Source organism: Sphaerotilus montanus, assembly GCF_013410775.1.
Lineage (GTDB): Bacteria > Pseudomonadota > Gammaproteobacteria > Burkholderiales > Burkholderiaceae_C > Sphaerotilus > Sphaerotilus montanus.
The window spans coordinates 3,264,999-3,320,930 of record NZ_JACCFH010000001.1 but is presented as its reverse complement, the minus strand read 5'-3'; the positions used below and the strand labels follow the sequence as shown (position 1 = coordinate 3,320,930).

The following is a 55,932-nucleotide window of genomic DNA, read 5'->3' as shown; positions in this document are numbered from 1 at the left end:
TCGCCAGCCCGGGCCAATGCCGAGTGGGCCGGGGCCAGCAGGATCAGGTCCCGGTCCAAGGCCCGCACCGCCCGCGCCACGGTTTCCGCCAGCGCCGCATCCGCGCAAGCCATGTTGCTCAGCGCGCCATGGGGCTTCACGTGCGTCACCCGGCCCCCTTCCGCCGCCGCCACGCCCTGCAACGCGCCGATCTGGTAGACCAGCCCTGCCTCCAGTTCCGGCGGCGACAGGTCCATGCGGCGCCGGCCAAAGCCCTGCAGATCGGGAAACGACGGGTGCGCGCCGAGGCTGACCCCGCGCGCCAGCGCCGCACGCACGGTCTGGCGCATCACCAGCGGGTCACCGGCATGGAAGCCACAGGCGATGTTCGCGCTGGCCACCACGTCGAGCATGGCCGGGTCGTCGCCCATCGACCAGGCGCCGAAGCTTTCGCCGAGATCGGCGTTGAGGTTGATCTTGTCCAGGGGGTGCACAGCGCTCTCCAGCGTCCAGCGGGTTCAGGATCAGGGTTCGGCACGCAGCATGCCGCTGACCAGGTTGTCATGGTAAAGAGCGCCCTCGTCCAGCCAGCCTGCCGGTCGATGCGGCACGAGCGACGCCACCCAGGCCTGCCAGTCGGCCTGGGTGGCCCGCAGCGCCTGGCGCGCGGTCGGCGCGTCCACGGCCTCGAAGCGCAGCGTGCGGCCGGCCGGCATCAGCGCCAGCCGTGGCAGGTCCGCCCGGATGACCGTGGCGATCTTCGGATAGCCGCCCACCGTCTGGCCATCGGCCAGCAGCACGACCGGCAGGCCGTTCGCCGGCACCTGGACCGCACCGGGCACCACGGCGTCCGAGACGATGTCGGCCGCCGCCGCGTGGGCATGCGCCAGCGGCGGGCCGGCCAGCCGCATCCCCATGCGGTCCTGCTCGGCGGTGACCTGCCAGTCGGTGTCGAGCAGCCGGGCGCGGGCCGGTGCCGTGAAGTGGTCGTCCTGCGGCCCCCAGAGGACGCGGATCGGCCCGGTGGGCAGGGCCAGAGGCGCCGGCGCCCGGTGCTCCCCCGTGCCGACATCCCCGCGCCGGAGACAGGACAGACGGTCGCCCGGCGCCAGCATGCGGCCGTCCAGTCCGCCGAAGCGCGTGCGGACATGGGTGGACCGGCTGCCCAGCACCGGCGGTACCTGCACGCCACCGCCCAGCGCCAGACAGGCCCAGCCCTCGGCTGCGGCACCAAGGTGCAGGCGATCGCCCTCGGCCAGCGTCGCGCTGCACCAGGCGCCCAGCGACCGGACCGGCCCGCCCCCCCGCGACACCTCGACCCGCACCGCGCCGGCGACCGCCATCCGGACCGGCCCGCGGACGACCAGCAGCACCAGCCCCGGTCCGCGCCACTCCAGACCCGCGGCGTCCACCGGATTGCCGACCAGCGCGTTGGCCGCGTCGGCCCAGGGCGGCACCAGCCAGCCAGCCTGCGCAACGCCCTCGTGGCGGTGTCCGAAGCGCCCGGGGTCCTGCACCGTGCAACCCGGTCCGCCGGACACGATCTCGATCAGACCACCGGACACGGCACCCCCTCGGCAGGCACGAGAAACGCCTCGCGCGAGCCGGAGCCCCGCGCCCAGTCCGCCGCCAGCCGGTCGTGCGTGGCGCGGTCGACCGCCTGCCAGTGCACCTCGTCGCCCGCGGCCAGCCAGGCCGGCTCGTCCGCCCGCTGCAGGTCGAAGAGCGGCAGCGGCGTGCGCCCGAGCAACCGCCAGCCGCCCGGGCTCTCCCAGGGATACACACAGCACATCGCCCCGGCCACCGCCAGCGACCGCGCGGGCACCGCCTTGCGTGGCGTCGCCAGCCGAGGCAGGGCCAGCGCGGGAGGCAGGCCGGTCATGTAGGGAAATCCGGGCATGAACCCGATCATGCCGACCCGGAACGGTGTACTGGTGAGCCGTTGCACGACCGCCGCCTCCGCCAGCCCGCAGGCGGCGGACAGCGCAGCCAGGTCCGGCGCATATTCGGCGGCGAAGCACACCGGCAGCCTCCAGCGGCGCCCCGCGTGCACGGACGACCCGCCTGCAGCGCTCAGGTCCAGCAGCCGACGACCCAGCGCATCCGCATCGGTGTGCAACGGATCGAACAGCACGGTGAGCGAGCGGAACGTGGGCACCACGTCGCGCACGCTGGCCAGCACGGGCTCCACGTCCCGCCGCGCGCGCACCCGCTCGGCCAGCGCCAGCACACGCGCATGCAGCACCGGATCGATCCCGGCACCGAACTCCACCGTCCAGGCCGCATCGCCCTGGGGCAACAGGCTCGCCTGCGGGCGATGGTTCTCCTGGCCAGTGTTCATAGCGTCGCCTCCATGCGCGATTTTCCATACGCACCCCTGGCGGGCACGTCAGGCGCCACATTCCTGTGACATTTACTCCACGAACATGTAAGCACATCGAACGGCACACCCTGTCTCATGCCATTGCTTGATTTCATATTTATTAAATATATCAAACAGAGCAAGGAACACTCGCCTGAAAGTAAATATATGCTCCTCGCCGATTTAATGCGGTATTTGAAAATATCATGCGCAAATAGCACTTCTGCATTCTTCATTTGTCAAAATCTATCTTCTTCGTTCATTTTTTTTACAAAATGAACAGCAGACACCCTTACCAGAGAAAAGATCTTCAATACACCATACTTTCGAAGGGGATCAGCCATACCCCAAGAACCAGACCTGCAATCAGCGTCGAACGGCCATAGAATCATTTTTACCCGCTGCGACAGCGGGGGAATTCCAAATAAATTGAAGGAGTGGATCATGGCCATTCAACGCAGCGCGCGGCACCTGCCCGCACAGTTCATCCGCACCGCGGTCGCCATTGGTGCAGTCTTCCTGGCCTGTCAGGCCCAGGCGGTCGCACCGCGTCACATGGCACCAGCGGTTCCGCAGCAACCGCTGTTCGACAACGGCGGTCAAAAGCACAACGACAACAAGGGCCCGGCCAAGCACGACCAGCACGCGCAGAACGGGCACGGCGGTCATGGTGACTGGCATGGCGACGGGCGCGGTCCGCGCGGTCGTCCGCCTGTCGTGCGCCCGCCCATCCACCCGCATCCGCCGCGTCCGGTCATCGTGGTGCCTCCGTGCAAGCGCGGCGGCCCGGGCATCACGCCCTGCTGATTCGCAAGGTCGAGGCGCCTTCCGGCGTCTCACCATTAAAAAAGCCCGCCGGGGCATCCCGGCGGGCTTTTTGCATTGCAGCGGGTCAGAACCCTCAGGCGGTCACGCCCTTGGCCACGTCCGCGTACTCTTCGATCTGGTCGAAGTTCAGGTACGTGTAGATCTTGCTGCTGTCCTTGTTGATCACACCCATGTCGGCGGCGTATTCGGCCACCGTCGGGATGCGGCCCAGCTTGGATGCGATCGCTGCCAGTTCGGCCGAGGCCAGGTACACGAAGGTGTTCTTGCCCAGGCGGTTCGGGAAGTTGCGGGTCGAGGTCGAGACCACGGTCGCACCTTCACGCACCTGTGCCTGGTTGCCCATGCACAGCGAGCAGCCCGGCATTTCGGTGCGGGCACCGGCCGCGCCGAACACGCCGTAGTGGCCTTCCTTGGTCAGCTCGCTGGCGTCCATCTTGGTCGGCGGCGCAATCCACAGCTTGACCGGGATGTCGCGCTTGCCTTCGAGCAGCTTGGAGGCCGCACGGAAGTGACCGATGTTGGTCATGCAGGAGCCGATGAACACTTCGTCGATCTTGGCACCAGCGACTTCGCTCAGCAGCTTGGCATCGTCCGGATCGTTCGGGCAGCACAGCACCGGCTCGGTCAGCTCGTTCAGGTCGATCTCGATCACGGCCGCGTATTCGGCGTCCTTGTCGGCTTCGAGCAGGTTCGGGTTGGCGAGCCAGGCTTCGACCTTCTCGATGCGGCGCTGCAGGGTGCGGGCGTCGGCGTAACCGTCGGCGATCATGTTCTTCATCAGCACGATGTTGCTGGTGAGGTATTCCTTGACCGGCGCGGGGTTCAGCTTGACCGTGCAGCCAGCGGCCGAGCGCTCGGCCGAAGCATCGCTCAGCTCGAACGCTTGCTCGACCTTCAGATCAGGCAGACCTTCGATTTCCAGGATGCGGCCCGAGAACACGTTGATCTTGCCGGCCTTGGCAACCGTCAGCAGACCAGCCTTGATGGCGTACAGCGGGATCGCATGGACGAGGTCGCGCAGGGTGATGCCGGGCTGCATCTGGCCCTTGAAGCGCACCAGCACCGATTCCGGCATGTCCAGCGGCATCACGCCGGTGGCGGCACCGAAGGCGACCAGACCGGAGCCGGCCGGGAAGGAGATGCCGATCGGGAACCGGGTGTGCGAGTCGCCACCGGTGCCGACGGTGTCGGGCAGCAGCAGGCGGTTCAGCCACGAGTGGATCACGCCGTCGCCCGGACGCAGGGCCACGCCGCCACGGCTGGAGATGAACTTGGGCAGTTCGCGGTGGGTCTTGACATCGACCGGCTTCGGATAGGCAGCGGTGTGGCAGAACGACTGCATCACCAGATCGGCCGAGAAGCCCAGGCAAGCCAGGTCCTTCAGCTCGTCGCGGGTCATCGGGCCGGTGGTGTCCTGCGAACCCACGGTGGTCATCTTCGGCTCGCAGTAGGTGCCGGGACGCACGCCCTGGCCTTCCGGCAGACCGACGGCACGGCCGACCATCTTCTGCGCCAGCGTGAAGCCGGCGTTGGTGGCGGTCGGGACCGACGGCAGGCGGAACAGCGTGGACGCGGGCAGGCCCAGGAACTCGCGGGCCTTGGCGGTCAGCGAGCGGCCGATGATCAGGTTGATGCGGCCACCGGCGCGCACTTCGTCGAACAGCACGTCGCTCTTGAGCTTGAACTCGACGACGGTCTCGCCGTTGCGCACGATCTTGCCGTCATACGGACGCACATCGACCACGTCGCCCATTTCGAGCTTGGTGACATCGACTTCGATCGGCAGCGAGCCGGAGTCTTCCTGCGTGTTGAAGAAGATCGGGGCGATCTTGCCGCCCAGCGTGACGCCACCGAAGCGCTTGTTCGGCACGAACGGGATGTCCTGGCCAGTGGCCCAGATCACCGAGTTGGTGGCCGACTTGCGGCTCGAACCCGTGCCGACCACGTCGCCGACGTAGGCCACGAGGTTGCCCTTCTTCTTCAGGTCCTCGATGAACTGCATCGGGCCGCGCTTGCCATCTTCCTCGGGCTTGAACGCCGCGCCTTCGCGGGTGTTCTTCAGCATGGCGAGGTAGTGCAGCGGGATGTCCGGGCGGCTCCACGCATCCGGGGCCGGGGACAGGTCGTCGGTGTTGGTCTCGCCGGGCACCTTGAACACGGTCACGGTGATCGACTGCGGCACTTCCGGACGGGTCGTGAACCACTCGGCCTCGGCCCACGACTGCATGACTTCCTGCGCCTTGGCGTTGCCGGCCTTGGCTTTCTCGGCGACGTCGTTGAAGAAGTCGAACATCAGCAGGGTCTTCTTCAGACCTTCGGCTGCGACAGCCGCGACATCGGCGTCGGCATCCAGCAGCTCGATCAGCGGGTGCACGTTGTAGCCGCCCACCATGGTGCCGAGCAGTTCGGTGGCCTTGGCCTTGGAGATCAGGCCGACGGCGATGTCACCATGGGCCACTGCTGCCAGGAACGAGGCCTTGACCTTGGCCGCATCGTCCACGCCCGGGGGCACACGGTGCGTCAGCAGGTCCAGCAGGAACGCGTCCTCGCCTGCGGGCGGGTTCTTGATCAGCTCGATCAGGTCGGCGACCTGCTTGGCGTCCAGCGGCAGCGGCGGGATGCCGAGGGCGGCGCGTTCGGCGGCGTGTTCACGATAGGCTTGCAGCATGAGGGGCTCCGTGCGGGTAACTGGGCTTGAGGGCCTGGGGGTAGTCCAGTATTTTATGTCTTATATAAGACTTGCCAAGGGAAAGTACGCACTGGCCGTGGTGATCTCGCCATGCTGGCACCTCGCGGCCACCGTGCGCCTGTCCCGCATCAGGGCTGCGTCAGATCTGTTGTGTCGGATGGATGCACTCGTCGACCATGCGCTGTCCGATCTTGGCATTCATCAGCATCGACTTGTTGGCAATCTGCAGCCAGACGACACCGGCCTTCTTGTCCTCCAGGCGCACGGCGCCGGTCGTGGTCGGCTCCGGTGCGAGCAAGTACTTCTTGCCCTTGAAGTTGATGCGGAAGTAGCCCGCCTTTTCAGGCGCGCTCTCGACATTGACGGTCTGCTTGAACTCGCACTGCTGCGCGCCGGTGAGGACGCGCTCGGCGTTGGCGAGTTGCTCCTCGCTCAGATCGGCCAGCGGTGCAGGGGGGGCCGGCTGCGCCTTCTTGGCGGCCAGGGCCGGTCCGGCGTTCAGGGCACAGGCCGCACCGATCAGGGTGGCCATCAGGGAACGGACAGCAGTTCTGGAAATTGAGGACATCAAGGACTCCGAAGGAAAAACAGGCGGAAGCGAACCATATAGGCACAGCCCAGGGTCTTTCTCGACCGTGGAGGTACCCGGGCAGTCCTGCCGCGCGAGGTCGTGAGTTTGTCGCACGACCTTGAAGCGCCTGTTGCAGGGCGTAGCCGCCGGTGTCTCAGTGTGCAGGAAAAAAGGCCAGTCGCACCTCGCCCGGGAGCTGCCCCGCACCCGCCACGGACGTGCGATGCGCCCGCTCCAGCACGTGCCAGAAATAGCGGTAGCTGGCCCGGTCGTGCAGCGTGTCCTGCCCGTGGTGGCGGTGGCGGATCGGGCCCCAGTCGGCGGCCTGCGCGGCCAGCAGGATCTCAGCCGCCTGGTCCACTTCGGCGGTCGTCGGCGAGAACGCGTCGACGATCGGGCGGATCTGGTCCGGGTGGATGCTCCACATGCGCGTGTAGCCCAGTTGCCGGCATGCCTTGGTCGCCGCCTCTTGCAACGCTGACAAATGCTTGAACTCGGTCACCACGCAGTGCGACGGCACCTTGCCCCAGCCGTGGCAGGCCGCGGCGATCTCCAGCTTGGCGCGCATCACCAGCGGGTGCTCGAACTGGCCCTTGACCGACATGCCGCTCTGCGGAATCGCGCCGCGGTGGTCGGAGACAAAGTCCATCAGGCCGAACGAGAGCGACTCGATGCGCGGGTGCGCCGCCAGTGCCTGCACGTCGCGCAAGGCGCCGTGCGTCTCGACCAGCGCGTGCACGGGGATCTGGCGCGACACGCCGTGGCGGGCGATCGCCTCGTCGATGACACCGACCGCGCGCGTCAGATCGGCCAGACCCCGCGGCTTGGGCACCATGAGGTAGGCGACGCGCTCACCCGCCTGGCCCACCACGACATCGACCATGCGCTCGAACGCCGGGTGATCGACGGTCTGGACCCGGGCGCCGACGCGGCCGAAGCGGTTCTGCGGCGCATTGACGAGTTCGGCGATCAGGTGGGCGTGTTCGACCTCGCCACCGACGGGGGAGCCATCTTCGCCGTCGAGCGTGATGTCGAAGACCGGGCCGAGTTCGCCCTGCATCTCCAGGCTCTTGCGCATGCGGACCTCGACACCCGCGTAGTGGTCGCACACCGGCAGCTCGGGCACGGGCGCGTCGGCGGCGTCGAACAGGGCGTCGCGGGGATGGACTTTGTCTTTGTTCATGGGGTCTGACCTCGAACGAACCTAGAACGGACCAAGAAAAAAGGCCGGCGCTTGTGGCGACCGGCCTTCCATTGTGGACCCGCTGGATCAGCTGGTCCGCACTGTCATCTCAATGAGAGATCACAGCAGATGCTTGACGCCGTCCTTCTCGCCTTCGAGCTCGGCCAGGGTCTTGTTGATGCATTCCTGCGAGAACGCGTCGATGGCCAGGCCTTCGACGATCTTGTACTCGCCACCTTCGCAGGTGACCGGATAGCCGAACATCGTTTCAGCCGGGATGCCGTATTCGCCGTTCGACGGGATGCCCATCGTGACCCAGGCGCCGTTGGTGCCCAGGGCCCAGTCGCGCATGTGGTCGATGGCGGCATTGGCAGCCGAAGCAGCCGACGACAGGCCACGGGCAGCGATGATCGCGGCGCCACGCTTGCCGACGGTCGGCAGGAACACGTCGCGGTTCCAGGCTTCGTCGTTGATCATGTCCTTGACCGACTCGCCGCCGATGGTGGCGAAGCGGTAGTCGGCGTACATCGTCGGCGAGTGGTTGCCCCACACGGCCAGCTTCTCGATGGCAGCGACCGGCTTGCCCGTCTTGGCAGCGATCTGCGAGGCAGCGCGGTTGTGGTCCAGGCGCAGCATGGCGGTGAAGTTCTTGGCCGGCAGGTCCGGCGCGGCCTTCATCGCGATGTAGGCGTTGGTGTTGGCGGGGTTGCCGACCACCAGCACGCGAACGTCACGCGAAGCGACCGCGTTCAGGGCCTTGCCCTGCGCGGTGAAGATGGCGCCGTTGATCGACAGCAGCTCGGCACGCTCCATGCCCGGACCGCGAGGACGCGAACCGACCAGCAGCGCGTAGTCGGTGTCCTTGAACGCGGTCATCGGGTCGCTGTGGGCTTCGATGCCGACCAGCAGCGGGAACGCGCAGTCTTCCAGCTCCATGATCACGCCCTTGAGCGCTTCCTGGGCCTTCTCCATCGGCACTTCGAGCAGTTGCAGGATGACCGGCTGGTCCTTGCCGAGCATTTCGCCCGAGGCAATGCGGAACAGCAGGGCGTAACCGATCTGACCAGCAGCGCCGGTAACGGCAACACGGACGGGCTTCTTGCTCATGGGCGAGGCTCCTGAAATAAGTGCAGCGAGGTGGGGTCAACGAAAAACCAGAAATCGGCGGCCAGTCTAGGGATCGACCCCAATGCTGTCAATCATCTTATGTCTTATATAAGACATCTTGTAGAACAGCGTTGCAGCACGGCACAGCGATGTGCTGCAATCTCGCCCATGTGCCCTCCCGCGTCCTCGTCCGCGCCCTCCCCGCCTGCCGATCCGGCCGGCGACAGCACGCCCGCCTTCAGCCCGCTCTACCAGCAGATCAAGACGCTGATCATGCGCGGCATGCAGTCGGGCGAGTGGAAACCGGGCGAGGCGATCCCGAGCGAGCTGGAGCTGGCGGCGCGTTTCCGGGTCAGCCAGGGCACCGTGCGTAAGGCTATCGACGAGTTGGCAGCCGAGAATCTGCTGGTTCGACGCCAAGGCAAGGGCACCTTCGTGGCCACCCACAGCGAAGAGAAGATCCAGTATCGATTTCTGCGACTGCAGCCGGAAGGTGGCTCAGATCCGGTGCCGATGCAGCGCCAGTTCCTGGACTGCCGACGCATTCCCGCGCCAGCCGATGTGGCGAAAGCCCTGTCGCTGCGGGCGGGCGAGATGGCGGTGGAAATCCGCCGCACGCTCTCGCAGAGCGGTTGCCCGATCGTGCTGGACGACATCTGGCTGCCGGCCCAGCTCTTCACCGGGCTGACCGCACAGCGCATGGGTGACTACAAGGGGCCGCTGTACGGCCTGTTCGAATCCGAGTTCGGAGTACGCATGATCCGGGCCGAGGAGAAGATCAGGGCAGTGGCAGCCGACGCGGAAGTGGCCGGTGTGCTGGGCATCGAGGCAGGCAGTCCGCTGCTGAGCGTCGAGCGCCTGTCGTTCACCTACGGCGACAAGCCGGTGGAGTTGCGCCGAGGCTTCTACAACACCTCGACACACCACTACCGCAACGAGCTGAGTTGAAAAGATGTGGGCCGGACCTCCCGCGAGGGTGTTTGGCCTGCTGCATTGCAATAAAATTCGACGGTTTCTTCGTCATTACAAAGGCATCTCATGGCAGACACCATCAAGCAGCGGCCAGGCCCGATGCGTCTGATCGACGCGACCCAGTACCGACTTCCCGTCGCGGCACAGTTGTCCATCCTGCACCGCGCCAGCGGCATCGTGATGTTCCTGCTGCTGCCGTTCATCGTCTGGATGTTCGACACCAGCGTCAGCTCGGAAGTCTCGTACGGCACCTTCACGTCGGTCTTCACGGCCGGCTGGGGGTTCCTGCCGGACTGGTTCGTCAAGCTGGTGGTGCTGGCCCTGATCTGGTCGTACCTGCACCACTTCTGCGCCGGTGTCCGCCACCTGTGGATGGACGCCACCCACAGCGTCTCCAAGGAACAGGGCCGCTCGTCCGCCGTCGTCAGCTTCGCGCTGAGCCTGACGCTGACCGCAGCCCTCGGTGCCAAGCTGTTCGGCCTGTATTGACCTGACAAGACAAGAGACCACAAGGCGAATTCCCACCATGTCCATTAATTACGGTTCGAAGCGCATCGTCACCGGTGCGCACTACGGTCTGCGCGACTGGCTCGCGCAGCGCATCACCGCGGTGCTGATGGCGCTGTTCACCATCGCCCTGCTCGCGCAGGTCCTCTTCGGCGGCCCGCTGGGCTATGACCGCTGGTCGGCGATCTTCTCGTCGCAGTGGATGAAGACGCTGACCTTCGTGCTGATCGTCTCGCTGGCGTGGCACGCCTGGGTCGGCATGCGCGACATCTTCATGGACTACGTGACCCGCTCGCTCGGGCTGCGGCTCGCGCTGCAGGTGTTCACGCTGGTCTGGCTCGTCGGCTGTGCCGGCTGGGCGGTGCAAGTTCTCTGGAGACTCTGATGGCGTCCATCGCTACTTCTGCCGGTTACACCGGCTCCCTGCCGCGCCGCAAGTTCGACGTGGTCATCGTCGGCGCCGGTGGTTCGGGCATGCGTGCCTCGCTGCAGCTGGCGCGCGCCGGCCTGAACGTGGCCGTGCTGTCCAAGGTCTTCCCGACCCGCTCGCACACCGTCGCCGCACAGGGTGGCGTCGGTGCGTCGCTGGGCAACATGTCGGAAGACAACTGGCACTACCACTTCTACGACACCGTCAAGGGCTCCGACTGGCTGGGCGACCAGGACGCGATCGAGTTCATGTGCCGCGAAGCACCGAAGGTCGTGTACGAGCTGGAACACTTCGGCATGCCGTTCGACCGCAACGCCGACGGCACCATCTACCAGCGCCCGTTCGGCGGCCACACGGCGAACTATGGTGAAAAGCCCGTCCAGCGCGCCTGCGCCGCCGCCGACCGCACTGGTCACGCGATGCTGCACACGCTCTACCAGCAGAACGTCAAGTCGCGCACCCAGTTCTTCGTCGAATGGATGGCACTTGACCTGATCCGCGACGCCGAAGGCGACGTGGTCGGCGTGACCGCACTGGAAATGGAAACCGGTGACGTCTACATCATGGAGGCCAAGAGCGTGCTGCTGGCCACCGGTGGTGCCGGCCGCATCTTCCAGGCCTCGACGAATGCCTTCATCAACACCGGCGACGGCCTCGGCATGGCGGCCCGCTCGGGCATCCCGCTGCAGGACATGGAGTTCTGGCAGTTCCACCCGACCGGCGTGTCCGGCGCGGGCGTGCTGCTGACCGAAGGCTGCCGCGGCGAAGGCGCGATCCTGCGCAACTCGAACGGCGAGCGCTTCATGGAGCGCTATGCCCCGACGCTGAAGGATCTGGCACCGCGTGACTTCGTCTCGCGCTGCATGGACCAGGAAATCAAGGAAGGTCGCGGCTGCGGTCCGAACAAGGACTACATCAACCTCGACATGACCCACCTGGGTGGCGACACCATCCTGAAGCGCCTGCCCTCGGTGTTCGAGATCGGCCACAACTTCGCCAACGTCGACATCACCAAGGAGCCGATCCCCGTGGTGCCGACCATCCATTACCAGATGGGTGGCATCCCGACCGGCATCACCGGTCAGGTCGTGACGACGAAGAACAACGTCAACACCGTCGTCAACGGCCTGTACGCGGTGGGCGAATGCTCGTGCGTCTCGGTGCACGGCGCCAACCGCCTGGGCACCAACTCGCTGCTGGACCTGCTGGTCTTCGGCAAGGCCGCCGGCAACCACATCATCGAGTCGTTCAAGGCGGCGCCGAAGTCGCACAAGGAACTGCCGAAGGACGCCGCCGACCGCTCGCTGGCCCGTCTGGCCCGCCTCGACAGCAGCACCACCGGCGAGTACGCGCAGGACGTCGCCAACGACATGCGCGCCGCGATGCAGCAGCACGCCAGCGTGTTCCGCACGCAGCAGATCATGGACGCGGGTGTCGTCAAGATCAACGCGCTGCGCGAGCGTGTGGCCCGTATCACGCTGAAGGACAAGTCCAAGGTCTTCAACACCGCCCGCATCGAAGCGCTGGAAGTCGACAACCTGATGGAAGCCGCGCAGGCCACGATGACCTCGGCCGCGGCCCGCAAGGAATGCCGCGGCGCGCACACGGTCAAGGACTACGAGCGCAGCGCCGATGACGCGCAGTTCCCGCTGGGCCGCAACGACAAGGAATGGATGAAGCACACCCTCTGGGACAGTGCCACCAACTCGCTGTCGTACAAGCCTGTCAACCTCAAGCCGCTGACGGTGGATTCGGTTCCGCCCAAGGTCCGCACCTTCTAAGACGCCCAGCGAAGTCAGCAGACAAGAGAACACACCATGGCCAAGCGCACATTCCAGATCTACCGCTACGACCCCGACAAGGATGCCAAGCCCTACATGCAGTCGATCGACGTCGAACTCGACGGCAACGAGCGCATGCTGCTGGACGCCCTGAACAAGCTCAAGGCGGTCGATCCTTCGCTGAGCTTCCGCCGTTCGTGCCGCGAAGGCGTGTGCGGCTCGGACGCGATGAACATCAACGGCAAGAACGGTCTGGCTTGTCTCACCAACATGCGTGACCTGCCGGGCGTCGTCGTCCTGAAGCCGCTGCCGGGACTGCCGGTCATCCGCGACCTGATCGTGGACATGACCCAGTTCTTCAAGCAGTACAACTCGATCAAGCCCTATCTGGTCAACGACGATCCGCCGCCGGACAAGGAGCGTCTGCAGTCGCCCGAAGAGCGCGACGAGCTGAACGGTCTGTACGAGTGCATCCTGTGCGCGAGCTGCTCGACCAGCTGCCCGAGCTTCTGGTGGAACCCGGACAAGTTCGTCGGCCCGGCCGGTCTGCTGCAGGCCTACCGTTTCATCGCCGACAGCCGCGACCAGGACACCAGCGCCCGCCTGGACAACTTGGAAGACCCGTACCGTCTGTTCCGCTGCCACACGATCATGAACTGTGTGGATGTCTGTCCGAAGGGCCTGAATCCGACCAAGGCCATCGGCAAGATCAAGGAATTGATGATCCGCCGGGCCGTCTGACTCCCTGGTGCGCCATCCCGGTGCACCCTGGTCAGACCACTGAAAGTTGCGCAATGGACACTTTGCTTGATGAGCGAGCCCTCAGCAAGCTGCACTGGCGCTGCCGGCGCGGCCTGCTGGAAAACGATCTGTTCATCGAACGGTTCTTCGCCCGCCATGAATCCAGCCTGACTGTCCGACAGGCCCGGGGCCTGGAAGTTTTGATGGATCTTGCCGATAACGACCTGCTGGACCTGCTGTTGTGCCGGCGCGAGCCTGAAGGCGATCTGGATCAGCCAGACGTCAGGACCGTGCTGGACATGCTTCGGCAACGTCCTTGAGATCCGGGCAGGATCGAACCGATACAGACACTACTGACCTACCGAGGAAACAGCCATGATGACCCCCTCCGACGTGAAGGCCACCCTATCGTTCTCCGATGGCAGTGCCTCGATGGACCTGCCGCTCTACAAGGGAACGATCGGCCCGGACGTCATCGACATCCGCAAGCTCTACGCGCAGACCGGCAAGTTCACCTACGACCCGGGCTTCCTGTCGACGGCGTCGTGCAACTCGACCATCACCTACATCGACGGTGACAAGGGCGAGTTGCTGTACCGCGGCTACCCGATCGAGCAGCTCGCCGTCAACTGCGACTTCCTCGACACCTGCCACCTGCTGCTGTACGGGGATCTGCCGAACGCGGACCAGCGCACGGACTTCCACGGCCGCGTGACCAACCACACGATGGTCAACGAGCAGATGCAGTTCTTCCTGCGCGGCTTCCGTCGTGACGCGCACCCGATGGCCATCCTGACCGGTCTGGTCGGCGCGCTGTCGGCCTTCTACCACGACAGCACGGACATCAACAATCCGCAGCACCGTGACATCGCCGCGATCCGCCTGATCGCCAAGATGCCGACGCTGGTCGCGATGGCCTACAAGTACACGGTGGGCCAGCCCTACATGTACCCGCAGAACGACCTGTCCTATGCAGGCAACTTCATGCGGATGATGTTCGCCACGCCGTGCGAGACGTACAAGGTGAACCCGGTGATCGAGCGCGCGCTCGACCGCATCTTCATCCTGCACGCCGACCACGAGCAGAACGCCTCGACCTCCACCGTGCGCCTGTGCGGCTCGTCGGGCACCAACCCGTTCGCCGCCATCGCCGCGGGCGTGGCCTGTCTGTGGGGCCCGTCGCACGGCGGCGCCAACGAAGCCTGCCTGAACATGCTGGGCGACATCCAGAAGATGGGTGGCGTGGCCAAGGTCGGCGAGTTCATGAACCAGGTGAAGGACAAGAACTCCGGCGTCAAGCTGATGGGCTTCGGTCACCGCGTCTACAAGAACTACGATCCGCGTGCCAAGCTGATGCGCGAGACCTGCCACGAAGTGCTGGGCGAGCTCGGTCTGCAGAACGACCCGCTGTTCAAGCTGGCGATGGAACTCGAGAAGATCGCGCTGGAAGACGACTACTTCGTCGCCCGCAAGCTCTACCCGAACGTCGATTTCTACTCCGGCATCGTGCAGCGCGCCATCGGCATCCCGGTGCCGCTGTTCACCGCGATCTTCGCGCTGGCCCGCACGGTCGGCTGGATCGCGCAGCTCAACGAAATGATCGCCGACCCCGAGTACAAGATCGGCCGTCCGCGCCAGCTGTTCGTCGGCGCCGCACCCCGCGACGTGCCGCCGCTGTCGGCACGCTGATCCGGATCAGGCACCTCCGGGTGCCTTCCCTGCAGCACATGAGGCCCCGGACAGGGGCCTCTTCCGTTTTCACGGTCTGCCCGCAGCGGTGGATCAGAAACGGTAGCCGATGCGCAGGGCTCCCCAGTGGCGGCCCTGGATCACGATCGGTGCCGCCACTTCCTTGAGCAGCACGAAGTTGCCGCCGCCCATGTCACGGCGGTAGGTCTGCACGAGGAACGGTCGGCGGTTGCGGGCCGAGGCCAGTCCGGTGCGGTCGTTGAAGATGCGCCGGAAGCGGCTGTTGGCGGTGTTCCAGACCACGTCACCGGGGCGTTGCGGCTGACAGTAGATGCGGTTGTGGGTGGCCACATATCCGTTGCGGTCCACCGCGATGCAGTAGGCGACCTTGTCGCCCGCAGACAGCACCTGCTCCTGCACCTCGGGGAACAGCCGATCGGCCAGCGGCACGAACCGGGTCAGGAACTGGGGGGGAGCCGTCTGCGCGATCGGCTGGTACTGCTCGTCGAACAACGCCGGCAGATCGATCTGCCCGGCCGCCAGCGCCTTGTCCAGCATGCCCGTGATGCGCTGCGCAGCAGCCTGGGCCGAGCGGATCAGCGGCGTGTCCTCGGTCTCGACCCCGCAGCCGGCCAGCTCGTCGATGAGGCGCTCCGAGACCGAGAGGAAACGGTCGCTGCAATGCATGGCCGTGTCGAGCCCGCCGATCGCGCCCTGGATCTCCTTGCCCAGCGTCTCGGTCCTGTCGATCACCTCCTGGGCGATCGAACGGCTGGCTTCTGCCGCACCGTCGATGCGGTGCACCGCGGTCTCCACATCGGCGAAGGCCCGGTGGATCTGGCCTTGCCGGTCGGCCTGGGGATCGATGCGGATGTCGCGAGAAAACGCCTCGATGCGGCGATCAAGATCGTCCAGCGTGCTCATGATGGTGCGGGAAGACGACTCGACACGTCCCGCCAGATCCTTCACGGCATCGGCCACCACGCCGAAACCACGGCCCGCTTCCCCGGCCCGCTTGGCCTCGACCGAGGCGTTGAAGGCGACCAGCCGGGTCTGCAGCGCGATCTGGCCGATGTCGCCAGCAGCGCTGGCCACCTGGTGCAGCACCTCGACGATGCCCGTGACTTCGCGGGCGACCTGCTCGACCTGCTGCCGGGCACGGACCACCGCATCGCGGCTCTCCTGCGTGGCTTCGCCGATGGCTTGCTGGGTCTGCTGGACCCGGGCCAGATCGACGTTCAGGTGGGTCATCGCCTCCAGCTGGGCCGTGACAATCTTCTGCGTGTCCTCGATCACGCCGCGGGTCTCCGCGGCATCGCGGCCGATGTGCGAGACCTGCCGTGACAGCCGCTGAACGACATCGGACGGGCTGGTCGCCGCAGGGCCGGCATCGACCACCGGTGTCACTGCGGCAGGCCCTCGAGATCGGAGCAGGTTCAGCATGGCGGGTTCCTTGACACGAATTACCAGGTGCGCAGCTTGGCACGCAGGCGGGCGATGGACTGGCTGTGCAGCTGGCAGACACGGGACTCGGTGACCCCCAGGACGGCCGCGATTTCCTTGAGATTCATGTCCTCTTCGTAGTACATGCTCATCACGTACTGCTCACGCTCCGGCAGGTGCTTGATCGCCTCCACCAGGGCCTCGCGCATGCGCCGGTCGTTGAGCCGGGCCAGCGGATCGGCATCGCTGTCGACAACATGGCGATCGAGGTAGTCGCTCTCGCCTTCGTCGCCGCTCATGTCCTCAAGGTAGACCAGCTGCGTGCCGCGCACGCGGTTCAGCAGGTCCTGGTAATCCGTGAGCGACAGGCCCATCTCGACCGCGATTTCGCTCTCGTGCGGCGCGCGGCCCAGGCGCTGTTCCAGCCGGTGCACGGCCGCCTCGATGTCGCGCTGGTGCTTGCGGTTGCTGCGGCTCATCCAGTCGCCGCCTCGCAACTCGTCCAGCATGGCCCCGCGGATGCGCTGTGTCGCGAAGGTCTCGAACTGGACCCCCTGCTTCACGTCGAAGCGCGTGAGGGCATCGGTCAAGCCGATCATGCCGACCTGGATCAGATCGTCCAGTTCGACATTGGCCGGCAGCCGGGCAATCATCTGGTGCGCCAGACGCCGAACCAGCGAGCTGTATTGTTCCAGCATCTTGTTGGCTTCGAGTTGGCCCTTGGAGGTGTACATCAGGTGGCTCCGGATCGGTTCAGACCATCGGCTGCAAAAGGGGTGACGACGTCACCAGCGCCGGTCCACGGCGCCCCATCTCGGGCAGGACAAACGCCGCCGCTGCGCCCATGGAGGCCTCCATGAAGGCCATGAGCGAGGCCGGGGCCATCGCCGGCAGTGCCACGGTACGCGGATCGATGTCGACCGAATCGTGGCGGACCCCGCCGAAGAACAGCGCCGCACACTGGGCCAGCCGGTCCTTGACCAGCCGGATGCCGGCCGAGCCAGTCGCCGCACTCACCAGCAGGTCGTGCGACAGCCAGTCCACGCGCTGGGACAGCACTTTCAGGGCGGCATAGGCATGTGTCATCGAATCGGGCTGCTCGTCGCAGATGACGATGGGCCGTGGCCGGCTCAGCTGCAGCTCGCCGCGCCCGAACATCCGGGCCAGCTCGCTCGCAGAACCGTGCACGACCACCGCCTGGGACAGTGGTGCCGCATCGATCAGCGCCTGCAGGAAGGCCTGGGTGGAGCCGCTGGCATCGCTCCAGCGTGCGGGCAGTCCGCGGGCCGTCAGACTCGCGGTGCGGTCGGTCAGCACCTGGAGGCGGTCGGACAGATCCAGGCCCTGGTCGGGCAGATCAGCCTTCTGTCGCAGGGTGTCACGGACACCGGGGCGGGGGTCGCAGACATCGACCACCAGCGTGTAGAGACCGAGCTGATCCAGCGCAGCACAGATCTGGCGGATCAGCACCCCCTCGTGCGCGACGAACGGATTCGACACCACGGGAATGAAGCGCACGGTCCGGGTCGAGAACAGGCGACGCAGTCCATCGGCCTGGTCACCAGGTTGAGCACGACGTCCATCAGAAGGAAATGCCATCAGCGACTCCGTCGGCCGGTCCGGGCTCATGCGCCCAGTTCTCGCGAGGTGTAGCCACTGCGACGCAGCACCGTGCCCGTCGCCGTGCCGGAGCGCGCGAAGGTCATGCTCACGTCGCCGGGGCTCATGCGCCAGGCCTGGGAAGCGCTGCCGCGCAGGGCGCGCTGGACCAGCGTCTGGCTGTTCAGGTGGTGCCAGTCTTCCGGCACGCGCTGACCGGTGGAGACGGCCAGCACCTTGAGCCGGTGGCGGATCATGGCGTCCAGTGCCGGTCCGAGCTTCACCGCCTCGTCGAGCTTCGACAGGATGATGCCCTTGGCCTGGCTCGCCTTGTAGGCGGTGATCACGTCCTCGATCGTCTCGGCCTGCTGTGCGGCGTTGACCACCAGCACACGGTTGATGCTGCGGTGGGTCAGCATGTCCAGCAGGTCACGGGTGCGGGCATCGCGCTGGGCCAGGCCCGCGGTGTCGATGAGCACCATCTTCTTGCCGGAGAGCAGGTCGAGCAGGTCCTCCATCGCCGCGCGGTCGTGTGCCGTGTGGACCGGCACGCCGAGGATGCGGCCATAGGCACGCAGCTGCTCGTGGGCGCCGACGCGGTAGGCATCCAGCGTGATCAGACCCAGCTGCGACGGGCCGTGGCGGGTGGCAAAGGCCGTGGCGAGCTTGGCGGTGGAGGTGGTCTTGCCGACCCCGGTCGATCCGATCAGCGCGTAGACGCCGCCCTCGTCTTCCAGATCGGCCTCGTCCTCGCTGGTGAGCAGGTTGCGCTGCAGCACGTCGGTGACAGCGCCCAGCTCGTCGCCTTCTTCCGCCGGCATGCCATCGACGATTTCGCGCACCAGCGCTGGCGAGAAGCCGCACTCCAGCAGGCGGGTGCTCAGCTGGACCTGGCGCGGACTCTTCTGCAGCCGGTCCATGAACGCCATCATGGTGAAACGCTCCTCGATCAGGCTCTTCATCGAGCGGATCTCGGCCAGCATGTCCGCATCCGCCGAGGGGGACGAGGTGAGGTCGGGCTCGTCATCGAAGCCGTCGTCCGCTGGCGCTGCCGGGGCCGCACGCGCAGCCGGGCTCTCGACCGCAGTCGCCCGGCTGGCGGTCGGCAGGGTCGCCTTGGCCGGCGCCGAGGGATTCAGCAGGAACGGACGGATCGACGCTTCGTCCGCGGCCGCGGCAACTGGCGCAGACGCTTCGGTGCGGCCACTGTCGGGTGGCAACGACCAGTCGCCATAGGTGGGCTCGGCCGCAGAAGCGGCACGCCCGGTCAGTGGCGCACGCCGCTGGTCGTTGCGGGCCTCGGGGCGGACCGCTGGCGTGCGGGAATCGGGTTCGGGCTCGGGGGCACTGGTCCCGTCACGGGCACTCAGCTCGGCCTTGCGCTTCTTGAGCATGCGCTCGCGGACATAGTCCTGGAACGACAGCGTGCTCATGGCCAGCGTGCCCACGTCCTCCTGCACCGGCGTGGCCGACGGTTCTGGCGCTGCGGGCACGGGCACGGGAGCGGCACGGGCGGGTGCCGGGGCCGGCGCCTTCGGTGCGGCGGGCGCGACCATCGAACGGGGCGCTGTTCTGGCAGCGGCCTGGGGAGCAGGCGCCAGGGGAGCTGCAGGAGCTGCGGGGGCCGCAGGCGCATCGTGCCGGTCCAGGGCGTCGATGCTTTCGGAGGGCATCGCCACGACTTCGACCCCATCGCTGCTGGGCTTGGTCGACAGGATCACCGCATTGTCGCCGAAGGTCTGACGCACTTTCTGCATCGCTTCGCGCGAGTTGCGCCCGAAAAAGCGCTTCACATTCATGAGTGTGCTCCGATGATCGAACCGATGCGGATCGAGTGGGTGTCAGGTATTTCGCTGTGCGCCAGCACCTTCAGGCGTGGCGCGGCACGGCGCAGCAGGCGGGACAGGGACGGGCGCAGGGGGTCTGGGACCAGCAGGCAGGCGGCCTGCCCGAGGTCTTCCTGGCGACGGGCCGCGTCGAAGGCACCGCGGCTGAGCTGGTCGGCGACGCTCGGATCGAGCACGGGACCGTTCACCGCAGTCAGCGCCTGCGTCAGCAGCCGCTCCAGCTCGGGCTCCAGCGCGATCACGTCCAGCTCGCGCTGCGTGCCGTAGATCTGCTGCACGATGGCCGGCGCCAGGGCCACCCGCAGACGGCGGGACAGCTCGACCGGATCGGTCACGCCAGCGGCCGACTGTTCGGCCAGCGATTCGACGATCGAGCGCATGTCGCGGATGTGCACGCCTTCTTCCAGCAGCGACTGGAGGATTTTCTGCAGAGGGACGATGCCAATCATCTTGGGGATCACGTCTTCGATGAGTTTGGGTGCCAGCTTGGTCACGTGCTCGACCAGCGCCTGGGTTTCGGTGCGGCCCAGCAAACGGGCCGCGTGTTGTTGCATCAAGTGTGAAAGATGGGTCGCCACGACGGTCGAGGAATCAACAACGGTGTACCCGGCCATTTGGGCGGTTTCTCGCTGGCGCTCGTCCACCCACACCGCGGGCAACCCGAAGGCCGGATCGACGGTGGTCTGGCCCTGCAGGGCCAGCTGCACATTGCCGGGATTGATGGCCAGGAACATGCCCGGATAGGCCTCGCCCTCGCCCATGACGGCCCCGCGCAGCGTCAGGCGGTACATGCTGGGCTTGAGTTCGAGGTTGTCGCGGATGTGCACGGAAGGCGGCAGGAACCCCACCTCCTGCGCAAACTTCTTGCGCACGCCCTTGATGCGGTTGAGCAGATCGCCGCCCCGCTCCTTGTCCACCAGCGCGATCAGGCGGTAGCCGACCTCCATGCCGAGCGTGTCGACCGGCTGCAGGTCGTCCCAGCTGGCCTCGTCGCCGAGCGCACGGCTGGCCGGGGCCTCCGCATCCGCGAGACTGGCCGCCTCGGCCGCCGCCAGCACCGCACCGCGGCCCCGCATGGTGTAGGCCAGATAGCCCAGCCCGCCCGCCACCGACAGGAACACCAGGTGCGGCATGCCCGGCACCAGGCCCAGCATGCCGATGACCGCTGCCGTCATGCCCACGGCCTGCGGCGTGCGGAACATCTGGCCGATGATCTGGGTGCCGACGTCCTGCTCCTTGCCCACGCGGGACACCACCATGGCCGCCGCCACCGAGATCAGCAGGCTGGGGATCTGCGCCACCAGCGCGTCGCCCACCGCCAGCAGCACGTAGGTGCTCGCCGCGGCCGATGCCGTCAGATCGTGCTGCGCCACGCCGATGATGAAGCCGCCGATGATGTTGATGACCAGGATCAGGATGCCGGCGATGGCGTCGCCGCGCACGAACTTGGACGCACCGTCCATCGAGCCGAAGAACTCCGCCTCGTTGCCGACCTCGATGCGGCGGCGCTTGGCCTCCTTCTCGTCGATCAGGCCGGCGTTCAGGTCGGCGTCGATCGCCATCTGCTTGCCGGGCATGGCGTCCAGCGTGAAGCGCGCACCGACCTCGGCGATCCGCTCGGCCCCCTTGGTCACCACGACGAAGTTGATGACCACCAGGATCGCGAAGACGATGAAGCCGACCGCGAAGTTGCCGCCGATCAGGAAGTGCCCGAAGGACTCGATCACCGCACCGGCCGCCCCCGGGCCGGTGTGGCCTTCGAGCAGCACGACCCGGCTCGACGCCACGTTCAGCGACAGCCGCATCAGCGTCGTCAGCAGCAGCACCGACGGGAAGGCCGCGAAGTCCAGCGGCCGCACCATGTAGGAGGCCACCACCATCACCATCAGCGCCGTGGCGATGTTGAAGGTGAACAGCAGGTCCAGCAGGAAGGTGGGCAGCGGCAGCACCATCATGGCCAGGACCATGATGATCATCACCGGGGCGGCCATGCCCTGGATCAGGGCCGAATTGGCGCCGAAGAGGCGCTGCAGGTTCTGGAGCTGGGCGTTCATGGCGTGGGCGCGGAGGCGCCGCCCTTGCGGGCGACATGCCGGTTGTGGCGGGGATCGGCCGGATCAAGCTCCGGCGGCACGGGGACCAGATCCAGCGAATTCGGGTAGGGGGCACGGCCGGCCATCGCCTCGCGCAGGCGGAACACGTGGGCCAGCACCTGCGCCACGGCGCTGTAGAGCGCCACGGGGATCTCGCGGTCCAGTTCGGTCGTGGCGTAGAGCGCACGGGCCAGCGGCGGCGCTTCCAGCACCGGCACCCGCGAGGCGGTCGCCAGTTCGCGGATCTTCATCGCCACCTGGTCCGTGCCCTTGGCGACGACCTTGGGCGCGCCGCCGCCGTCCTCGCTGTACTGGATGGCCACGGCATAGTGGGTCGGGTTCATCACGACCAGGTCGGCCGTCGGCACCGCGGCCATCATCCGGCGGCGCGAGGCCTCGCGCATGCGCTGGCGCAGGCGGCCCTTGATCTCCGGGTTGCCCTCCTGCTGCTTGTGTTCGTCCTTGACGTCCTGGTGGCTCATCTTGAGCTTCGAGGCGTGCAGGAAGCGCTGCAGCGGCAGGTCGATCACCGCGAACAGCGCCAGCACCAGCACCAGCTGCCACAGGCCGGACAGGATCTGGCTGCCCGCCTCGTTGAACGCCGCGCTCAGCTCGACCGACTGGCTGCGCACGAAATCATCCCGGTGCCCCCACATCCACAGCGCCCCCACCACCGCCAGCAGCAGCGCCAGCACGCAGGACTTGAGCGTGTCGCTCAGCTTGTCCTTGGAGAACAGATTGACCAGGCCCGTGAGCGGGTTGAGCTTGCCGAAGTTCGGCGCCATCACCTTCATCGTGAACACCCAGCCACCCGACACCATGGAAGCGACCACCGACACGACACAGACCACGCTGCCCAGGAACAGGCTGAGCAGCAGCAGATCGGGCACCACCGAGGACAGCCGCTCGGCCATGAAGGCCGGGCTGGCCACCGTCGCCGCGTCGAAGCGCAAGGCCGCGGCCAGCAGGTCGCGCAGGCGCTGCGTGACCGAAGGCGCCACCGACGAGATCACGCCCAGGCAGGCCGCCACCACCACGAAATGCCCGAGGTCCCGCGAGCGCACCACCTGGCCTTCGGCACGCGCCTTCTTCAGGCGCTGCTCGGTGGCGGGTAGTTGCTTGTCTTGGGAACTGTCGCCGGACATCGGAAGGAGGACTCTGGAAAGGGGGCGTCGGAGGAAGGGGTTCGCCGCCATTCTTCCGCCCGAGGTCCGGAACTGGAGACCGATAAGCGCGCCCTTTCTCGGCGTATTCCCCCCAGGCAGCCCCCACCCACAACCCTGGACGCGTCAAGCAGGAAAAAGGCGGCCAGAGGCCGCCTTGATCCGATCTTGGGCGCGTTCAGCGCCCTCCCCGCTGCATCAGCGCGGTGCCACGCTCACCCACTGCCATTCCAGCCAGTTGTCCGCGCGGTGCACCACGGTCACGTTCTGCCGCGCCGCCCAGGGCACGAACTGGCGGTGCAGCGGGATGTGGTGGACCTGCGCGTTGTGCTCGGCGAAGACCTGCCGGATCAGGGCCTGGCGCTTGCCCACATCGGCTTCCTTGCTGGAGGCCGCGGCCAGCGCGTCAAGCTTGTCGTTCTTCACGTTGCCGAAGTTCCAGTCGCCCACGCCCTTGTCGGCGCGGCGGCGGTAGATCGGGGTGAAGGTGGTTTCAGGGTCGGTGATCGAGCCGCCCCAGCCGAGCAGGTAGAGGCTCGTGTCCAGCTTCTGCAGCTTGGGGAAATAGGTCGCGCGCGGCATGGCGTTGACCCGCACCTTGACCTTGAGCTGCGACCACATGCCCGCCAGCGCGACGCAGAGTTCTTCATCGTTGACGTAGCGGTTGTTCGGGCAGTCCATGCCGACCTCGAAGCCGTCGGCGTAGCCCGCATCCGCCATCAGCTTGCGGGCAGCGGCCAGGTCGAACGGCAGGCGGCGCTCGATCTCCGGATCGTTCAGGCTGCCCAGCGGGCTCGGCACCACGGCGCCGGTCGGGATCGCCTGCCCGTTCATCAGCTTGGTCTTGATCGCCTCGATGTCGATCGCCTGGTAGAGCGCGCGGCGCACGCGCACGTCCTTGAACGGATTGGTATCACCCGGCACCTGGCCGTAGAGCAGCTTGTCGCGCGCCTGGTCCATGCCGATGAAGAGCACGCGGTTCTCCACGCCCTCGACCACCTTGACGCCGGCCGTGCTCTTCAGACGCGCCACATCGCGGGGCGCCGGGTCCAGCACGAAGTCCACCTCGCCCGAGACCAGCGCGGCGAGCCGGGTCGCGTCGCTCTTGATCGGGGTGTAGACGACCTCCTGCAGATTGCCCTCGAACTTGCCCCACCACGCCGGGTTGCGCTTGTAGGTGGTCTTGATGTCGGGCTGGCGGCTGACAAGGACGAAGGGGCCGGTGCCGTTGGCATTCATCGCCGCGAAGCTTTCTTCCTTGTTCTTGAAGTCCTGTGGCTTGGTGACCCGGTGCTTCTCGGCCCAGGCCTTGCTCATGATGAAGAGCGTGTTCATGTGCTGCAGGAAGACCGGGTTCGGCTCGGCGAGGCGGAACTCCACCGTCAGTGCATCGATCTTGCGCGGCTCGCCGACCTGGTTGGCGTAGGCGATCAGGTTGGAACTGGGCTCGCGGGCGCGCAGGATGGAGAAGACCACATCGTCCGCGGTGAAGGGCGAGCCGTCGTGGAACTTCACGTTCGGCCGCAGCTTGAAGCGCCACGTCAGCGGCCCGGTCTGCTGCCACTCGGTGGCGAGCTGCGGAACGATGCCGAGCTGCTTGTCGCGGCCGACCAGGGTCTCGTGGACCTGGGCGTTCATCTGGTTGGTCAGCGACTCGTTCTGCGAGTGCGGGTCCATGGTCTGCGGATCACCCTGGGTCGCCCAGCGCAGCGTCTGGGCCGAGGCAGGCAAGCCCAGCGCGGCGGCCAGCACGGCAGCAGCGACGGTGGGCAACAGCGAACGGACGGTGGACATGGGGCAGGCTCCTTCAAACAGCGATGGGGGCAGTGTAGGCGGATCGTCCGTGCAATGTTCCCGCACAGGCGGTCTTGACTGGCATCAAGACGGGGCGAGGGAATACGGGCACAGTCCCGCCATGGACACCTCCGTCACCACCGCCGACCCGGCCCATCCCGCCGATCCCGCCCTGTGCGAATGGACCTTGCCCATCGACGGCATGACCTGCGCCTCGTGCGTGGCGCGGGTCGAGAAGGCACTGAAGAAGGTGCCGGGCGTGGTCGAGGCGGAGGTGAATCTGGCGATCGAGCAGGCCCACGTCGTGGCCCGCGCCGACACCGCCACCCGCGAGGCACTGCAGGCGGCCGTGAAGCGCACGGGCTTCAGCGTGCCGGACGAGGTCGCGGAGGGTGCGCCGCCCCCCGTCGTCGCCGAGCCCTGGCTGGGTGAAGGCCGCCGCGTGGCGATCGCGGCGCTGCTGTCGGCGCCGCTGGTGCTGCCGATGCTGGCGGAACTCTTCGGCGGGCACTGGATGCTGCCGGGCTGGCTGCAATGGGTGCTGGCCACGCCCGTGCAGTTCTGGCTCGGCGCGCGCTTCTACCGCGCCGGCTGGGCCGCGCTGCGCAGTGGCAGCGGCAACATGGACCTGCTGGTCGCGCTGGGCACGAGCGCGGCCTATGCGCTGTCGGTGTGGCTGCTGCTGAGCGACACCTCCGGGATGCCGCACCTGTACTTCGAGAGTGCCGCCGTGGTCGTCACGCTGGTGATGCTGGGCAAGTGGCTGGAGTCGCGCGCCAAGCACCGCACGGTGGACGCCATCCGCGCGCTGCAGGCGCTGACGCCGGCGTCGGCCCACGTGATCGGCCCCGACGGCACCGAAGCCGACCGGCCGCTCGGCCGGCTGCGGGTCGGCGACCGGGTGGTGGTGCGGCCCGGCGAGCGCATCCCGGTCGACGGCGAGGTGCTCGAAGGCGCGAGCCATGTCGATGAATCGCTGCTGACCGGCGAGAGCCTGCCGGTGGCCCGCGAACCCGGGCAGCGCGTGACGGGTGGCGCCGTCAATGGCGAAGGCCGGCTGGTCGTGCGCACGCTGGCCATCGGCGCCGAGACCACGCTGTCGCGCATCGTGCGGCTGGTCGAGTCGGCGCAGGCGAAGAAGGCGCCGATCCAGCGGCTGGTCGACCAGGTGAGCGCGGTATTCGTGCCGGCGGTAGTCGTGATCGCCGTCATCACGCTGCTGGGCTGGGGCCTGACAAGCGGCGACTGGACGATGGCCGTGCTGCGGGCAGTGGCGGTGCTGGTGATTGCCTGTCCGTGCGCGCTGGGGCTGGCCACGCCGGCGGCGATCATGGTCGGCACCGGCGCGGCGGCGCGCCACGGCATCCTCATCAAGGACGCGCAGGCGCTCGAACTCGCCCACGCCGTGCGCATCGTCGCCTTCGACAAGACCGGCACGCTCACGGCCGGCAAGCCGGCGCTGGTCGGCCATGTGGCGGCGCCGGGCCAGTCGGACGAGGACGTGCTCGCCTGGGCGGCGGCACTGCAGTCGGGCAGCGAGCATCCCCTGGCCCGCGCCGTCGTTGCAGCGGCTGCCGGCCGGACCATCGCGACCGCCGAGCAGATGTCCGCGCAGGCTGGCCGCGGCGTGATGGGCATGGTGCAGAGCCGTGCGCTGCGGCTGGGCAGCCGGCGCTGGATGGATGAACTGGGTGTGCCGGTCGCACCGCTACAGGGCACGGCCGACCAGTGGCAGTCACAAGGTCAGACCCTGGCCTGGCTGGCACAGGTTCCCGCGGACAGCGCCACCGGTCAGCCCATGCTGCTCGGGCTGCTGGCCTTCGGTGACACGGTCAAGCCCGGCGCCCGCGAAGCGATCGCGCAGTTGCACGCGCTGGGCGTGCGCACGCTGCTGGTCAGCGGCGACAACCGCGATGCGGCAGGCGCCGTGGGCCGGGAACTCGGCATCGACGAAGTGCGCGCCGAGGTGCTGCCGGGCGACAAGGCCGGCGTCATCGCCGCCTTGCGGGCCGATGGCACCCGGGTGGCGATGGTAGGCGACGGCCTGAACGACGCTCCGGCGCTGGCCGCGGCCGATGTCGGCATGGCCATCACGCACAGCGACGGCACGGGCACCGACGTGGCCATGCACGCAGCCGGCATCACGCTGATGCGTGGTGACCCCCGTGCGGTGGCGGAAGCCATCGACATTTCGCGCCGCACGACGGCCAAGATCCGCCAGAACCTGTTCTGGGCGTTTGCCTACAACGTGGTGGGCATTCCGCTGGCGGCATTCGGCCTGCTGAGCCCGGTGGTGGCAGGTGCCGCGATGGCCGCCAGCAGTGTCAGCGTGATCAGCAACGCCTTGCTGCTGGCGCGGTGGTCACCACGCGGGCGGTGAGCCACCGGGACAGACCGTTCAGCGGAACTTGGCGTTCGGAACGACCTGCAGGTCGCTCGGCAGCGAGCCGATGTAGCTGGCCATCGACTGCAGTTCGGCGTTGGAGAACGGCTTGGCCATGCCGCCCATGATCGCGTTGCCGCGACCGACGTTGGCGTTGTTCTCGGTCTTGTAGGCCTTGAGCGCCACGTACAGGTAGTCCGCGTGCTGACCAGCCAGCTTGGGGTAGGTCCCGTCGATCGGCTTGTTCAGGCCTTCGCCGTGGCAGGACGCGCAGTTGCCCTTCTTGAGCAGCTCGGCCACGGCCGCGCTCGGTGCAGGAGCAACCGCCGTCGAAGCCGGCGCCTGGTGGCTGGCGTAGAACGCCGCCACATCGGCCATGTCCTGGTCCGACAGCGAGATGGCGATGCCGCGCATCGTCGGGTGCTTGCGCTCGCCCTTCTTGTAGGCGTTGAGCGCCGACACGATGTACTTCGCGCCCTGGCCCGAGATCATCGGCACCTGGTGGATTTCGGGGAAGCTGGCCCGGTAGCCCGGGATGCCGTGGCAGCCGATGCACATGGCGGCCTTCTTCTGCCCGTTGACTGGATCGCCCGCCGGGTTGTCCTGAGCATGCACGGAAGACACACCGGCTGCGAGTGCGAAAGCGACCGTGGCTATTATCTGTTTGCTCATATGGTGGTGTTGATGTCGATCAAGCAAAAACGCCGCGAATTATAGATTCGCATCAATGACAGGCGGACCGTTTTCGGAATGGCCGAAATTCGGTCGATGCCCTGACACCACATTCTCCGGCCCGCCCGCGCTGCTGTCATCCGGACTGTCACCATGACACTGCCATCCGTTTTGAGCACAATCCGGGCATGCGGCGCCGTTGCCGCGCGTTCCGGGACCAGCGATGACCCTCACCGAACTGCGTTACATCGTGGCCGTGGCACGCGAACGGCACTTCGGCCGGGCCGCCGAGGCCTGCTTCGTGTCCCAGCCCACGCTGTCGGTGGCCATCAAGAAGCTGGAGGAGGAGCTGGAGGTCAAGCTCTTCGAACGCGGCGGCAGCGAGGTCAGCGTCACGCCGCTGGGCGAGGAGATCATCCGCCAGGCCCAGGCGACGCTGGAAAGTGCAGCGTCCATCAAGGAAATCGCGCGCCGCGGCAAGGATCCGCTGGCCGGGCCGCTGCGGTTGGGCGTGATCTACACCATCGGTCCCTACCTGCTGCCCGATCTGGTGCGCAACGCCATCGACCACGTGCCGCAGATGCCGCTGATGCTGCACGAGAACTTCACCGTGCGGCTGCTGGAAATGCTGCGCACGGGCGAACTGGACTGCACCATCCTGGCCGAGCCCTTCCCCGACACCGGGCTGGCCATCGCCCCGCTCTACGACGAGCCCTTCATGGTGGCCGTGCCGCGGCACCATCCGCTGGCCTCGCGGGCCTCGATCTCCTCGGCCGAACTCAAGCAGCAGACGATGCTCCTGCTCGGCACCGGCCACTGCTTCCGCGACCATGTGCTGGAGGTCTGTCCCGAATTCGCCCGTTTCTCCAGCGACACCGAAGGCATCCGCAAGAGCTTCGAGGGCTCGTCGCTGGAGACCATCAAGCACATGGTGGCCTCGGGGATGGGCATCACCGTGGTGCCGCAACTGTCGGTGCCGGCGGACCACGGCACGCCGGACCACCCCTCGCTGCTGCGCTACATCCCGTTCAGCGACCCGGTGCCGACCCGCCGGGTGGTGCTGGCCTGGCGGCGCTCCTTCACGCGCTACGAGGCGATCGCGGCGCTGCGCAATGCCGTTTACCAGTGTCCCTTGCCGGGGGTACGCCGCGTGACCGACTGAGCCGGCGGGCGCATTCCGGGCCGACGAAGCGCATCACCGGCTCAAGCTGACGGCATCGATGCCGAAACCTGCAATGGGGACATGGTCCGTCATGTCCGGTTGCGAGTTTCCCGATGCCCTCCTCCCCGAAAACGAACCGATCCTCCTCGACGGCGCTGCGGCGTCGCGAGGCGGAGCGCCGCCGGACCGATCGGCGGAGTTCGGTCCAGTCTTCCGAGGCTGCCGTCGATGCGCGGGTGCGGCTGCGCCAGCATGCGGCGGTTCTGCGCACGCTGCCATGGATGGCCGGCATGTCGCTGGTGAACGCGCTGCTGCTGAGCTTCAGCGCATCCGCCCGGATCCCGCAGACACTGCTGCTGGTGTGGCTGACGGGGATCGTGGCACTCACGCTGGCACAGCTGCAGTTCTGGTTCAGCCACCGCCGGCAGCGGGTCACGTCGGTCTCGACCCGGCGCATCACCAGCTACGACCTGCATGCGGCACTCATCGGCGCGGTCTGGAGCCTGGCACCGGTCTCGCTGGCCTTCGACGGACAACCCGCCCACCAGCTCACCATCGGCCTGTCGATGGTCGCGATGCTGAGCGCCGGCACCTTCACGCTGCTGTCGATGCCGCGGGCCATGTACGCCTTCACCGGCGCGCTGAGCCTGGGCACGCTGGCCAGCTACGTCGGCTGGGGCTCCGGCCTCCAGACCTACGGGGTGGTGCAGTGGCTGGTGCTGGCGGGGCTGGCCGTCGGTGCCTCGCGGGGGGTGCGCCGCAATCTGCAGGCACGGGTGAGCGCCGAGGTCAAGGCCGAGCACCAGAACCAGCTCATCGGCCTGCTGCTGCGCGACTTCGAGGAACACGGCAGCGACGTGCTGTGGGAAATCGACTCGGCCGGCCGCCTCAAGCATGTCTCCAAGCAGTTCGCGGGTGCGCTGGGCCTGACGGTGGAAGACCTCAACGACCATTCGCTGCTCGCGCTGCTGGCCGATCTGCAGAAGAAGCTCAGCGAGGCCGACCGCGAATCCGCCAACACCCTGCACGAGCGGCTCACCCAGGGCCACCCGTTCCGCGACGTGCTGCTGCCGATGGTCATCCAGGGCAAGCAGCGCTGGTGGTCGATGACCGCCAAGCCGCTGGTGGACGAACGCGGCAGCGCCATCGGCTGGCGCGGCGTGGCCCGTGACGTGACCCAGGCGCGCATCGCCGACCGCCGCCTGGCCTGGCTGGCGCACTACGACACCCTCACCGGCCTGACCAACCGAGCGCACTTCCGCGTGCTGCTCGAAGGCGCCTTGCAGAACAGCCGCACGCGCCTCAGCCAGGGCGCCGTGATGTGCCTGGACCTGGACGGCTTCAAGAACGTCAACGACACCCTCGGCCACGCCACGGGCGACGCGCTGCTGGTCGAGGTATCCCGCCGCCTGAAGGAAGTCGTCGGGCGCAGCAATGTCGTGGCGCGACTGGGCGGCGACGAGTTCGCCGTGCTGCTGCGTTCGGTGCGCGAAGATGCCGAGATCGGCACCACCGCCCAGCGCATCGTGGACGCCATGCGTGCGCCTTGCGAAGTGATGGGGGCGGCCGTGCCGGTGCGGGTGAGCATCGGCATCGCGCGCTTCCCGCAGGACGGCACGACGGTCGACGAGATGATGCAGAACGGCGACCTGGCGCTCTACGATGCCAAGGCCTATGCCACCGGCTCGATGCGTTTCTTCGTCGCCCGGCTCGGCGAGCAGATCCGCCGCCGGCTGGTGCTGGAGCGCGACCTGCGCGAGGCGATGGAGAAGAAACAGCTCTCGCTGCACTACCAGCCCAAGGTCAGCCTGCACGACTGGGAAGTCATCGGCTTCGAGGCCCTGCTGCGCTGGAACCACCCGGAACACGGCGCGATCACGCCCGCCGAATTCATCCCGGTGGCCGAGGAAAGCGGCCTGATCCTGCCGATGGGCGAATGGGCGCTGACCGAGGCCTGCTGCCAGGCGGCGCGCTGGCCGGATCCGCTGCAGGTGGCGGTCAACATCTCGCCGGTGCAGGTCATGACGCACAACCTGCCCGAGGCCGTGCAGCGTGCGCTGCGGACCAGCGGTCTCGCGCCGGGCCGTCTGGAGCTGGAGATCACCGAATCGGTCTTCATCAACGACAACCGCGGCACGGTGGAGCGGCTGCACGCGCTGCGCCGGCTGGGCGTGCAGATCGCGCTGGACGACTTCGGCACCGGCTACTCCTCGCTGGCCTACCTGCGCCGCTTCCCCTTCGACACGCTGAAGATCGACCGCGCCTTCGTGCGCGAGTTGCTCATCAGCCGGGACGCGCGCTCCATCGTGCGCAACATCCTGGCGCTGGCCAAGTCGCTGCGCATGTCGACCGTGGCCGAGGGCGTGGAGGAGCCGCTGCAGGTCAATGTGCTGGAGGCCGAGGGCTGCAACATGGTGCAGGGCTACTTCGCCTCGCGCCCGATGCCGGCCGACCAGGTGCTGGAGTTCGTCCTCAAGTGGCGCGAGCGCGACCGGCCGCAGCGCCCGCGCGAGCTGGAACTCGAGGACACCCGCACCGCCGATCTGATGCCCTCGCTGCCCGAGACCATGCTCTGAACCGGGGAACGCGGTGCGGTGACGCGAGACAATCGCGGCCATGAATGCCACCGCCTCCCGCCCCGCCGACCGGCTCGCCCTCTACCTCGACCTGATCCGCTGGAGCCGGCCCGCCGGCTGGCTGCTGCTGCTGTGGCCCACGCTGACCGCGCTGTGGCTGGCGGCGAACGGGTTTCCGGGGCTGCACCTGCTGGCCGTGTTCACGCTCGGCACCATCCTGATGCGCAGCGCCGGCTGCTGCATCAACGACGTGGCCGACCGCGACTTCGACCGCCACGTCAAGCGCACCGCGCAGCGCCCGGTCACCAGCGGTGCGGTGTCGGTCAAGGAAGCGCTGGCGGTGGGCGCCGCGCTCGCCCTGGCCGCGTTTGCGCTGGTGCTGACCACCAATGCGCTGACGATCGCCTGGTCCTTCGGTGCGCTGGCGGTGACGCTGGTCTACCCCTACGCCAAGCGCTTCGTGTCGATGCCGCAGGCCGTGCTGGGCGTGGCCTTCAGCTTCGGCATTCCGATGGCCTTCGCGGCGACACGCGGCGAGATCCCGCTGCTGGCCTGGGGGCTGCTGCTGGGCAACCTGTTCTGGGTGCTGGCCTACGACACCGAATACGCCATGGTCGACCGCGACGATGACCTGAAGATCGGCATGAAGACCTCGGCCATCACGCTCGGCCGCTGGGACGTGGCGGCGATCATGGCGTTCTACGCGGTCTACCTGGCGGTCTGGACGTGGCTGGGCCTGCAAGCGGGGCTGGGTGCGCTGTTCCTCGCCGGCATCGCGGTCGCCGCCGCACAGGCGCTGTGGCACTGGACGCTGATCCGCGACCGCTCGCGCGACGGCTGTTTCCGCGCCTTCCGCGAGAACCACTGGGTGGGCGCGGCGGTCTTCGCCGGCGCCCTGCTCGACTACGCGCTGCGCTGAGCCAGCCGGCGCGCCATCGCCAGCGCGGCGACCAGACTCGACGCATCCGCCACGCCGCGCCCGGCCACGTCGAAGGCCGTGCCGTGGTCCGGACTGGTGCGCACGAAGGGCAGGCCGAGCGTGACATTGACGCCCTGCTCCACCCCCAGGTACTTCACCGGGATCAGCCCCTGGTCGTGGTACATCGCCAGCACTACGTCGAACTCGCCGGTGCGGGCGCGCATGAAGACCGTGTCGGGCGCATAGGGGCCGCGGGCGTCGATGCCTTCGGCACGGGCAGCCGCAATGGCCGGCGCGATGACCTCGATCTCCTCGCGGCCGAACAGCCCGCCCTCGCCGGCGTGCGGGTTCAGCCCGGCCACGGCGATGCGCGGCGTCGGCTGGCCCCAGCGCGCCGCACTCGCGTGCGCGATGCGCAGCGTGGACAGCACGGCGTCGAAGGTCACCCGCTCGATGGCCTCGCGCAGCGCGCAGTGCACCGTCACCAGCACGGTCTTGAGTTCCTCGTTGGCCAACATCATGCGGACGTCCGCCGGCTGGCCGTGGAGCGCGCTTTCGGCGGCGAGCATCTCGGTGTGGCCAGGATACGGCTCGCCCGCGGCGAACAGCGCTTCCTTGTGGATCGGCGCCGTGACGATGGCCGAGACCTCGCCGCGGCTGGCCAGCGCCACCGCGTCGCGGATGCAGGCCGCCGCGAGCCGGCCGCAGCGGGCGTCCACGGTGCCCCACGGCGCCTGCGCCAGTTCCGGGCAGCGCCAGCTCGGCAGCAGCACCGGCAGCGCGCCGGGCGGCACCAGCGGCAGATCGGCCACCGAATCGATCACGGCAATGGGCAGCTCCGGCACATCGGCCCGCTGGCGCCAGACTGCCGCCGCACGCCGCAGCACCGCCGGCTCGCCGATCACCAGCGTCTGGCCGGCCGGACCGGTGCGGCCATCGAGGAAGGCGCGGACGATGATTTCCGGGCCGATGCCCAGCGCATCGCCGAGCGTGACCACCACCGGAGGCGTGGCGGGAGATTGAACAGGGTCAAGGTGTGCCATGGGGCAATTGTCACGGAACGCGCGGAGCGGTCATGTCCGGTTGCTACACTCCCCCGCATGAACTGGCTGGACAAGATCACATGGACTGCGGAGGGCCTGGTGCCCGTGATCGCGCAGGAAGCGGGCACGAACGACGTGCTGATGTTCGCGTGGATGAACCGCGAGGCGCTGGCGCTCACCGCCGAGCGCGGCGAAGCCGTGTACTGGAGCCGCTCGCGCAACCGGCTCTGGCACAAGGGCGAGGAGTCCGGCCATGTCCAGCAGGTGCACGAGATCCGCATCGACTGCGACCAGGACGTCGTGCTGCTCAAGGTGACGCAGCGCGGCCACGAGCCCGGCATCGCCTGCCACACCGGGCGCCATTCCTGCTTCTACGAACGCCTGCTGCCGGGTGAAGACGGACAGCCCGCGTGGCAGCCGGTCGAGCCCGTGCTCAAGGATCCCCACACCATCTACGCCAAGCCATGACGACGCAGACGCCCCCGACCTCCCAGGACAGCCTGGCCCGCCTCGCCGAGGTCATCGCCTCGCGCCGCGGCGGTGATCCAGACAAGAGCTATGTCGCGCGCCTGTTCCACAAGGGCACCGACACCATCCTGAAAAAGATCGGCGAGGAGGCCACCGAGGTCGTGATCGCCGCCAAGGACGGCGACGCGCAGAAGATCGTCTACGAAGTGGCCGACCTGTGGTTCCACAGCGTCGTGGCGCTGACCCAGTTCGGGCTGACGCCGGCCGACGTGATCGCCGAGCTGGAGCGCCGCGAAGGCCTGTCCGGGCTGGCCGAGTTCGCCAGCCGGCCGAAGACCTGATCCCGATTCCGATCCGAATCCACCGACACCCAACCCCTGCTGTGCCATGAGCCACGATCCGAACTGCCTGTTCTGCCGCATCGCCGCCGGAGAGATCCCCGCCCAGAAGGTCTACGAGGACGATGAACTGATCGCGTTCAAGGACATCCGACCGGCCGCGCCCGTGCACCTGCTGATCATTCCGCGCCAGCACATCACCGGCCTCGGTGACGTGACGGCCGAGCACGAAGCGCTGCTGGGCCGCATGATGACGCTGGCCCCGCGGCTGGCGGTCGAACAGGGCGCCACCAACGGTTTTCGCACAGTGATCAATACCGGACCGGACGGCGGGCAGGAGGTCTACCACCTGCACCTCCACGTGATGGGCGGACCCCGGCCATGGAAACACGGCTGACCTAGAATTCCACGCACTGTCGACCAACTTCACGGTCAACCCCATACACCACCGCACCGGAGCACACCGCCATGGGCCTGTCCACCACCCACCTGATCATCTTCCTCGTCATCATCGTGCTGGTCTTCGGCACCAAGAAGCTCAAGAACATCGGCTCGGACCTGGGTTCCGCCGTCAAGGGCTTCAAGGATGGCGTGAAAGATGGCGACAAGACCGATGCCGCAGCCTCTGCCGCCGCGCCGGCCGCCCAGGTCGCCACGGAAAAGCGCCTCGACAGCCAGACCATCGACGTCGAAGTCAAGACCAAGTCGTGATCCCCGCAGTCCACGGCGCCTGACCCATGTTCGATATCGGCATTGCCAAGATCATGCTCGTGGCGGGCATCGCGCTGGTCGTGATCGGCCCCGAGCGCCTGCCGCGGGTGGCTCGCATGGCCGGCACGCTGATCGGCCGGGCGCAGCGCTACGTCGCCGACGTCAAGTCCGAGGTCAACCGCTCGATCGAACTGGAGGAGCTGTCCAAGGTCCGCGAGCAGTTCGAGACGGCGGCCCGCGACGTGAGCCAGTCGGTGTCCAGCGGTCTGAACGACGCCACCCGCGACGTCAATGCGGCCCTGGGCCAGCACGTCGACAGCGACACGCCGACCTACGAGCCCTACAACTGGGACAGCACGCCGGCCCCGGCCTACAAGCCCCCGAAGAAGAACTGGCGCATCAAGCGTTCTGCGGTGCCCCAGTGGTACAAGAAGAGCGAAAACGTGCGCCGCCATGTGCAGTCGGGCGCCGCCCGGGTGGCACGATTCCGCCCTGCGCGCTCGACGCGTTCGCTCTGATCCATGTCCACACCACCCGATGAGCTGCAAGGCACCGAAGCGCCTTTCGTCAGCCACCTGATCGAGCTGCGCGACCGCCTGCTCAAGACCGTCTACGGCGTCGGCGCGATCTTCGCGCTGCTGTGCCTGTTCCCGGGCCCGTCACGGATGTACGACCTGCTGGCACTGCCGCTGGTCAAGGCACTGCCCGAAGGGTCGAAGATGATCGCCGTCGGCGTGGTCTCGCCGTTCCTGATCCCGATCAAGGTGACGCTGCTGGTGGCGTTCGGCGCCGCGCTGCCCTGGGTGCTGTACCAGATCTGGGCCTTCATCGCACCAGGCCTGTACCGGCATGAGCGCCGGCTGGTCCTGCCGCTGGTGACCAGCAGCACGGTCCTGTTCTACCTGGGCGTGTCGTTCTGCTACTTCTTCGTGTTCGGTCAGGCGTTCCCGGCCATCCAGTCGATGGCCCCGGCCTCGGTGGCCGTGAGCCCGGACATCGAGGCCTACCTGGACTTTGTCATCACGATGTTCATCGCCTTCGGCGTGGCGTTCGAGGTGCCCGTGGCGGTGGTGGTGCTGACGCGGCTCGGCGTGATCACGGTCGAGCAGCTGCGAGAGTTCCGCCGCTACTTCTGGGTGGCTGCCGCCGCCGCCGCCGGGCTGGTCACCCCACCGGACGCCGTGTCGATGGTGGCCCTGCTGATCCCGATGGGGCTGCTGTACGAAGTGGGCATCGTCGCGTCGCAGTTCTTCCTCAAGCACACGCAGCCGCCGGCAGAAGAAACCACGGGCTGACGCTCACTCGGCCGGCTTGCGGCTCGCCACCTTCGCCTTGGGCCGCTGAGCCACCTTGACGGTCAGGTCCAGCGCCTGCTCGCCACGCTGGACCGTGATGACGGCGGGTGACTGCGGCTTGAGTGCGGCCACCGCGTTGAGCAGCTGTGCGGTGCTGCCCACCGGCACGGCCCCCACCTTCAGTACCACGTCGCCGGGCTGCATGCCCGCGGCACTGGCCGGACCACCCTGCAGCACACCGGTGATCAGCACGCCATGGTCCACCTTGAGCTTGAAGGATTCGGCCATGTCGGCGGTCAGGTCGCTCGGCTGCACGCCGATCCAGCCCCGCATCACCACGCCCTCGGTGATCAGCCCCTCCATCACCTGCCGCGCCGTGGACACGGGGATCGCGAAGCCGATGCCCATGCTGCCGCCGGAGCGCGAATAGATCGCGGTGTTGATGCCGAGCAGCTGTCCGGTGGCATCGACCAGCGCCCCGCCCGAGTTCCCCGGGTTGATGGCCGCGTCGGTCTGGATGAAGTTCTCGAAGGTGTTCAGCCCCAGCCCGGTGCGGCCGACGGCGCTGACGATGCCCGAGGTCACCGTCTGCCCCACGTTGAACGGATTGCCGATGGCCAGCACGACGTCGCCGACCTGCAAGCCATCTGCGTCCCCGAAGGTGATCGCCGGCAGCCCGTCGAGCGCCACCTTCAGCACCGCGAGGTCGCTGTCCGGATCGGTGCCGACCACCTTGGCCGCCACCCGCCGACCGTCGGCGAGTCCGATCTCGATCTGGCCGGCGTTCTCGACCACGTGGTTGTTGGTGAGCAGGTAGCCATCGGCCGAGACGATCACGGCCGAGCCGGTGCCGCTGGTCGGGCCCTCCTGGTCACCGAAGTAGCGGTGGAACCAGGGTTCGGCCGGATTGCCCTTGCGCTTGGGGTCGACCGCCACGCTGGTCACCACGCTGACGACGGACGGCGAGGCCCGCCGCGCCGCAGGAGCGAAACTGCCGGGACTCGACGAAGCGCCCGCAGCCACCGCCGCCGGGGCCTGAGAGATGTTCAACTGCACCGGAGCACCGCCTGCCGGCGAAGCGATCCACTGCGGCTTGAGCGTGGCCAGCACGAAGACCACGGCCAGCGCGACCGTGACCGCTTGAGAGAATACGAGCCAGAGCCTGCGCATGGACAAGGAGCAAAGAATGACTGAGAACGTGGCACACAGAACCGGTCTGGCCAACCATCTGGAGCAGTGTCTGGAGGTGGCCCGGTTTGCAGATTATGGTCCCAACGGGTTGCAGGTGGAGGGCCGCGCCGAGGTGCGCCGCCTCGTCAGCGGCGTGACCGCCAGCCTGGCGCTGATCGAGGCCGCGGCTGCGGTCGGCGCCGACGCCCTCCTGGTTCACCACGGCCTGTTCTGGCGCGGACAGGACGGCCGCGTCACCGGCTGGATGAAACAGCGGCTGGCTGCGCTGCTGCGCCACGACATCAACCTCTACGCCTACCACCTGCCGCTGGACGCCCACCCCACGCTGGGCAACAACGCGCAGCTTGGCGCCCACCTCGGTCTGGTCACGGAAGGCACCTTCGGCGACAAGGCCCTGGGCGTGATCGGCCGGCCGGTCGACGGCGCCTGCACGCTGGAGGCCTTCGCGGCCCGGGTCGGCACGCGGCTCGGCCGCACGCCAGTGGTCGCGCCAGGCGATGGGCGCACGGTGCAGCGCGTGGCCTGGTGCACCGGCGGCGCGCAGGGCTGGTTCGACTCTGCGATCGCGGCCGGAGCCGATGTCTACCTGACCGGCGAGATCTCCGAGCCGCAGGCCCACATCGCCCGCGAGACCGGCGTGGCCTTCATGGCCTGCGGGCACCACGCCACCGAACGCTACGGCGTGCAAGCCCTCGGCGCGCATCTGGCCACGCAGTTCGGTCTCGCGCACCAGTTCATCGACATCGACAACCCGGGCTGAGCCACGCCACGCCGGACGGCGCGGCGGTCCTCAGGCCAGCGCCGCCGCCAGCGCGCCGGCGTGCGGGCCGAAGGCGAAGCTGTCCATCGCCAGCACACCCGCATCGACGCTGCGGTGGATGGCCACGGCCGGCGACACCTCGCCCCCCGCCCCTGCGGCGATGTAGAACGGCAGCCAGTGCTCGTCCGTCGGGTGCTGCAGCGCGGCGCCGGGGGCCTGCTGGCGGTAGTCGAGCAGTGCGGGCCAGTCGCGCGCCGTGCCGCGGGCGTGCACCCAGTCCTGGAAGGCGGCCACGTCCGGCTCGATCTGCCCTTCCGGTACCGAGCGCGGACCGAAGAAGCGCCGCAGGTTGTGCGTCATCGCGCCGCTGCCGATGACGAGCACGCCGTCCTCGGCCAGTGCCGACAGCGCGCGGCCCGCGGCCCAGAGCTGTGCCGGGGTCCAGGTCGGCACCAGCGTCAGCGGCACGACCGGCACCTCGGCCCCTGGCCAGGCGCGTTTCATCACCGTCCAGATGCCGTGGTCGAGGCCGCTGGCGTCCACCGCCTGCGTCGGGATGCCCGCCTCGCCCAGCTGGCGCGCCACGGCATGGGCCAGCAGCGTGTCGCCGCGGGCGTCGTAGCGCTGGGCGTACAGCTCGGCCGGGAAACCGCCGAAGTCGTGGATCGCCTCGTGGCGGGCGCCCGCCAGCGCCATCGGCTGCCGCGTCGACGAGTGCGGCGACACCACCACCGCCGCCCGCGGCCGGCCGAAGGTGCAGTCGATGGCCGGGCCGAGCCGGTCGAGGAACTGCGCAGCCGGCGAGGTCTCGATGGCGATCATCGGCGAGCCGTGCGACAGGTAGAGCGGAGGCAAGGAGTGTGTTTGCATGGTGCCCTCATTGAAGCGCAGCGTTCGGCCTCCGCCATTCTGTGCCTTTGCACACAGCATTCGGCCGGTACGGGCGCGGTGGTGTACCTTGGCGGCATGAACACCCACGCCGCCGCCCAACCCTCCGCCCCGAACAAGCCGCCCTCGGTGCTGCAACTGGCCTGGCGGCAGCTGCTGCGCGACTTCCGGGCTGGCGAGTTGCGGCTGATGCTGGTGGCCGTGGCACTGGCGGTAGCGGCGATCTGCAGCGTGGGCTTCTTTGCCGACCGCCTGCAGGCCGGACTGGCCCGGGATGCGCTGACACTGCTCGGCGGCGACGCCGTGGTCGCCAGCGACCAGCCGCTGCCCGCCAGTTTCGAGACCACCGCCCGGGAGATGGGCCTGAAGACCGCCCGCAACGTGCGCTTTCCCAGCATGGCCCGCGCGCCGGATGCGCGCGGCGGGGCCTCGAAACTGGTGTCGGTGAAAGCGGTGTCGGCCGGCTACCCGCTGCGCGGCACGCTGGGCGTCAGCGACAGCGCCACCGGTCCGGTGCGCGAGCAGACCACCGGACCGGCCCCCGGCACCGTCTGGGTCGATGCGTCGGTGCTGGACGCACTGGCCGTGCAGGTCGGCGACCCGCTGCTGCTCGGGGACGCCACGCTGCGCATCGCGCAGGTGCTGCGGGTCGAACCGGACCGGGACGCCGGCTTCATGAGCTTCGCACCCCGCGTGCTGCTGGCAGAAGCCGATCTGGCGGCCACGGGTCTGGTCCAGCCCGCGAGCCGGGTGAACTGGCGCCTTGCGGTGATCCCGACAGACACCAGCCGGCGTGCCGCCGCCCAGGCGGCCGTGCGGGGCTACGTTGCCTGGGTGGACGCCACGGTCGAGCGCGAGCGCCTGCGTGGCACGCGGGTCGAGTCGATCGACAACGCCCGCCCCGAGATGCGCCAGACGCTGGACCGCGCCGGACAGTTCCTGCAACTGGTGGCCGTGCTGGCGGCGCTGCTGGCCGCAGTCGCGGTGGGCATCGCGGCCCGGGGTTTTGCGGCACGGCACCTGGACGCCTGCGCGATGCTGCGCGTGCTCGGGCTGCCGCAGCGCCGCATCGCGGCGATCTACGGGCTGGAGCTGGGGCTGGTCGGCGTGGCCGCCAGTGCGCTGGGCGTGCTGATCGGACTGGCGGTGCACCAGGTGTTCGTCGTGCTGCTGGCGGGTCTGGTCGAGGCCAACCTGCCCGCGCCGAGCGTGTGGCCGGGGGTGTTCGGGCTGGCCGTGGGCATGGTGCTGGTGGCGGCGTTCGGGCTGCCGCCGGTGCTGCAACTCGCCCAGGTGCCGCCGCTGCGGGTGATCCGGCGCGACCTGGGCGAGTTGCGGACCGCCTCGCTGGCTGTGCTGCTGGCCGGGCTGGCGGGCTACGCCGCGCTGCTGATGGTGGTGGCACAGGACCCGAAGCTCGGCGCCATCGCGGTCGGTGGCTTCGCGGCCGCCTGGGCGGTGTTCGCGGGGGCCGCGTGGCTGGCGGTGCAGGCGCTGCGGCGTGCCGTGCCGGAGGTGGGCGCGCCGCGCTGGCTCACGCTGGCCACGCGCAGCCTGAGTGCGCGGCCGGCGCTGGCCGTGCTGCAGGTCAGCGCCCTGGCCCTGGGGCTGATGGCGCTGATGCTGCTGGTGCTGCTGCGCACCGACCTGATCTCCAGCTGGCGCGCGGCCACGCCGGCCGATGCACCGAACCGCTTCGTCATCAACATCCTGCCCGAGCAGGGCCAGGCCTTCCGGCAGTCGCTGGCCACCGCGGGCGTGGCGCGCTATGACTGGTACCCGATGATCCGCGGCCGGCTGCTGGCGGTGAATGGCCGCGAAGTCGGCCCGTCCAGTTACCCGGATGCGCGCGCGCAGCGGCTGGTCGAGCGTGAATTCAACCTCAGCCACAGCGCCGCGCTGCCCGGACACAACGCGGTGGTCGCCGGCCAGTGGACAGCCGACGAGGCCGACGGGCTGAGCGTCGAGGAAGGGCTGGCGAAGACGCTGGGGCTCCAGCTTGGCGACCAGCTGCGCTTCGACATCGCCGGCACGCCGATCGAGGGCCGCATCAGCAGCCTGCGCAAGGTGGACTGGGGCTCGATGCGGGTGAACTTCTTCGTGATGTTTTCGCGCAGCGCCATGCCGGACCTGCCCGCGACCTACATCGCCGCCCTGCGGGCACCCGCCACACCGGGCTTCGACGCCGCGCTGGCGCACGACTACCCGAACATCACCAACGTGGACGTCTCGGCCCAGATCGGTCAGGTGCAGCGGGTGCTGGACCAGGTGATCCAGGCGGTGGAGTTCCTGTTCGGCTTCACGCTGTGCGCAGGCCTGCTGGTGCTGTTCGCCGCGGTGAGCGCCACCCGGGAAGCACGGGCCCGCGAGTTCGCGCTGCTGCGGGCGATGGGCGCCAGCAGCGCGCTGCTGCGGCAGGTGCAGCGGGCGGAATTGCTGGGCGTGGGAGCACTGGCCGGGGCACTGGCCTCGGCTGCAGCGCTCGCCGTGGGCTGGGCGCTGGCGCGGGAGGTGTTCGGTTTCCAGTGGAACCCGCCACTGTGGGTGCCGCTGTTCGGCTCGGCCGCGGGTGCCCTGCTGGCGCAGGGTGCAGGCTGGTGGAGCCTGCGCGAAGTGCTGCGCCGCCCGGTGAGCGAGACGCTGCGGCAGGCCACCAGCTGAGGATGGCGGCCTGCCGTCTGCCGGCTCAACGCCGGCTGACCAGCGAGCCCACGTCCAGGATCAGCGCCACCTTGCCATTGCCCAGGATGGTGGCACCCGATACATCGGGAATGCGCCGGAAGTGGGTCTCCAGGTTCTTCACCACCACCTGCTGCTGCCCCACCAGCTCGTCGACCAGCAGCGCCGCACGCATGCCCTCCGACTCGACGATGACCATGATGCCGGGCGCCGCCTGGCCTTCGGTCGCTGGCGAGCCGAGCAGTTCGGCCAGATCGACCACCGGCAGGTAGTCCTCGCGCACCTTGGCGACGCGGCTGCCCGCTCCCAGGGAGCGGATCGTGTCGGGACCGACCAGGTCGCTCTCGACCACCGACCCCATCGGGAGGATGTAGACCTCGTCGCGCACGGCCACGCTCATGCCGTCCATGATGGCCAGCGTCAGCGGCAGGCGCACCTTGACGCTCATGCCGCAGCCCGGCGCCGAGTCGATATCGACGCGGCCGCCCAGTCCGGTGATGTTCTTCTTCACCACATCCATGCCGACGCCGCGGCCGGACACGTCGGTGACGACCTCCGCGGTCGAGAAGCCCGGCTCGAAGATCAGGTTCCAGACCTGGGTGTCGGTCAGCGAATCCGGCGCCGACAAGCCCCGCTCGCGCGCCTTGGACAGCAGCTTCTCGCGCGACAGCCCCTTGCCATCGTCGCGCACCTCGATCACGACCGAGCCGCCCTGGTGCCAGGCCGACAGCGTGATGGTGCCGTGCGCCGTCTTGCCGCTCTGGGTGCGGACCTGGGGCAGCTCGATGCCGTGGTCGCAGGAGTTGCGCACCAGGTGGGTCAGCGGGTCGGTGATCTTCTCGACCAGGCCCTTGTCCAGCTCGGTCGCCTCGCCGATGGTGACGAGCTCGACCTGCTTGCCCAGCTTGCCCGACAGGTCGCGCAGCATGCGCGGGAAGCGGCTGAAGACGGCCGACATCGGAATCATGCGGATCGACATCACGGCGTCCTGCAGATCCCGCGAATTGCGCTCCACCAGACTGATCGACGACAGCAGCGCCTGGTGCGCCACCGGATCGAGTGCACGGCTGCTCTGGATCAGCATGGCCTGCGTGATCACCAGTTCGCCCACCAGATTGATGAGCTGATCGACCTTGTCGACCGACACGCGCAAGGTCGTCGCGTCCACCGATGCCCCGGCACCGCCACCCGACCGAGGCGCAGCCGCCCCAGGAGCCGGGGTCGGGGCTGCGCTGGCCACCGCGGCGGTCACCGGCGACACGGCGGCAGCGGCCACGGCCGCATTGACCTCCTCCTGCGTCGGCGCACCCGGGTTGCCTTCGTGGAACCCGTAGCCCAGTCCCAGCCCGCTCAGATGCACCAGTCTGCGCTCGACATGGAAACTGAACAGATCCAGCAGCTCCGAGTCGGTACAGGTCGTTGTCACGCTGAAACGGCGCATGCCATCCACCGGCTCACCGAAATCGAGCGGACGCATTTCGCCGAGACCCGGGATCTCGTCGAACAGTTCATGCAGGTGGTTCGCGGCGTTGGCCTGCTCCAGCGGTCCGATGCGCACCTCCAGCTCGCGCTGGCCCGGACCCAGCAGTTTCCTGGCGGCCGCTGGAGCCTCGACCGGAGCCGAGCCCCCCGCCGCAGCCACCGCCACCGCGCCCGCCGGCTGGCTCGACAGGCGCGCGAGTTGCCGGATGTCGGCGACCAGGGTCTCGGTGGCGGGCGTTTCGGGCGTCAGTCCCTGACGGAACGAGAGCTGCCCCCAGAGCGCATCCCCGCCGCGCAGCAGGACATCGACCATCGGTGGCGTCGGCGAGAGTTCGTGGCGGCGCAGCCGGTCCAGCAGCGTCTCCATCTCGTGCGCCAGCTCGGCCACTTCCGTGAAACCGAAGGTCGCCGCCCCCCCCTTGATGGAGTGGGCGACACGGAAGATCGCATTGAGCGTCTCGTCATCGACGGCCGCGGGGTCCAGCGCGAGCAGCAGCTGCTCCATGCGCTGGAGATTTTCAGCCGCCTCCTCGAAGAAGGTCTGGTGAAACTGTTGCAGATCGAGACCTGTCTCGCTGGAGCGGGAGGAGTCTCGTTGGTCGTGGGTGGAATCGGTCATGGGGTGCGCCTGGAGAGGAAGGCCGTATTCAGCGGATGACCATTCGAAGGACTTCGAGCAGCTTGATCGCGTCGAACGGCTTGACCAGCCAGCCGGTCGCACCGGCATCCCGTCCGGCCTGCTTCATCTCGTCACTGGACTCGGTGGTCAGGATGAGAATGGGCGTGTCTTGGTACTGCGATGTTTCGCGCAGTTTGCGGGTCAGCGAGATCCCGTCCAGCTTGGGCATGTTCTGGTCCGTCAGGATCAGGTCGAACGCCTGGCGACCCGCCTTGTCCCAGGCGTCGGTCCCGTCAACCGCCTCCACCACCTGGTAACCGGCGCTCTTGAGGGTGAAGGAAACCATCTGCCGCATGGAGGCGGAGTCGTCGACAGCGAGGATCAAAGGCATGAATCACTACTCCGGCAGAGACAAGACGCGCCCCAATGCCAGGGTATGCGTCAACTGCCTCAATTTTTCTCACTACCAGCCTGCTTCGGTGCCGGGATCACGCCTCAAAATCCAGCCCAGTTTCCAGGAGACGACCCCATGTTCCGCCCGCCTCCACCGCGCCGCCTGCGCATCCTGCACCTCGAAGACTCGGAAATGGACCACCAGCTGGTCCTGGTCCACCTGCGCCGAGGAGGCATCGAGGCCACGATGCACCGTGTCGACACCGAAAACGCCTTCCTGGCCGCCCTCGGCCAGAGCTGGGATGCCGTGCTGTCCGACTACAACCTGCCCGGCTTCTCCGGGCTGATCGCACTGGAGCTGCTGCGCGACCGCGACACCCTGCTGCCCTTCATCCTCGTCTCGGGCGAGATCGGCGAGGACACGGCGGTCGAGGCCATGCGCAATGGCGCCTCCGACTACCTGCTCAAGAGCAACCTGAACCGGCTGGTGCCGGCGCTGCTGCACGCCGTCGATGTCTGCGAAGGCCAGCGGGCCCGACAGCGCACCGACGAGGAGCTGGCGCGCTCGCGCAAGCGGCTGTCGGAGCTGGCCCAGCACCTGCAGACCAGCATCGAGATGGAGCGCGCGGCCATCGCCCGAGAGATCCACGACGACGTCGGGGGCTCGCTCACCGCGGTGAAATTCGATCTGGCATGGATCGCACGCCATGCCCCGAACGGGCCGATGGCGGAACGCGCACAGCAGGCGCTGGAGTCCGTCAACCACGCCATCGAGGCGAGCCAGCGGATCATGCACAACCTGCGTCCCGCCATCCTGGAGCAGGGCCTGGTGGCCGCGCTGCAGTGGATGACGCAGCGCTTCGAGCGCCGCACCGGCATGCGCACCACCTTCCGCACCAGCCACGACCACCTCAGCCTGTCACCCGGCGTGCCGCTGGTGGCCTACCGCACGGCGCAGGAGGCGCTCACCAACATCTCCAAGCACGCCCAGGCCAACCGGGTGCAGGTGGACCTGACCGTGGCGGCGGGCGTGCTCTCGCTGGAGATCAGCGACAACGGCCGCGGGCTGGCCAATGGCGACCTGGGCAAGGACCATTCGTTCGGAATCCGCGGCTTGCATGAACGAGCGGACACCGTCGGCGGCTGGATTGACCTGAGCAGCTCGCCGACCGGCACGACCCTGATACTCTCCGTGCCTCTCGACCTGAGCGATGTGGCATCCCGTCCCGGCGACACCGAGATCGACCTGCCACTGACCAGCAGCAGCCCGCATGATCCTTCTACCTGGGGCGCCCTATGACACGCGTGATTCTCTGTGACGACCATGCCCTGATCCGCCGGGGCATCCGCGATACGCTGGCCGAACAACCCGACATGCAGATCGTCGGCGAGGCCGGCGAATATGGCGAGTTGCGCAACCTGCTGCGCACCACCACCTGCGACGTGCTGGTGCTCGACATCAACATGCCCGGCCGCAGCGGGCTGGACGTGCTGCACGCCCTCAAGGACGAAGGCTCGCCGATCCGGGTGCTGATCGTCTCGATGTACCCCGAGGACCAGTACGCGCTGCGTGCGCTGCGCGGCGGCGCCTATGGCTACGTCAACAAGGGTGGCGACACGGCGCAGATCGTCACCGCCGTGCGCATGGTCGCGCAGGGCCGCAAGTACATCACCGCCGAGATGGCGCAGATGCTGGTCGAGAGCCTGACCACGCCCGCGCCGGAAGCCGCGCACGACAAGCTCTCCGACCGCGAACTGCAGACGCTGACGATGATCGCCTCCGGCAAGCGGTTGAGCGACATCGCCGAGCAGCTCTCGCTCAGCCCCAAGACGGTGAGCGTCTACCGGGCGCGGGTGCTGGAGAAGCTCGGGCTGACGAACAACTCGGAGCTGACGGTCTACGCGATCCGCAACGAGCTGGTGTGACCGGTCGCAAAGTCGTTCAATCCGCAGGCATCGTGTCCTTTCAGCAGCCAAAGTGACCGCTGGGAGAAATCCACGGGCACTCCGCTCTGACCGGCAACCGGTCGCAGGCTCCGGTCAAAGTGTGAACTCGCCGGCATGTAGCGCAGCGCCACCCCCGTACGCCTCAATGGGCTGGTGTTGGCGCCGGCCCCGTGGATCATGTGGACATCGTGCAGGCTCATCTGGCCCGGCGCCAGTTCCACATCCACGGCAGCATCTTCGCTGAAGGCGCCCGCGGCCAGCCGCTGGTTCAGCGTCAGGTCCTGCCGGTCTTCGTGGAGGTGCGGGTGCAGCGTCCGGCCCGCATGTGAGCCGGGAATTACGCGCAGGCAGCCGTTGGCGCGCGTGCTCGGCTCCAGCGCCACCCAGACCGTGCAGGTGGCCAGCGGGCGGATCGGCCAGTAATGCCCGTCCTGGTGCCACGGCGTCTCGAAGCCCTCGCCGGCCGGCTTGCAGAACACATGGCAGCCCCACAGGATCACGTCGTCCCCGATGACCCCGGATACCAGCTCGACGATCTCCGGGTCGCGCGCCAGATCGAGGAAATCGGCCACGCCGCGTACCCCCTCGCCGTTGTCACCCGCCCCGCGGTCCACATGCGCCGACACCAGCTTTTCGGGCCGTACGCCCGGGTTTCGCCGCAGCAGTTCATCCAAGGCCGCGCGCATCGTGGCGACCCGCGCCTCCGGCAAACGCCATTGCGGCACGACCCAGCCGTCGCGCTGGTAGCGATCGATCTCGTCGGGGAGAAGATGCAACATGGTGGCGGTCTCCAGGGAATCAGCCAACGATTCTGTCGCGATCCCCACTCCGCCAGGCCGTGGGCGAACCCTCAGATCCGCACCGGAATCCCGCGCGCCGCCATCAACTGCTTGGCCTCGCCGACCGTGTGCTCGCCGTAGTGGAAGATGCTGGCGGCCAGCACCGCGTCCGCCCCGCCCTGCTGCACGCCGTCGGCCAGATGGTCGAGGTTGCCGACACCGCCCGAGGCGATCACCGGCACCGGCACCGCGTCCGCCACCGCGCGCGTGAGCGCCAGGTCGAAGCCGATCTTGGTGCCGTCGCGGTCCATGCTGGTCAGCAGGATCTCGCCCGCGCCCATCTCGGCCATCTGGCGCGCCCAGGCCACCGCGTCGAGGTGCATGTTCTTGCGCCCGCCGTGGGTGTAGACGTCCCAGCCCGGGCCCTTGCTCGCCAGATCCTCGCCAACCCGCCGCTTGGCGTCGATGGCCACGACGATGCACTGCGCGCCGTACTTGTCCGAGGCGTCGCGGATGATCTGCGGGTTGGCGACGGCCGCCGAGTTGAAGCTGACCTTGTCGGCACCGGCGTTGAGCAGCCGGCGCACATCGGCCACCGTGCGCACGCCGCCGCCGACCGTCAGCGGGATGAAGACCTGCGACGCCACCGCCTCGATGATGTGCAGGATCAGGTCGCGACCGTCGCTGGTGGCGGTGATGTCGAGGAAGGTCAGCTCGTCGGCGCCCTGGTCGTTGTAGCGGGCGGCGATGTCCACCGGGTCGCCCGCGTCGCGCAGGCCGACGAAGTTGACACCCTTGACGACCCGGCCGCCGGTCACGTCGAGGCAGGGAATGATGCGTTTGGCGAGCATGGCGTTCCGTTCCGGCTCAGGCCGTGGTGCCGTTGCGCTCATCAGCCAGGCGCTGGCCAGCGGCAAAGTCGAGGTCGCCGGTGTAGATCGAACGACCGCAGATCACGCCCTGCACGCCTTCCTTCTCCACCGCGCACAGCGCCTCGATGTCGGCGATGTTCGACAGCCCGCCCGACGCGATCACGGGGATCGTCAGCGCCTGCGCGAGCTTCACGGTGGCGTCGATGTTGATGCCGGTGAGCATGCCGTCGCGGCCGATGTCGGTGTAGATGATGCTTTCCACCCCGTAGCCCTCGAACTTCTTGGCCAGATCGACGACCTCGTGGCCGCTGAGCTTGCTCCAGCCGTCGGTGGCGACCAGGCCGTCCTTGGCGTCGAGGCCGACGATGATGTGGCCGGGGAAGGCGGTGCAGGCGTCGCGCAGGAAGCCGGGGTTCTTCACCGCGGCCGTGCCGATGATCACGTAGGTGATGCCGGCATCAAGGTAGCGCTCGATGGTGTCGAGGTCACGGATGCCGCCGCCGAGCTGCACGGGGATCTTGCCGTCCACCTCCGCCAGGATCGACTGGATCGCCCCGGCGTTGACCGGCTTGCCAGCAAACGCACCGTTCAGGTCCACCAGGTGCAGGCGTCGGCCGCCCGCGTCGAGCCAGCGGCGGGCGACCACCGAGGGGTCCGCGCCAAAGGTGGTGGAGTCGTTCATGTCGCCTTGCTTGAGGCGCACGCATTGACCGTCTTTGAGGTCGATCGCCGGGATCAGCAGCATGGTGTCAGGGCTTTCAGGGCTTCCAGCCAAGGAAATTGCGGTACAGCGCCAGACCGTGGTCGGCGCTCTTCTCGGGGTGAAACTGGGTGGCGAAAATGTTGTCGCGGGCCACCGCACAGGTGAACGGTGCGCCGTAATCGGTCTCGCCAGCGGTGTGGCGCGGATCGTCAGGCGTCGTGAAGTAGCTGTGGACGAAGTAGAACCACGCGCCATCCGGCACACCCGCCCAGACGGGATGCACTGCGCCGTCATGCGCGATCTGGCGCACGCGGTTCCAGCCCATCTGCGGCACCTTGTAGCGGCTGCCGTCGGGCTGCAGGCGACCTTCCAGCTGGAAGCGCTTCACGCGGCCGGCGATCAGGCCGAGGCCGGGCGTGTCCTGCTCTTCCGAGTGGTCGAGCAGCATCTGCATCCCGACGCACACGCCCATCAGCGGCTTGGTCGCGGCGGCTTCGAGCACGGCTTCCTTCAGCCCGGAGTCGTGCAGCTCGCGCATGCAGTCGCGCATCGCACCCTGCCCCGGCAGCACGACACGTTCCGCGGCGCGCACCTCGTCGGGCTGTGAGGTCACGACAACTTCCAGGCCCGAGCCTTGCGCGACGTGCAGCACCGCCTGCGACACCGAGCGCAGGTTGCCCATGCCGTAATCGACGACAGCGACAGTCCGCGACATCACAGGCACCCCTTGGTGGACGGGATCACGCCGGCCGAGCGCGGATCGGGCGTGATCGCCATCCGCACCGCGCGGCCGAACGCCTTGAACATCGTCTCGCACTGGTGGTGGGCGTTGTGGCCCTTGAGGTTGTCGATGTGCAGGCTGACCAGCGCGTGGTTGACGAAGCCCTGGAAGAATTCAAAGACGAGCTGCGTGTCGAGCGCGCCGATCATCCCGGAAGTGAACTTAACGTCCATCTCCAGCCCCGGACGGCCCGAAAAATCGATGACGACACGCGACAGCGCTTCATCCAGCGGCACGTAGCTGTGCCCGTAGCGCGTCAGGCCCTTCTTGTCGCCCACCGCCTTGGCCACCGCCATGCCCAGCGTGATGCCGACGTCTTCGACCGTGTGGTGGCCGTCGATGTGCAGGTCGCCGTCGGCCTCGATCTCCAGGTCGATCAGGCCATGGCGGGCGATCTGGTCGAGCATGTGGTCGAAGAAGCCGATGCCGGTGGCGAGCTTCGAGACGCCGGTGCCGTCGAGGTTGACCCGCACGCGGATCTTGGTCTCGTTGGTGTTGCGCTGGATCTCGGCGATCCGGGGGGTGAAGTCAGTGCTGGCGCTTGGAGTGCTCATGCTGTTCATGGTGCTCATCTTCAGACCGACGCCCGCAGCGCGTCGACCATGCGGGTATTTTCTTCCGGCGTGCCCACCGTCAGGCGCAGGCAGTTGGCCAGCAGCGGGTGCAGTGCCGCGACATGCTTGATCAGCACACCGCGCTGCTTCATCCCGTCGAACGTCGCCTTCGAATCGGGCACGCGCACGAGGATCATGTTCGCCTCGCTCGGCCACGCCTGCACGCCCGGCATGTCACTCAGCGCCGCCTGCAGCCGCTCGCGCTCGCTGCGCAGCACCGTGGCCTGCCGGGCGTATTCGTCGGCATGCTCCAGGGCGAACAGCGCGGCCTCGGCGTTCAGCACGCTGACGTTGTACGGCGGGCGCACCTTGTCGATCTCGGCGATCAGCGCCGCCGGCCCGACCATGTAGCCCAGCCGGATGCCCGCGAGGCCGAACTTGCTCAGCGTGCGCATCACCAGCACGTGGTCGTGCTCGCCGGCCCGCGGCAGCCAGGTGCGCGACGAAAACGGCTGATACGCCTCGTCGAACACGACCAGCCCGTTCTGCGCGCCGACGGCGGCCACGATCTTCTCGATCACGGCGTCGTCGAACAGGTTGGCGGTCGGGTTGTTCGGGTAGGCGATGTAGGTGATGGCCGGGCGGTGCTGCTCGATCGCGGCCAGCATCGCGGCCTCGTCCAGCTCGAAATCCGCGGTCAGCGGCACGCCGACGAAGTTCAGCCCCTGCAACTGCGCCGACATCGCGTACATCACGAAGCCGGGCACCGGCGCCAGGATCGTCGCGCCCGGCACATCACAGGCCAGCGCCAGCAGCGAGATCAACTCGTCCGAGCCATTGCCCAGCATCAGCGCGCAGCCTTCGGGCAGGGCGATGTGCTCGGCCAACGCAGTCTTCAGCTCGTCGATGCGGCCACCCGGATAGCGGTTGATCGCGACCGCGCCGAGGCGCTGCCCCAGTTCGGCTTGGAGCGCGGGCGGCAGCGTGAAGGGGTTTTCCATCGCGTCCAGCTTGAGGAAGCCGGCGCTGGGCTGGACGGCGTAGGCGTGCATGCCCTGGACATCGGCGCGGAGGGTCTGGGACAGTCGATTGCTCATGAGGTCGCTCCGATGGGGGTCAGTCAGCACGTTTCAGGCGGAACTCGGCCGCCTGCGCATGCGCCTGCAAGCCTTCGCCATAGGCCAGTTCCGCGGCGATCACACCCAGCGTCTGCGCGCCCTGCTCGCTCACTTCGATCAGGCTGGAGCGCTTCTGGAAGTCGTAGACGCCCAGCGGCGACGAGAAGCGCGCGGTGCCCGAGGTCGGCAGCACGTGGTTCGGACCAGCGCAGTAATCGCCCAAGCTTTCGCTGGTGTAGGCGCCGAGGAAGATCGCCCCGGCGTGGCGCAGCAGCGGCTCCCAGCGGTGCGGGTCGGACGAGCTGACCTCCAGATGCTCCGGCGCGATGCGGTTGCTGATCGCGCAGGCTTCGTCCATGTCCCGCGTCAGGATCAGCGCGCCGCGGCCTTCCAGCGAGGCGCGGATCACGTCGCGGCGCGGCATGCCGTCGATCAGGCGGTCGATCTCGGCCTGTACCTTGGCGATGTAGTCCGCGTCCGGGCTGAGCAGGATGGACTGCGCGAGTTCGTCATGCTCGGCCTGCGAGAAGAGGTCCATCGCGACCCAGTCGGGCGGCGTCGTGCCGTCGGCCAGCACGAGGATCTCGCTCGGGCCGGCGATCATGTCGATGCCCACCTGGCCGAAGACGCGGCGCTTGGCGCTGGCGACGTAGGCATTGCCGGGGCCGGTGACCTTGTCGACACGCGGCACGGTCGCCGTCCCGTAGGCCAGCGCGCCGACCGCCTGCGCGCCACCGATCGTGAACGCACGGCTGACACCGGCGACATAGGCGGCGGCCAGCACCAGCGCGTTCTTCTCGCCCTTCGGCGTCGGCACGACCATGATGATTTCGCCGACCCCCGCGACATGCGCCGGGATCGCGTTCATCAGCACCGACGACGGGTACGCCGCCTTGCCGCCCGGGACGTAGATGCCCACGCGGTCGAGCGGCGTGACCTTCTGGCCGAGCAGCGTGCCGTCTTCATCGCGGTAGCTCCAGCTCAGACCGCACGCCTGCAACTGGCGCTCGTGGTAGCTGCGCACGCGCTTCGCTGCGGCTTCGAGGGCGCTGCGCTGCGCGGGCGTGATGGCCTCGAACGCGGCTTTCAGCTCCTCGCGGGTCAGCTCCAGCGCCGCCATCGACTCGGCCTGCATGCCGTCGAAGCGGTTCGTGTATTCGATCACCGCCGCGTCGCCGCGCTGCTGCACGTCCTGCAGGATGGCCGCAACCCGCTCCTCGATCGCATGGTCCGTCTCCGCCGACCAGTGCAGCACGCGCTGGAACTCGGCTTCGAAGTCCGGGGCGGCGGTGTTCAGGTGGCGGATGGCGACGGAGGACATGGCGGGTCTTTCTTGGGCTTCGGGAAAGTCAGTCTTTGGGAATGGCGGAGGCGAAGGCGTCGATCAGCGGGCGAAGCTGGTCGCGCTTGAGCTTGAGCGCGGCCTGGTTGACGACGAGGCGCGACGAGATCTGCATGAAGGGCTCGACCTCGACGAGGTGGTTCGCCAGCAGCGTCTTGCCGGTGGAGACCAGGTCGACGATGGCGTCGGCGAGGCCGGTCAGCGGTGCCAGCTCCATCGAGCCGTACAGCTTGATCAGGTCGACGTGGACACCCTTGTCGGCGAAGTGCTGGCGGGCGATGGCGGTGTACTTGGTCGCCACGCGGATGCGCGAGCCCTGCTTCACCGCGGCGGCGTAGTCGAAACCTTCACGCACGGCCACGCTCATGCGGCACTTCGCGATGTTCAGGTCCAGCGGCTGGTAGAGGCCCTGGCCGCCGTGCTCGATGAGGATGTCCTTGCCGGCCACGCCGAGGTCGGCGCCGCCGTACTGGACATAGGTCGGCACGTCGGTGGCGCGCACCAGCACGACCTGCACATCCGGTCGGTTCGTCGGCAGGATCAGCTTGCGCGACTTCTCGGGGTCTTCCAGCACCTCGATGCCGGCAGCCGCCAGCAGCGGCAGCGTCTCCTCGAAGATGCGGCCCTTGGACAGCGCCAGCGTGACCATGCCGTTGGATTGCGTGCTCATGCGGGAACCCTTTCGATGTCGGCCCCGATACCGCGCAGCTTGACTTCCATGGCGTCGTAGCCGCGGTCGAGGTGGTAGATGCGGTCGACCGTGGTGGTGCCGTCGGCGACGAGCCCGGCGATCACCAGCGACGCCGAGGCGCGCAGGTCGGTGGCCATCACGGTGGCACCCGACAGCTTCGGGATGCCTTCGACGATGGCGGTGTGGCCGTCCACGGCGATGTGGGCGCCCAGGCGCACCAGCTCGTTGACATGCATGAAGCGGTTCTCGAAGATCGTCTCGGTCACGCGCGCCACGCCCTCGGCGATGCAGTTCACGGCCATGAACTGCGCCTGCATGTCGGTCGGGAACAGCGGGTGCTCGCTGGTGCGGAAGCTCACCGCCTTCGGGCGGGCGTTCATCTGCACGCGGATCCAGTCGTCGCCGGACTCGACCGTGACACCGGCCTCGCGCAGCTTGCTGATCACGGCATCCAGATGGCTGGCGTCGGCGCGGCGCAGCGTCACGTCGCCACCAGCCGCCGCCACCGCGCACAGGAAAGTGCCGGCCTCGATGCGGTCCGGGATGATCTGGTGCGGCACCTTGGGGGCGTGCAAACGCTCGACACCGGTGAGGCGCAGGCGGCTCGTGCCGCGGCCTTCGATCTGCGCGCCCATGGAGATGAGCAGGTCGACGAGGTCGGTGATCTCGGGCTCTTGTGCGGCGTTTTCCAGCACCGTCTCGCCCTCGGCCAGCGTCGCGGCCATCAGCAGGTTCTCGGTGCCGGTGACGGTGACCATGTCGGTGGTGATGCGCGCACCCTTCAGGCGCGGCGACGCGGTGGCGTGGATGTAGCCGTGCTCGACGCGGATCTCGGCGCCCATCGCCAGCAGGCCCTTGATGTGCTGGTCCACCGGCCGCGAGCCGATCGCGCAGCCACCGGGCAGCGACACACGCGCCACGCCGAAGCGCGCCAGCAGCGGGCCGAGCACGAGGATGGAGGCGCGCATCGTCTTCACCAGCTCGTAGGTCGCCTCGGTGGAGGTGATGTTCGAGGCGTCGACGGTGACGATGCCGGGCGTGGCCGGATCGCGCGTGGAGGTCGCGCCGAGCTGCGCGAGCACCTTCAGCGTGGTCGAGACGTCCTTCAGACCCGGCACATTGGCCAGCGTGACCGGCTCGGCCGTCAGCAGCGCCGCGCACAGCTCGGGCAGGGCGGCGTTCTTGGCGCCGGAGATCGTGACCTCACCCTGGAGGGTGCGGCCGCCGCGAATCAGGAGCTTGTCCATGGAGGTGTGCGTGTGCTTGCGAGGGGCTCATGCCGCGTTGCGGGCTGGCCTGTCGCACACCGGGGCCGGCATGCACACGCCCGCGCCGCAGCCTGGGGCCGCGCGCGGTGGTCAATGGTGGTGGGTGACGGGGCTGGTCGGTGCAGTACCGGCCTTGGCCCATTCGGCGGGGGTGAGCGTCTTCATCGACAGCGCGTGGACCTCTTCGCGCATGCGCTCGCCCAGTGCAGCGTAGACGAGCTGGTGGCGGGCCACGCGCAGCTTGCCGGTGAACTGGCTGGAGACGATGGTGGCAAAGAAGTGACGGCCGTCGCCTTCGACTTCGAGATGCTCGCAGGCGAGGCCGGCGGCGATGAAGTCGCGGACTTGGGCAGGGGTGGGATCGGCCATGGTGCGTGCGATTGTAGCGGTTGCGAGGTCGCAGGCCTCAGTGCCGCAGCTTGTAGCCGCTCGCGAGCAGGCGCAGCGCGATCGCCGCGATCACCAGGAAACTCGCCGAGACGACCCCCAGGCTCATCCACGGCGAGACGTCGCTGACGCCGAAGAAGCCGCGCCGGAAGCCGTCGATCATGTAGAAGAACGGGTTCAGGTGGCTGACCTGCTGCCAGATGCCGGGCAGCGAATGGACCGAATAGAACACGCCCGACAGGAAGGTCATGGGCATGATGATGAAGTTCTGGAACGCCGCCATCTGGTCGAACTTGTCGGCCCACAGCCCCGCGATCAGGCCCAGGCTGCCCATCATCGCCGCCCCCAGCACCGCAAACGTCAGCGCCCACCACGGCTCGGCCATCTGCAGCGGCGCGAACCACACCGTCACCGCGAACACCCCGAAACCGACGACCACGCCCCGCACCAGCGACGCACCGACATAGGCGACAAACCACGCCCAGTGCGACAGCGGAGACACCAGCAGGAAGACGAGGTTGCCGGTGATCTTGCTCTGGATCAGGCTCGACGAGCTGTTGGCAAACGCGTTCTGCAGCACGCTCATCATCACCAGCCCGGGAATCAGGAAGCTGGTGTAGCCCACGTCGTCGTAGACCTTGACGTGGTCCGACAGCACGTGGCCGAAGATCATCAGGTAGAGCACCGCGGTGAGCACCGGCGCCGCCACCGTCTGGAAGCCGACCTTCCAGAAGCGCAGCACCTCCTTGTAGAACAGCGTGCCGGCGCCGGCAAACAGCGGGTTGGCGGCAGTCGCGGACGTGCTCATGCGCGGCCTCCTTGCATGATGTCGAGGAACACGTCCTCCAGGTCGGCGCGGCCGATCTCGAGGTCTTCGATGCGCACGCCGGCCGTGCGCAGCGTCGCCAGCGTCTGCTCGACATCGGCGGCGTCGCGGGCCTTGACCTGCGCGATGCGGCCGGTGACGCGGGCGTGGGCGGCGATGGCGGCGGGCAGCGGGTCGTCGGTCTTGAAGCGCAGCATCGTGCTCGACGTGCCCGCAAGCAGGTTGCTGGTGCGGTCCAGCGCCACGATGCGCCCTTGCTTGAGCATCGCGATCCGGCCGCACAGCGCCTCGGCCTCTTCGAGGTAGT

The 55,932-nt window shown here is 68.0% G+C and carries 54 protein-coding genes (2 of these 54 running past the window's edge); 22 read left to right on the top strand and 32 right to left on the bottom strand.

Annotation, left to right across the window (positions count from 1 at the left end; genetic code table 11):
• The 3 genes in view from BDD16_RS15200 to BDD16_RS15190 are tightly spaced (at most 39 nt apart) and all read right to left on the bottom strand, a layout consistent with a single transcriptional unit that may run on beyond the window.
• Positions 1-464, bottom strand: partial view of a LamB/YcsF family protein gene (locus BDD16_RS15200; protein ID WP_179636176.1) — the 5' portion only. The gene continues 307 nt to the left of window position 1, outside the view; only the first 464 of its 771 coding nucleotides appear in the window; it begins with the start codon at positions 462-464; the stop codon falls past the left edge of the window.
• Between the two features lie 39 nt (positions 465-503).
• The gene (locus BDD16_RS15195; RefSeq protein ID WP_179634723.1) at positions 504-1,544 is read right to left on the bottom strand and encodes a 5-oxoprolinase subunit C family protein; all 1,041 of its coding nucleotides are present in this window, start codon (positions 1,542-1,544) and stop codon (positions 504-506) included.
• The gene (locus tag BDD16_RS15190) at positions 1,529-2,320 is read right to left on the bottom strand and encodes a 5-oxoprolinase subunit B family protein (protein ID WP_179634722.1); all 792 of its coding nucleotides are present in this window, start codon (positions 2,318-2,320) and stop codon (positions 1,529-1,531) included. Before BDD16_RS15190 ends, BDD16_RS15195 begins: the two co-directional genes overlap by 16 nt.
• 465 nt (positions 2,321-2,785) lie before the next feature.
• On the opposite strand from BDD16_RS15190, the gene BDD16_RS15185 reads away from it, so the two are divergent.
• Entirely contained in the window at positions 2,786-3,148 is a 363-nt protein-coding gene (locus BDD16_RS15185) for a hypothetical protein (protein WP_179634721.1), read from the top strand.
• A gap of 94 nt (positions 3,149-3,242) precedes the next feature.
• Here the strand turns inward: BDD16_RS15185 and acnB are convergent, their stop codons facing one another.
• From acnB to BDD16_RS15165, 4 genes are all read right to left on the bottom strand, one after another.
• A complete protein-coding gene (gene acnB / locus BDD16_RS15180; protein ID WP_179634720.1) occupies positions 3,243-5,837 on the bottom strand; it encodes a bifunctional aconitate hydratase 2/2-methylisocitrate dehydratase in 2,595 nt (864 codons plus the stop codon).
• A gap of 160 nt (positions 5,838-5,997) precedes the next feature.
• A complete protein-coding gene (locus BDD16_RS15175) occupies positions 5,998-6,390 on the bottom strand; it encodes a hypothetical protein (RefSeq protein ID WP_179634719.1) in 393 nt (130 codons plus the stop codon).
• 193 nt (positions 6,391-6,583) lie between these two features.
• A complete protein-coding gene (locus tag BDD16_RS15170; RefSeq protein ID WP_179634718.1) occupies positions 6,584-7,612 on the bottom strand; it encodes an HpcH/HpaI aldolase/citrate lyase family protein in 1,029 nt (342 codons plus the stop codon).
• A gap of 120 nt (positions 7,613-7,732) precedes the next feature.
• Positions 7,733-8,719, bottom strand: a complete 987-nt coding sequence (locus BDD16_RS15165; RefSeq protein WP_179634717.1) for a malate dehydrogenase — start codon at positions 8,717-8,719, stop codon at positions 7,733-7,735.
• A gap of 168 nt (positions 8,720-8,887) precedes the next feature.
• On the opposite strand from BDD16_RS15165, the gene BDD16_RS15160 reads away from it, so the two are divergent.
• From BDD16_RS15160 to gltA, 7 genes are all read left to right on the top strand, one after another.
• Entirely contained in the window at positions 8,888-9,667 is a 780-nt protein-coding gene (locus BDD16_RS15160; RefSeq protein ID WP_179634716.1) for a GntR family transcriptional regulator, read from the top strand.
• A 90-nt stretch (positions 9,668-9,757) separates the two neighbouring features.
• Positions 9,758-10,180, top strand: coding sequence for a succinate dehydrogenase, cytochrome b556 subunit (gene sdhC / locus BDD16_RS15155; protein ID WP_179634715.1), 423 nt, complete (start codon positions 9,758-9,760; stop codon positions 10,178-10,180).
• A gap of 37 nt (positions 10,181-10,217) precedes the next feature.
• Positions 10,218-10,583, top strand: coding sequence for a succinate dehydrogenase, hydrophobic membrane anchor protein (gene sdhD, locus BDD16_RS15150; protein ID WP_179634714.1), 366 nt, complete (start codon positions 10,218-10,220; stop codon positions 10,581-10,583).
• Positions 10,583-12,409: a succinate dehydrogenase flavoprotein subunit gene (gene sdhA / locus BDD16_RS15145; RefSeq protein WP_179634713.1), complete on the top strand. Its 1,827-nt coding sequence runs from the start codon at positions 10,583-10,585 to the stop codon at positions 12,407-12,409. The genes sdhD and sdhA overlap by 1 nt, the downstream gene beginning before the upstream one ends.
• Before the next feature lie 36 nt (positions 12,410-12,445).
• Positions 12,446-13,150 (top strand): succinate dehydrogenase iron-sulfur subunit, encoded by a 705-nt coding sequence (locus BDD16_RS15140; RefSeq protein WP_179634712.1) that lies wholly within the window; start codon positions 12,446-12,448, stop codon positions 13,148-13,150.
• Positions 13,151-13,203: 53 nt separating this feature from the next.
• Positions 13,204-13,470 carry an FAD assembly factor SdhE gene (locus BDD16_RS15135; protein ID WP_179634711.1) on the top strand — a complete coding sequence of 89 codons (267 nt, stop codon included), beginning with the start codon at positions 13,204-13,206 and terminating at the stop codon, positions 13,468-13,470.
• A gap of 58 nt (positions 13,471-13,528) precedes the next feature.
• Positions 13,529-14,839 carry a citrate synthase gene (gltA, locus tag BDD16_RS15130; RefSeq protein WP_179636175.1) on the top strand — a complete coding sequence of 437 codons (1,311 nt, stop codon included), beginning with the start codon at positions 13,529-13,531 and terminating at the stop codon, positions 14,837-14,839.
• 93 nt (positions 14,840-14,932) lie between these two features.
• Here the strand turns inward: gltA and BDD16_RS15125 are convergent, their stop codons facing one another.
• The 7 genes from BDD16_RS15125 to BDD16_RS15095 form a co-directional block, all read right to left on the bottom strand.
• Positions 14,933-16,282 carry a methyl-accepting chemotaxis protein gene (locus BDD16_RS15125; RefSeq protein WP_179634710.1) on the bottom strand — a complete coding sequence of 450 codons (1,350 nt, stop codon included), beginning with the start codon at positions 16,280-16,282 and terminating at the stop codon, positions 14,933-14,935.
• Between the two features lie 20 nt (positions 16,283-16,302).
• Entirely contained in the window at positions 16,303-17,016 is a 714-nt protein-coding gene (locus tag BDD16_RS15120; protein ID WP_179634709.1) for an RNA polymerase sigma factor FliA, read from the bottom strand.
• A 19-nt stretch (positions 17,017-17,035) separates the two neighbouring features.
• A complete protein-coding gene (locus BDD16_RS15115; protein ID WP_179634708.1) occupies positions 17,036-17,881 on the bottom strand; it encodes a flagellar biosynthesis protein in 846 nt (281 codons plus the stop codon).
• A gap of 26 nt (positions 17,882-17,907) precedes the next feature.
• Positions 17,908-19,680 carry a flagellar biosynthesis GTPase FlhF gene (flhF, locus tag BDD16_RS15110; RefSeq protein WP_179634707.1) on the bottom strand — a complete coding sequence of 591 codons (1,773 nt, stop codon included), beginning with the start codon at positions 19,678-19,680 and terminating at the stop codon, positions 17,908-17,910.
• The gene (gene flhA / locus BDD16_RS15105) at positions 19,677-21,782 is read right to left on the bottom strand and encodes a flagellar biosynthesis protein FlhA (protein WP_179634706.1); all 2,106 of its coding nucleotides are present in this window, start codon (positions 21,780-21,782) and stop codon (positions 19,677-19,679) included. Before flhA ends, flhF begins: the two co-directional genes overlap by 4 nt.
• Entirely contained in the window at positions 21,779-22,966 is a 1,188-nt protein-coding gene (gene flhB / locus BDD16_RS15100; RefSeq protein WP_179634705.1) for a flagellar biosynthesis protein FlhB, read from the bottom strand. Before flhB ends, flhA begins: the two co-directional genes overlap by 4 nt.
• 216 nt (positions 22,967-23,182) lie before the next feature.
• A complete protein-coding gene (locus BDD16_RS15095) occupies positions 23,183-24,778 on the bottom strand; it encodes an ABC transporter substrate-binding protein (RefSeq protein ID WP_246332564.1) in 1,596 nt (531 codons plus the stop codon).
• A gap of 121 nt (positions 24,779-24,899) precedes the next feature.
• On the opposite strand from BDD16_RS15095, the gene BDD16_RS15090 reads away from it, so the two are divergent.
• Positions 24,900-27,158, top strand: coding sequence for a heavy metal translocating P-type ATPase (locus tag BDD16_RS15090; RefSeq protein WP_375139077.1), 2,259 nt, complete (start codon positions 24,900-24,902; stop codon positions 27,156-27,158).
• 18 nt (positions 27,159-27,176) lie between these two features.
• Here BDD16_RS15090 and BDD16_RS15085 read toward each other — a convergent pair whose 3' ends face one another.
• Entirely contained in the window at positions 27,177-27,833 is a 657-nt protein-coding gene (locus BDD16_RS15085; protein ID WP_179634704.1) for a c-type cytochrome, read from the bottom strand.
• 223 nt (positions 27,834-28,056) lie between these two features.
• Between BDD16_RS15085 and BDD16_RS15080 the strand changes: the two genes are divergently transcribed.
• The 3 genes from BDD16_RS15080 to ubiA all read left to right on the top strand — a co-directional run bounded on the left by BDD16_RS15080 (position 28,057) and on the right by ubiA (position 32,490).
• On the top strand, positions 28,057-28,995 hold the full coding sequence (locus tag BDD16_RS15080; protein WP_179634703.1) for a LysR substrate-binding domain-containing protein: 939 nt from the start codon (positions 28,057-28,059) through the stop codon (positions 28,993-28,995).
• Positions 28,996-29,108: 113 nt separating this feature from the next.
• Positions 29,109-31,571: a putative bifunctional diguanylate cyclase/phosphodiesterase gene (locus BDD16_RS15075; protein WP_179634702.1), complete on the top strand. Its 2,463-nt coding sequence runs from the start codon at positions 29,109-29,111 to the stop codon at positions 31,569-31,571.
• A 40-nt stretch (positions 31,572-31,611) separates the two neighbouring features.
• The gene (gene ubiA, locus BDD16_RS15070) at positions 31,612-32,490 is read left to right on the top strand and encodes a 4-hydroxybenzoate octaprenyltransferase (protein ID WP_179634701.1); all 879 of its coding nucleotides are present in this window, start codon (positions 31,612-31,614) and stop codon (positions 32,488-32,490) included.
• On the opposite strand, the gene pdxA is transcribed toward ubiA, so the two are convergent.
• Positions 32,475-33,533: a 4-hydroxythreonine-4-phosphate dehydrogenase PdxA gene (gene pdxA, locus BDD16_RS15065; protein WP_179634700.1), complete on the bottom strand. Its 1,059-nt coding sequence runs from the start codon at positions 33,531-33,533 to the stop codon at positions 32,475-32,477. The two genes, ubiA and pdxA, sit on opposite strands and share 16 nt — an antisense overlap.
• A gap of 57 nt (positions 33,534-33,590) precedes the next feature.
• Between pdxA and hisI the strand changes: the two genes are divergently transcribed.
• The 6 genes from hisI (at position 33,591) to tatC (ending at position 36,345) form a co-directional block, all read left to right on the top strand.
• Positions 33,591-34,001, top strand: a complete 411-nt coding sequence (hisI, locus tag BDD16_RS15060) for a phosphoribosyl-AMP cyclohydrolase (protein WP_179634699.1) — start codon at positions 33,591-33,593, stop codon at positions 33,999-34,001.
• The gene (locus tag BDD16_RS15055; protein WP_179634698.1) at positions 33,998-34,342 is read left to right on the top strand and encodes a phosphoribosyl-ATP diphosphatase; all 345 of its coding nucleotides are present in this window, start codon (positions 33,998-34,000) and stop codon (positions 34,340-34,342) included. The genes hisI and BDD16_RS15055 overlap by 4 nt, the downstream gene beginning before the upstream one ends.
• Positions 34,343-34,388: 46 nt before the next feature.
• Positions 34,389-34,736 carry a histidine triad nucleotide-binding protein gene (locus tag BDD16_RS15050; RefSeq protein WP_179634697.1) on the top strand — a complete coding sequence of 116 codons (348 nt, stop codon included), beginning with the start codon at positions 34,389-34,391 and terminating at the stop codon, positions 34,734-34,736.
• A gap of 71 nt (positions 34,737-34,807) precedes the next feature.
• On the top strand, positions 34,808-35,050 hold the full coding sequence (gene tatA / locus BDD16_RS15045) for a Sec-independent protein translocase subunit TatA (protein WP_179634696.1): 243 nt from the start codon (positions 34,808-34,810) through the stop codon (positions 35,048-35,050).
• Positions 35,051-35,076: 26 nt separating this feature from the next.
• Positions 35,077-35,568 (top strand): Sec-independent protein translocase protein TatB, encoded by a 492-nt coding sequence (gene tatB, locus BDD16_RS15040; protein WP_179634695.1) that lies wholly within the window; start codon positions 35,077-35,079, stop codon positions 35,566-35,568.
• 3 nt (positions 35,569-35,571) lie between these two features.
• Positions 35,572-36,345, top strand: coding sequence for a twin-arginine translocase subunit TatC (gene tatC / locus BDD16_RS15035; protein ID WP_179634694.1), 774 nt, complete (start codon positions 35,572-35,574; stop codon positions 36,343-36,345).
• Positions 36,346-36,348: 3 nt separating this feature from the next.
• On the opposite strand, the gene BDD16_RS15030 is transcribed toward tatC, so the two are convergent.
• On the bottom strand, positions 36,349-37,515 hold the full coding sequence (locus BDD16_RS15030) for a S1C family serine protease (RefSeq protein WP_179634693.1): 1,167 nt from the start codon (positions 37,513-37,515) through the stop codon (positions 36,349-36,351).
• 28 nt (positions 37,516-37,543) lie between these two features.
• On the opposite strand from BDD16_RS15030, the gene BDD16_RS15025 reads away from it, so the two are divergent.
• The gene (locus BDD16_RS15025; protein ID WP_310732783.1) at positions 37,544-38,296 is read left to right on the top strand and encodes a Nif3-like dinuclear metal center hexameric protein; all 753 of its coding nucleotides are present in this window, start codon (positions 37,544-37,546) and stop codon (positions 38,294-38,296) included.
• Positions 38,297-38,326: 30 nt separating this feature from the next.
• Here BDD16_RS15025 and BDD16_RS15020 read toward each other — a convergent pair whose 3' ends face one another.
• On the bottom strand, positions 38,327-39,166 hold the full coding sequence (locus BDD16_RS15020; protein ID WP_179634691.1) for a DODA-type extradiol aromatic ring-opening family dioxygenase: 840 nt from the start codon (positions 39,164-39,166) through the stop codon (positions 38,327-38,329).
• A gap of 96 nt (positions 39,167-39,262) precedes the next feature.
• On the opposite strand from BDD16_RS15020, the gene BDD16_RS15015 reads away from it, so the two are divergent.
• Entirely contained in the window at positions 39,263-41,845 is a 2,583-nt protein-coding gene (locus BDD16_RS15015) for an ABC transporter permease (RefSeq protein WP_179634690.1), read from the top strand.
• Positions 41,846-41,870: 25 nt separating this feature from the next.
• Here BDD16_RS15015 and BDD16_RS15010 read toward each other — a convergent pair whose 3' ends face one another.
• Both BDD16_RS15010 and BDD16_RS15005 read right to left on the bottom strand, forming a co-directional pair.
• Positions 41,871-43,964, bottom strand: a complete 2,094-nt coding sequence (locus BDD16_RS15010; RefSeq protein WP_179634689.1) for a chemotaxis protein CheW — start codon at positions 43,962-43,964, stop codon at positions 41,871-41,873.
• Positions 43,965-43,992: 28 nt separating this feature from the next.
• The gene (locus tag BDD16_RS15005) at positions 43,993-44,355 is read right to left on the bottom strand and encodes a response regulator (protein WP_179634688.1); all 363 of its coding nucleotides are present in this window, start codon (positions 44,353-44,355) and stop codon (positions 43,993-43,995) included.
• Positions 44,356-44,493: 138 nt separating this feature from the next.
• Between BDD16_RS15005 and BDD16_RS15000 the strand changes: the two genes are divergently transcribed.
• Positions 44,494-45,657: a hybrid sensor histidine kinase/response regulator gene (locus BDD16_RS15000; protein WP_179634687.1), complete on the top strand. Its 1,164-nt coding sequence runs from the start codon at positions 44,494-44,496 to the stop codon at positions 45,655-45,657.
• Complete coding sequence (locus tag BDD16_RS14995) at positions 45,654-46,283, top strand: response regulator (protein WP_179634686.1); 630 nt, start codon at positions 45,654-45,656, stop codon at positions 46,281-46,283. Before BDD16_RS15000 ends, BDD16_RS14995 begins: the two co-directional genes overlap by 4 nt.
• Here BDD16_RS14995 and BDD16_RS14990 read toward each other — a convergent pair.
• The 12 genes from BDD16_RS14990 to BDD16_RS14935 form a co-directional block, all read right to left on the bottom strand.
• Complete coding sequence (locus BDD16_RS14990; RefSeq protein ID WP_246332563.1) at positions 46,256-47,110, bottom strand: phytanoyl-CoA dioxygenase family protein; 855 nt, start codon at positions 47,108-47,110, stop codon at positions 46,256-46,258. The genes BDD16_RS14995 and BDD16_RS14990 overlap by 28 nt on opposite strands.
• 44 nt (positions 47,111-47,154) lie before the next feature.
• On the bottom strand, positions 47,155-47,934 hold the full coding sequence (gene hisF, locus BDD16_RS14985; protein ID WP_179634684.1) for an imidazole glycerol phosphate synthase subunit HisF: 780 nt from the start codon (positions 47,932-47,934) through the stop codon (positions 47,155-47,157).
• A gap of 16 nt (positions 47,935-47,950) precedes the next feature.
• The gene (gene hisA / locus BDD16_RS14980) at positions 47,951-48,700 is read right to left on the bottom strand and encodes a 1-(5-phosphoribosyl)-5-[(5-phosphoribosylamino)methylideneamino]imidazole-4-carboxamide isomerase (RefSeq protein ID WP_179634683.1); all 750 of its coding nucleotides are present in this window, start codon (positions 48,698-48,700) and stop codon (positions 47,951-47,953) included.
• A 13-nt stretch (positions 48,701-48,713) separates the two neighbouring features.
• On the bottom strand, positions 48,714-49,373 hold the full coding sequence (gene hisH / locus BDD16_RS14975) for an imidazole glycerol phosphate synthase subunit HisH (protein WP_179634682.1): 660 nt from the start codon (positions 49,371-49,373) through the stop codon (positions 48,714-48,716).
• Complete coding sequence (gene hisB / locus BDD16_RS14970; protein WP_179634681.1) at positions 49,373-50,002, bottom strand: imidazoleglycerol-phosphate dehydratase HisB; 630 nt, start codon at positions 50,000-50,002, stop codon at positions 49,373-49,375. Before hisB ends, hisH begins: the two co-directional genes overlap by 1 nt.
• Positions 50,003-50,013: 11 nt before the next feature.
• Positions 50,014-51,090 carry a histidinol-phosphate transaminase gene (gene hisC, locus BDD16_RS14965; RefSeq protein ID WP_179634680.1) on the bottom strand — a complete coding sequence of 359 codons (1,077 nt, stop codon included), beginning with the start codon at positions 51,088-51,090 and terminating at the stop codon, positions 50,014-50,016.
• A 19-nt stretch (positions 51,091-51,109) separates the two neighbouring features.
• Entirely contained in the window at positions 51,110-52,432 is a 1,323-nt protein-coding gene (gene hisD, locus BDD16_RS14960; RefSeq protein WP_179634679.1) for a histidinol dehydrogenase, read from the bottom strand.
• Between the two features lie 28 nt (positions 52,433-52,460).
• Positions 52,461-53,102, bottom strand: coding sequence for an ATP phosphoribosyltransferase (gene hisG, locus BDD16_RS14955; RefSeq protein ID WP_179636172.1), 642 nt, complete (start codon positions 53,100-53,102; stop codon positions 52,461-52,463).
• Between the two features lie 17 nt (positions 53,103-53,119).
• Positions 53,120-54,391, bottom strand: coding sequence for a UDP-N-acetylglucosamine 1-carboxyvinyltransferase (gene murA / locus BDD16_RS14950; protein ID WP_179634678.1), 1,272 nt, complete (start codon positions 54,389-54,391; stop codon positions 53,120-53,122).
• 111 nt (positions 54,392-54,502) lie between these two features.
• On the bottom strand, positions 54,503-54,781 hold the full coding sequence (locus BDD16_RS14945; RefSeq protein ID WP_179634677.1) for a BolA family protein: 279 nt from the start codon (positions 54,779-54,781) through the stop codon (positions 54,503-54,505).
• A 37-nt stretch (positions 54,782-54,818) separates the two neighbouring features.
• Positions 54,819-55,607 carry an ABC transporter permease gene (locus BDD16_RS14940; protein ID WP_179634676.1) on the bottom strand — a complete coding sequence of 263 codons (789 nt, stop codon included), beginning with the start codon at positions 55,605-55,607 and terminating at the stop codon, positions 54,819-54,821.
• Positions 55,604-55,932: the 3' portion of an ABC transporter ATP-binding protein gene (locus BDD16_RS14935; RefSeq protein ID WP_179636171.1), read on the bottom strand. It continues 580 nt past the right edge of the window; 329 of the gene's 909 nt are visible here — the last part of the coding sequence; the start codon falls outside the window, past its right edge; its stop codon occupies positions 55,604-55,606. Before BDD16_RS14935 ends, BDD16_RS14940 begins: the two co-directional genes overlap by 4 nt.

Coding starts and splice junctions, on each gene's coding strand:
- BDD16_RS15190 (WP_179634722.1), bottom strand. CDS start 2,320: ATGAACACTGGCCAGGAGAACCATCGCCCGCAGGCGAGCCTGTTGCCC.
- BDD16_RS15185 (WP_179634721.1), top strand. CDS start 2,786: ATGGCCATTCAACGCAGCGCGCGGCACCTGCCCGCACAGTTCATCCGC.
- acnB (WP_179634720.1), bottom strand. CDS start 5,837: ATGCTGCAAGCCTATCGTGAACACGCCGCCGAACGCGCCGCCCTCGGC.
- BDD16_RS15175 (WP_179634719.1), bottom strand. CDS start 6,390: ATGGCCACCCTGATCGGTGCGGCCTGTGCCCTGAACGCCGGACCGGCC.
- BDD16_RS15170 (WP_179634718.1), bottom strand. CDS start 7,612: ATGAACAAAGACAAAGTCCATCCCCGCGACGCCCTGTTCGACGCCGCC.
- BDD16_RS15165 (WP_179634717.1), bottom strand. CDS start 8,719: ATGAGCAAGAAGCCCGTCCGTGTTGCCGTTACCGGCGCTGCTGGTCAG.
- BDD16_RS15160 (WP_179634716.1), top strand. CDS start 8,888: ATGTGCCCTCCCGCGTCCTCGTCCGCGCCCTCCCCGCCTGCCGATCCG.
- sdhC (WP_179634715.1), top strand. CDS start 9,758: ATGGCAGACACCATCAAGCAGCGGCCAGGCCCGATGCGTCTGATCGAC.
- sdhD (WP_179634714.1), top strand. CDS start 10,218: ATGTCCATTAATTACGGTTCGAAGCGCATCGTCACCGGTGCGCACTAC.
- sdhA (WP_179634713.1), top strand. CDS start 10,583: ATGGCGTCCATCGCTACTTCTGCCGGTTACACCGGCTCCCTGCCGCGC.
- BDD16_RS15140 (WP_179634712.1), top strand. CDS start 12,446: ATGGCCAAGCGCACATTCCAGATCTACCGCTACGACCCCGACAAGGAT.
- BDD16_RS15135 (WP_179634711.1), top strand. CDS start 13,204: ATGGACACTTTGCTTGATGAGCGAGCCCTCAGCAAGCTGCACTGGCGC.
- gltA (WP_179636175.1), top strand. CDS start 13,529: ATGACCCCCTCCGACGTGAAGGCCACCCTATCGTTCTCCGATGGCAGT.
- BDD16_RS15125 (WP_179634710.1), bottom strand. CDS start 16,282: ATGCTGAACCTGCTCCGATCTCGAGGGCCTGCCGCAGTGACACCGGTG.
- BDD16_RS15120 (WP_179634709.1), bottom strand. CDS start 17,016: ATGTACACCTCCAAGGGCCAACTCGAAGCCAACAAGATGCTGGAACAA.
- BDD16_RS15115 (WP_179634708.1), bottom strand. CDS start 17,881: ATGGCATTTCCTTCTGATGGACGTCGTGCTCAACCTGGTGACCAGGCC.
- flhF (WP_179634707.1), bottom strand. CDS start 19,680: ATGAATGTGAAGCGCTTTTTCGGGCGCAACTCGCGCGAAGCGATGCAG.
- flhA (WP_179634706.1), bottom strand. CDS start 21,782: ATGAACGCCCAGCTCCAGAACCTGCAGCGCCTCTTCGGCGCCAATTCG.
- flhB (WP_179634705.1), bottom strand. CDS start 22,966: ATGTCCGGCGACAGTTCCCAAGACAAGCAACTACCCGCCACCGAGCAG.
- BDD16_RS15095 (WP_246332564.1), bottom strand. CDS start 24,778: ATGTCCACCGTCCGTTCGCTGTTGCCCACCGTCGCTGCTGCCGTGCTG.
- BDD16_RS15090 (WP_375139077.1), top strand. CDS start 24,900: ATGGACACCTCCGTCACCACCGCCGACCCGGCCCATCCCGCCGATCCC.
- BDD16_RS15085 (WP_179634704.1), bottom strand. CDS start 27,833: ATGAGCAAACAGATAATAGCCACGGTCGCTTTCGCACTCGCAGCCGGT.
- BDD16_RS15080 (WP_179634703.1), top strand. CDS start 28,057: ATGACCCTCACCGAACTGCGTTACATCGTGGCCGTGGCACGCGAACGG.
- BDD16_RS15075 (WP_179634702.1), top strand. CDS start 29,109: ATGCCCTCCTCCCCGAAAACGAACCGATCCTCCTCGACGGCGCTGCGG.
- ubiA (WP_179634701.1), top strand. CDS start 31,612: ATGAATGCCACCGCCTCCCGCCCCGCCGACCGGCTCGCCCTCTACCTC.
- pdxA (WP_179634700.1), bottom strand. CDS start 33,533: ATGGCACACCTTGACCCTGTTCAATCTCCCGCCACGCCTCCGGTGGTG.
- hisI (WP_179634699.1), top strand. CDS start 33,591: ATGAACTGGCTGGACAAGATCACATGGACTGCGGAGGGCCTGGTGCCC.
- BDD16_RS15055 (WP_179634698.1), top strand. CDS start 33,998: ATGACGACGCAGACGCCCCCGACCTCCCAGGACAGCCTGGCCCGCCTC.
- BDD16_RS15050 (WP_179634697.1), top strand. CDS start 34,389: ATGAGCCACGATCCGAACTGCCTGTTCTGCCGCATCGCCGCCGGAGAG.
- tatA (WP_179634696.1), top strand. CDS start 34,808: ATGGGCCTGTCCACCACCCACCTGATCATCTTCCTCGTCATCATCGTG.
- tatB (WP_179634695.1), top strand. CDS start 35,077: ATGTTCGATATCGGCATTGCCAAGATCATGCTCGTGGCGGGCATCGCG.
- tatC (WP_179634694.1), top strand. CDS start 35,572: ATGTCCACACCACCCGATGAGCTGCAAGGCACCGAAGCGCCTTTCGTC.
- BDD16_RS15030 (WP_179634693.1), bottom strand. CDS start 37,515: ATGCGCAGGCTCTGGCTCGTATTCTCTCAAGCGGTCACGGTCGCGCTG.
- BDD16_RS15020 (WP_179634691.1), bottom strand. CDS start 39,166: ATGCAAACACACTCCTTGCCTCCGCTCTACCTGTCGCACGGCTCGCCG.
- BDD16_RS15015 (WP_179634690.1), top strand. CDS start 39,263: ATGAACACCCACGCCGCCGCCCAACCCTCCGCCCCGAACAAGCCGCCC.
- BDD16_RS15010 (WP_179634689.1), bottom strand. CDS start 43,964: ATGACCGATTCCACCCACGACCAACGAGACTCCTCCCGCTCCAGCGAG.
- BDD16_RS15005 (WP_179634688.1), bottom strand. CDS start 44,355: ATGCCTTTGATCCTCGCTGTCGACGACTCCGCCTCCATGCGGCAGATG.
- BDD16_RS15000 (WP_179634687.1), top strand. CDS start 44,494: ATGTTCCGCCCGCCTCCACCGCGCCGCCTGCGCATCCTGCACCTCGAA.
- BDD16_RS14995 (WP_179634686.1), top strand. CDS start 45,654: ATGACACGCGTGATTCTCTGTGACGACCATGCCCTGATCCGCCGGGGC.
- hisF (WP_179634684.1), bottom strand. CDS start 47,934: ATGCTCGCCAAACGCATCATTCCCTGCCTCGACGTGACCGGCGGCCGG.
- hisA (WP_179634683.1), bottom strand. CDS start 48,700: ATGCTGCTGATCCCGGCGATCGACCTCAAAGACGGTCAATGCGTGCGC.
- hisH (WP_179634682.1), bottom strand. CDS start 49,373: ATGTCGCGGACTGTCGCTGTCGTCGATTACGGCATGGGCAACCTGCGC.
- hisB (WP_179634681.1), bottom strand. CDS start 50,002: ATGAACAGCATGAGCACTCCAAGCGCCAGCACTGACTTCACCCCCCGG.
- hisC (WP_179634680.1), bottom strand. CDS start 51,090: ATGAGCAATCGACTGTCCCAGACCCTCCGCGCCGATGTCCAGGGCATG.
- hisD (WP_179634679.1), bottom strand. CDS start 52,432: ATGTCCTCCGTCGCCATCCGCCACCTGAACACCGCCGCCCCGGACTTC.
- hisG (WP_179636172.1), bottom strand. CDS start 53,102: ATGGTCACGCTGGCGCTGTCCAAGGGCCGCATCTTCGAGGAGACGCTG.
- murA (WP_179634678.1), bottom strand. CDS start 54,391: ATGGACAAGCTCCTGATTCGCGGCGGCCGCACCCTCCAGGGTGAGGTC.
- BDD16_RS14945 (WP_179634677.1), bottom strand. CDS start 54,781: ATGGCCGATCCCACCCCTGCCCAAGTCCGCGACTTCATCGCCGCCGGC.
- BDD16_RS14940 (WP_179634676.1), bottom strand. CDS start 55,607: ATGAGCACGTCCGCGACTGCCGCCAACCCGCTGTTTGCCGGCGCCGGC.